General features: G+C 71.9%; 42 protein-coding genes and 1 riboswitch (1 of these 43 running past the window's edge). Of the genes, 22 read left to right on the forward strand and 20 right to left on the reverse strand.

Translation table 11 applies throughout. From position 1 onward, the window contains the following. On the reverse strand, positions 1 to 1,142 hold a 1,142-nt coding region (locus tag GAS53_RS09895; protein ID WP_151477148.1), incomplete at its 3' end, for a C40 family peptidase. A gap of 7 nt (positions 1,143 to 1,149) precedes the next feature. Further along, positions 1,150 to 1,320, reverse strand: a riboswitch (cyclic di-AMP (ydaO/yuaA leader). A 251-nt stretch (positions 1,321 to 1,571) separates the two neighbouring features. Between GAS53_RS09895 and GAS53_RS55060 the strand changes: the two genes are divergently transcribed. After that, complete coding sequence (locus tag GAS53_RS55060; protein WP_192583047.1) at positions 1,572 to 1,712, forward strand: hypothetical protein; 141 nt, start codon at positions 1,572 to 1,574, stop codon at positions 1,710 to 1,712. Between the two features lie 222 nt (positions 1,713 to 1,934). Further along, positions 1,935 to 4,421 (forward strand): DNA helicase PcrA, encoded by a 2,487-nt coding sequence (gene pcrA, locus GAS53_RS09900; protein WP_151477093.1) that lies wholly within the window; start codon positions 1,935 to 1,937, stop codon positions 4,419 to 4,421. 83 nt (positions 4,422 to 4,504) lie between these two features. On the opposite strand, the gene GAS53_RS09905 is transcribed toward pcrA, so the two are convergent. Both GAS53_RS09905 and GAS53_RS09910 read right to left on the reverse strand, forming a co-directional pair. Further along, positions 4,505 to 6,232, reverse strand: coding sequence for a M23 family metallopeptidase (locus GAS53_RS09905; RefSeq protein WP_151477094.1), 1,728 nt, complete (start codon positions 6,230 to 6,232; stop codon positions 4,505 to 4,507). 327 nt (positions 6,233 to 6,559) lie between these two features. After that, positions 6,560 to 7,486 (reverse strand): esterase/lipase family protein, encoded by a 927-nt coding sequence (locus GAS53_RS09910; RefSeq protein WP_151477095.1) that lies wholly within the window; start codon positions 7,484 to 7,486, stop codon positions 6,560 to 6,562. Positions 7,487 to 8,090: 604 nt separating this feature from the next. Between GAS53_RS09910 and GAS53_RS09915 the strand changes: the two genes are divergently transcribed. Further along, a complete protein-coding gene (locus GAS53_RS09915; protein WP_151477149.1) occupies positions 8,091 to 8,507 on the forward strand; it encodes a cobalamin B12-binding domain-containing protein in 417 nt (138 codons plus the stop codon). Between the two features lie 260 nt (positions 8,508 to 8,767). Here GAS53_RS09915 and GAS53_RS09920 read toward each other — a convergent pair whose 3' ends face one another. Next, positions 8,768 to 10,447 (reverse strand): DUF5691 domain-containing protein, encoded by a 1,680-nt coding sequence (locus GAS53_RS09920; RefSeq protein ID WP_225858839.1) that lies wholly within the window; start codon positions 10,445 to 10,447, stop codon positions 8,768 to 8,770. Between the two features lie 52 nt (positions 10,448 to 10,499). After that, the gene (locus GAS53_RS09925) at positions 10,500 to 11,852 is read right to left on the reverse strand and encodes an SWIM zinc finger family protein (protein WP_151477096.1); all 1,353 of its coding nucleotides are present in this window, start codon (positions 11,850 to 11,852) and stop codon (positions 10,500 to 10,502) included. Positions 11,853 to 11,986: 134 nt separating this feature from the next. On the opposite strand from GAS53_RS09925, the gene GAS53_RS09930 reads away from it, so the two are divergent. From GAS53_RS09930 to sucD, 7 genes are all read left to right on the forward strand, one after another. Beyond that, complete coding sequence (locus GAS53_RS09930) at positions 11,987 to 13,183, forward strand: ATP-binding protein (protein ID WP_151477097.1); 1,197 nt, start codon at positions 11,987 to 11,989, stop codon at positions 13,181 to 13,183. Beyond that, positions 13,180 to 15,843, forward strand: coding sequence for a DUF5682 family protein (locus GAS53_RS09935; protein ID WP_225858840.1), 2,664 nt, complete (start codon positions 13,180 to 13,182; stop codon positions 15,841 to 15,843). The genes GAS53_RS09930 and GAS53_RS09935 overlap by 4 nt, the downstream gene beginning before the upstream one ends. Further along, positions 15,840 to 17,069: a VWA domain-containing protein gene (locus tag GAS53_RS09940; protein ID WP_225858841.1), complete on the forward strand. Its 1,230-nt coding sequence runs from the start codon at positions 15,840 to 15,842 to the stop codon at positions 17,067 to 17,069. Before GAS53_RS09935 ends, GAS53_RS09940 begins: the two co-directional genes overlap by 4 nt. A gap of 244 nt (positions 17,070 to 17,313) precedes the next feature. Then, positions 17,314 to 18,423, forward strand: coding sequence for a hypothetical protein (locus tag GAS53_RS09945; protein WP_151477098.1), 1,110 nt, complete (start codon positions 17,314 to 17,316; stop codon positions 18,421 to 18,423). A 273-nt stretch (positions 18,424 to 18,696) separates the two neighbouring features. Then, positions 18,697 to 20,721 (forward strand): hypothetical protein, encoded by a 2,025-nt coding sequence (locus GAS53_RS56170; protein WP_225858842.1) that lies wholly within the window; start codon positions 18,697 to 18,699, stop codon positions 20,719 to 20,721. A gap of 448 nt (positions 20,722 to 21,169) precedes the next feature. After that, complete coding sequence (gene sucC / locus GAS53_RS09960) at positions 21,170 to 22,348, forward strand: ADP-forming succinate--CoA ligase subunit beta (protein WP_151477099.1); 1,179 nt, start codon at positions 21,170 to 21,172, stop codon at positions 22,346 to 22,348. A gap of 22 nt (positions 22,349 to 22,370) precedes the next feature. Then, positions 22,371 to 23,255 (forward strand): succinate--CoA ligase subunit alpha, encoded by an 885-nt coding sequence (gene sucD / locus GAS53_RS09965; RefSeq protein WP_151477100.1) that lies wholly within the window; start codon positions 22,371 to 22,373, stop codon positions 23,253 to 23,255. 117 nt (positions 23,256 to 23,372) lie between these two features. Here sucD and GAS53_RS09970 read toward each other — a convergent pair whose 3' ends face one another. Then, positions 23,373 to 24,236, reverse strand: a complete 864-nt coding sequence (locus GAS53_RS09970; protein WP_225858843.1) for a SigE family RNA polymerase sigma factor — start codon at positions 24,234 to 24,236, stop codon at positions 23,373 to 23,375. A gap of 100 nt (positions 24,237 to 24,336) precedes the next feature. Between GAS53_RS09970 and GAS53_RS09975 the strand changes: the two genes are divergently transcribed. Further along, complete coding sequence (locus tag GAS53_RS09975) at positions 24,337 to 26,256, forward strand: cell division protein PerM (RefSeq protein ID WP_192583048.1); 1,920 nt, start codon at positions 24,337 to 24,339, stop codon at positions 26,254 to 26,256. A gap of 115 nt (positions 26,257 to 26,371) precedes the next feature. Further along, positions 26,372 to 28,405, forward strand: a complete 2,034-nt coding sequence (locus tag GAS53_RS09980; RefSeq protein ID WP_151477102.1) for an NACHT domain-containing protein — start codon at positions 26,372 to 26,374, stop codon at positions 28,403 to 28,405. On the opposite strand, the gene GAS53_RS09985 is transcribed toward GAS53_RS09980, so the two are convergent. Next, entirely contained in the window at positions 28,402 to 30,660 is a 2,259-nt protein-coding gene (locus GAS53_RS09985) for a tetratricopeptide repeat protein (RefSeq protein ID WP_151477103.1), read from the reverse strand. The two genes, GAS53_RS09980 and GAS53_RS09985, sit on opposite strands and share 4 nt — an antisense overlap. Then, positions 30,647 to 31,162 (reverse strand): hypothetical protein, encoded by a 516-nt coding sequence (locus tag GAS53_RS09990; protein WP_151477104.1) that lies wholly within the window; start codon positions 31,160 to 31,162, stop codon positions 30,647 to 30,649. The genes GAS53_RS09985 and GAS53_RS09990 overlap by 14 nt, the downstream gene beginning before the upstream one ends. A 187-nt stretch (positions 31,163 to 31,349) precedes the next feature. On the opposite strand from GAS53_RS09990, the gene GAS53_RS55065 reads away from it, so the two are divergent. After that, on the forward strand, positions 31,350 to 31,511 hold the full coding sequence (locus GAS53_RS55065; RefSeq protein WP_192583049.1) for a hypothetical protein: 162 nt from the start codon (positions 31,350 to 31,352) through the stop codon (positions 31,509 to 31,511). Positions 31,512 to 31,530: 19 nt separating this feature from the next. On the opposite strand, the gene GAS53_RS09995 is transcribed toward GAS53_RS55065, so the two are convergent. Together GAS53_RS09995 and GAS53_RS10000 are read right to left on the reverse strand one after the other, a co-directional pair. Then, on the reverse strand, positions 31,531 to 32,517 hold the full coding sequence (locus GAS53_RS09995) for an aldo/keto reductase (protein WP_151477105.1): 987 nt from the start codon (positions 32,515 to 32,517) through the stop codon (positions 31,531 to 31,533). A gap of 424 nt (positions 32,518 to 32,941) precedes the next feature. Continuing rightward, entirely contained in the window at positions 32,942 to 33,844 is a 903-nt protein-coding gene (locus GAS53_RS10000) for a hypothetical protein (protein ID WP_151477106.1), read from the reverse strand. A gap of 322 nt (positions 33,845 to 34,166) precedes the next feature. On the opposite strand from GAS53_RS10000, the gene purN reads away from it, so the two are divergent. Together purN and purH are read left to right on the forward strand one after the other, a co-directional pair. Beyond that, positions 34,167 to 34,787 carry a phosphoribosylglycinamide formyltransferase gene (purN, locus tag GAS53_RS10005; RefSeq protein WP_151477107.1) on the forward strand — a complete coding sequence of 207 codons (621 nt, stop codon included), beginning with the start codon at positions 34,167 to 34,169 and terminating at the stop codon, positions 34,785 to 34,787. Further along, positions 34,784 to 36,364: a bifunctional phosphoribosylaminoimidazolecarboxamide formyltransferase/IMP cyclohydrolase gene (purH, locus tag GAS53_RS10010; RefSeq protein ID WP_151477108.1), complete on the forward strand. Its 1,581-nt coding sequence runs from the start codon at positions 34,784 to 34,786 to the stop codon at positions 36,362 to 36,364. The genes purN and purH overlap by 4 nt, the downstream gene beginning before the upstream one ends. A gap of 100 nt (positions 36,365 to 36,464) precedes the next feature. On the opposite strand, the gene GAS53_RS10015 is transcribed toward purH, so the two are convergent. The 5 genes from GAS53_RS10015 to GAS53_RS10035 all read right to left on the reverse strand — a co-directional run bounded on the left by GAS53_RS10015 (position 36,465) and on the right by GAS53_RS10035 (position 42,346). After that, positions 36,465 to 38,387, reverse strand: a complete 1,923-nt coding sequence (locus tag GAS53_RS10015; protein ID WP_151477109.1) for a serine/threonine-protein kinase — start codon at positions 38,385 to 38,387, stop codon at positions 36,465 to 36,467. A gap of 350 nt (positions 38,388 to 38,737) precedes the next feature. Continuing rightward, complete coding sequence (locus tag GAS53_RS10020) at positions 38,738 to 39,151, reverse strand: hypothetical protein (protein WP_151477110.1); 414 nt, start codon at positions 39,149 to 39,151, stop codon at positions 38,738 to 38,740. A 93-nt stretch (positions 39,152 to 39,244) separates the two neighbouring features. Beyond that, positions 39,245 to 40,810, reverse strand: coding sequence for a protein kinase domain-containing protein (locus tag GAS53_RS10025; protein ID WP_151477111.1), 1,566 nt, complete (start codon positions 40,808 to 40,810; stop codon positions 39,245 to 39,247). Continuing rightward, the gene (locus GAS53_RS10030; RefSeq protein WP_192583050.1) at positions 40,807 to 41,562 is read right to left on the reverse strand and encodes an FHA domain-containing protein; all 756 of its coding nucleotides are present in this window, start codon (positions 41,560 to 41,562) and stop codon (positions 40,807 to 40,809) included. The genes GAS53_RS10025 and GAS53_RS10030 overlap by 4 nt, the downstream gene beginning before the upstream one ends. Before the next feature lie 169 nt (positions 41,563 to 41,731). Beyond that, complete coding sequence (locus GAS53_RS10035) at positions 41,732 to 42,346, reverse strand: hypothetical protein (protein WP_151477112.1); 615 nt, start codon at positions 42,344 to 42,346, stop codon at positions 41,732 to 41,734. 327 nt (positions 42,347 to 42,673) lie between these two features. Here GAS53_RS10035 and GAS53_RS10040 point away from each other — a divergent pair, with 327 nt between their 5' ends. Further along, complete coding sequence (locus tag GAS53_RS10040; protein WP_151477113.1) at positions 42,674 to 43,528, forward strand: bifunctional methylenetetrahydrofolate dehydrogenase/methenyltetrahydrofolate cyclohydrolase; 855 nt, start codon at positions 42,674 to 42,676, stop codon at positions 43,526 to 43,528. 268 nt (positions 43,529 to 43,796) lie between these two features. Beyond that, complete coding sequence (locus GAS53_RS10045; RefSeq protein WP_151477155.1) at positions 43,797 to 44,348, forward strand: DUF3017 domain-containing protein; 552 nt, start codon at positions 43,797 to 43,799, stop codon at positions 44,346 to 44,348. Between the two features lie 99 nt (positions 44,349 to 44,447). On the opposite strand, the gene GAS53_RS10050 is transcribed toward GAS53_RS10045, so the two are convergent. Continuing rightward, positions 44,448 to 44,843: a peptidoglycan-binding domain-containing protein gene (locus tag GAS53_RS10050; RefSeq protein WP_151477114.1), complete on the reverse strand. Its 396-nt coding sequence runs from the start codon at positions 44,841 to 44,843 to the stop codon at positions 44,448 to 44,450. A gap of 319 nt (positions 44,844 to 45,162) precedes the next feature. Here GAS53_RS10050 and GAS53_RS10055 point away from each other — a divergent pair, with 319 nt between their 5' ends. The 5 genes from GAS53_RS10055 to GAS53_RS10075 all read left to right on the forward strand — a co-directional run bounded on the left by GAS53_RS10055 (position 45,163) and on the right by GAS53_RS10075 (position 51,021). Beyond that, on the forward strand, positions 45,163 to 45,921 hold the full coding sequence (locus tag GAS53_RS10055) for a peptidoglycan-binding protein (protein ID WP_151477115.1): 759 nt from the start codon (positions 45,163 to 45,165) through the stop codon (positions 45,919 to 45,921). Continuing rightward, positions 45,918 to 46,769, forward strand: coding sequence for a helix-turn-helix domain-containing protein (locus GAS53_RS56175; RefSeq protein WP_225858844.1), 852 nt, complete (start codon positions 45,918 to 45,920; stop codon positions 46,767 to 46,769). The genes GAS53_RS10055 and GAS53_RS56175 overlap by 4 nt, the downstream gene beginning before the upstream one ends. A 249-nt stretch (positions 46,770 to 47,018) precedes the next feature. Then, entirely contained in the window at positions 47,019 to 47,552 is a 534-nt protein-coding gene (locus tag GAS53_RS10065; protein WP_151477117.1) for a helix-turn-helix domain-containing protein, read from the forward strand. 569 nt (positions 47,553 to 48,121) lie between these two features. Beyond that, positions 48,122 to 49,384, forward strand: coding sequence for a helix-turn-helix domain-containing protein (locus GAS53_RS10070; RefSeq protein WP_151477118.1), 1,263 nt, complete (start codon positions 48,122 to 48,124; stop codon positions 49,382 to 49,384). Positions 49,385 to 50,031: 647 nt separating this feature from the next. Next, positions 50,032 to 51,021, forward strand: coding sequence for a malate dehydrogenase (locus GAS53_RS10075; protein ID WP_151477119.1), 990 nt, complete (start codon positions 50,032 to 50,034; stop codon positions 51,019 to 51,021). Between the two features lie 68 nt (positions 51,022 to 51,089). On the opposite strand, the gene GAS53_RS10080 is transcribed toward GAS53_RS10075, so the two are convergent. The 4 genes in view from GAS53_RS10080 to GAS53_RS10095 are tightly spaced (at most 3 nt apart) and all read right to left on the reverse strand, a layout consistent with a single transcriptional unit that may run on beyond the window. Then, the gene (locus GAS53_RS10080; RefSeq protein ID WP_151477120.1) at positions 51,090 to 54,434 is read right to left on the reverse strand and encodes an SAV_2336 N-terminal domain-related protein; all 3,345 of its coding nucleotides are present in this window, start codon (positions 54,432 to 54,434) and stop codon (positions 51,090 to 51,092) included. 2 nt (positions 54,435 to 54,436) lie between these two features. Further along, on the reverse strand, positions 54,437 to 55,387 hold the full coding sequence (locus GAS53_RS10085; protein WP_151477121.1) for an AAA family ATPase: 951 nt from the start codon (positions 55,385 to 55,387) through the stop codon (positions 54,437 to 54,439). Then, complete coding sequence (locus tag GAS53_RS10090; protein ID WP_151477122.1) at positions 55,384 to 57,540, reverse strand: VMAP-C domain-containing protein; 2,157 nt, start codon at positions 57,538 to 57,540, stop codon at positions 55,384 to 55,386. The genes GAS53_RS10085 and GAS53_RS10090 overlap by 4 nt, the downstream gene beginning before the upstream one ends. A gap of 3 nt (positions 57,541 to 57,543) precedes the next feature. Then, a protein-coding gene (locus GAS53_RS10095; protein WP_151477123.1) for a CU044_2847 family protein crosses the window boundary here: on the reverse strand, positions 57,544 to 57,671 show its 3' portion. 292 nt of this gene lie beyond the right edge of the window; the window shows 128 of its 420 coding nt (coding positions 293-420); the start codon falls outside the window, past its right edge; the stop codon is at positions 57,544 to 57,546.

The following is a 57,671-nucleotide window of genomic DNA, read 5'->3' on the forward strand; positions in this document are numbered from 1 at the left end:
ACCACACTGTGGATCGGCATGTAGTAGATCGACTCCTCGCGGACGTACGCCCCCGGCTTGGGCGCGTGGATCATCATGCCGTCGCCGATGTAGACGCCGACGTGGCTGATGTCGTCGTAGAAGAAGACGAGGTCACCGGGCTGGGCGCTGTTCACGGAGACCGTCGTGCCGGCATTGACCTGGTCCCAGGTGGTGCGCGGGAGTGTGACGCCGGCCGCCTTCCAGGCGGCCTGGGTGAGGCCGGAGCAGTCGTACGAGCCGGGGCCGCTCGCGCCCCAGACGTACGGCTTGCCGATCTGGTCGCGGGCGAACGCGATCGCCTTGTCGGCCTTGGCCGTGTAGGAGGTGTCACCCGTCCCCGAGGTGCTCCCCGTACCCGTGGAGGTGCCGGTGTCCTGGTGGGCCTGCGCCGCCGCCTCCTGGCGCCGCCGCTCCTCCTCGGCCGCCTGCTGCCGCGCCAGCTCCTCGGCCTTGCGCCGGGCCTCCTCCTGCCTCTCCCGCTCGATCGCCGCGAGCCGCGCCTTCTCCTCGGCGGTCAGCTTCGAGAGGAGTTCGCGCGCCTCGGCGAGCTTCCGCTGGACGTCCGCCTTCGACGTTTTCAGCGTGCTCTGCGTCGTGGTGAGCGCCTCCAGGCTCTCGGACGCCTCCTGCCGCTTCTCCGTCGTGGCGGCCTGCTGCGTCGCGTAGTCGTCGACGGCCTGCTTCTGGCGGCTGGTCAGCCGGTCCATCAGCTGGGTCTGGTCGAAATAGTCCTGCGGGTTGTCCGCGAGGAGGAGGGAAGCCGTGTCGGGGGCCGAGGCCCCCGTGCGGTACTGCGCGGCGGCGAACGTACCGAGCTCCTCGCGCGCGGTGTTGAGCTTCTCCGTGCGCTTCGCGACATCGTCGAGCAGGGTGTCGACGTGCTTGCGCTGCTTGGTGGTCTTCTCCTTGGCCGCGTTGTACTTCCCGGTGGCCGTCTCCGCCTGACGGTAGAGGTCGTCGACCTTCTTCTCGACTTCCTCCAGGCTCGGCTTGGGCTCCGCGGAGGGCGAGGCGTTGGCCGTCTGTGACAGCAGGGCCACCGAGGTCAGGGCCGCGGTGGCGAGAGCCGGCGTCCGTATGCCCATGGGACTGGGGGGCCGCGACTTGCGGTGTGGCGCCACGAGGGCGTCTCCTTCCGTCATCCGCCTACCGAGTTAGCTGTCGGGTTCGGGCGGGTGCTCCGGAAGGTTTGCCCTACGGTCCTTCTCCCAGAAGGGAGTTGGACCGATTCACCCCAAGGTCGGTGGGTCCCCGGCTCCGTCGGCCACAAGGGCGTACCGGACTCGGCGGAGGCCGCTCGGCCCGGCGATGTTCGCCGGTGCGGGTCGGACGGCCCACCTGAGAAGTTAGCCAATTCGTGTGGCCCCTGTGAAGTTTGATGTGCGATATGCCCGATACATTTTCGTGACCTTAGCCTTGAGCTTCGCTCTCCGGGGTCAATCCGGAGGGATCTGTGGTGAGTTGTCCGGGCCCGCGCCTGCACGGTCTTCCCGACCACGACAAGAACGAGTCCGTGCCCACCTCCCTCGCCCTCGGCCCCGACGGCCCGCGTGCCCAAGGTCCCGCACGACGGGAAGGTGTACGTGTCGGCCTGGTCGATCGCGGACCGTAATGGGGCGGCGCTCGAGGGTAAGAAGACGCCGAGTGGTCAGGTCTGGAAGATCCTCGGCTTCTCAGCACCCGGCTTCTGAGCACCTGGTTTCTGAGCACTCGGCTTCCAGAGGCCGGCCGCCATGGTCCCGGCCTCGAGCCGGGCCCGGCCTCTGCAGGGCGGGCCCGTGGGATGCGAGCCGGTTCCGGAGGCTCCGGGGCGTCGGCCTCGGGTGCCCGGCCTTTGGCGGTCGGGTTCGAATTCCGTCGAGTTTCCAGGGTGGCGGCGGGGTGTCAGTGGGGGCGCCTAGACTCGGAGAGCGATGAGCAGCCTCTTTGATGACAGCTTCCTGGCGGACCTCAAGCCCTCACAGGCCCACGAGGAAGAGCCCCCGCCGCCGTCCGAGGACGAGACGCCGGAGCAGGTTCCGGACGACTTGTTCGGCGGCCGCTTCGACGTGCCGCCGAGCAGGGACGGGTACTACCGCGACGGCGCGCCCCGGCCGCACGTGGACCCGGCCGCACTCCTGGACGGGCTGAACGAGAACCAGCGCGCGGCGGTGGTCCACCACGGCTCCCCGCTGCTCATCGTGGCCGGCGCGGGCTCCGGCAAGACCCGGGTGCTCACGCACCGGATCGCCTATCTGCTGGGCGAGCGCAGGGTGCACCCGGGCCAGATCCTCGCGATCACCTTCACGAACAAGGCCGCGGGCGAGATGAAGGAGCGCGTCGAGCAGCTCGTCGGCCCGCGGGCGAACGCGATGTGGGTGATGACCTTCCACAGCGCGTGCGTGCGCATCCTGCGGCGTGAGTCGAAGAAGCTCGGCTTCACGTCGTCCTTCTCGATCTACGACGCCGCCGACTCCAAGCGCCTCATGGCCCTGGTCTGCCGTGACCTGGACCTCGACCCCAAGCGCTTCCCGCCCAAGTCGTTCAGCGCCAAGATCTCGAACCTGAAGAACGAGCTGATCGACGAGGAGGACTTCGCCGCCCAGGCCGCCGACGGCTTCGAGAAGACCCTCGCCCAGGCCTACGCGATGTACCAGTCACGGCTGCGCGAGGCGAACGCGCTGGACTTCGACGACCTGATCATGACGACGGTCAACCTGCTGCGCGCCTTCCCGGACGTCGCCGAGCACTACCGCCGCCGCTTCCGCCACGTACTGGTCGACGAGTACCAGGACACCAACCACGCGCAGTACGCGCTCGTGCGGGAACTCGTCGGCACCTCCGAGCACCCCGTGGACGTACCGCCCAGCGAGCACGACCTCCAGCCCGCCGAGCTGTGCGTCGTCGGTGACGCCGACCAGTCGATCTACGCCTTCCGCGGCGCCACCATCCGCAACATCCTCCAGTTCGAGGAGGACTACCCGGACGCGACGACGATCCTCCTGGAGCAGAACTACCGCTCCACGCAGACGATCCTGAGCGCCGCCAACGCGGTCATCGAGCGCAACGAATCGCGCCGCCCCAAGAACCTGTGGACCAACGCGGGCGCGGGCGCCCGGATCACCGGCTACGTGGCGGACACGGAGCACGACGAGGCCCAGTTCGTCGCCGACGAGATCGACCGCCTCACCGACTCCGGCGACGCGAAAGCGGGCGACGTCGCCGTCTTCTACCGTACGAACGCGCAGTCCCGTGTCTTCGAAGAGGTCTTCATCCGCGTCGGCCTGCCCTACAAGGTCGTCGGCGGCGTCCGCTTCTACGAGCGCAAGGAGGTCCGGGACGTCCTCGCGTACCTGCGTGTGCTCGCGAACCCCGAGGACTCCGTGCCGCTGCGCCGCATCCTCAATGTCCCCAAGCGAGGCATCGGCGACCGTGCCGAGGCGATGATCGACGCGCTCTCCCAGCGCGAGAAGATCAGCTTCCCGCAGGCGCTGCGCCGCGTCGACGAGGCGTACGGCATGGCGGCCCGTTCGACCAACGCCGTCAAGCGGTTCAACACGCTGATGGAGGACCTCCGGACGATCGTCGAGTCGGGCGCCGGCCCGGCCACCGTCGTGCAGGCGGTGTTCGAACGCACTGGTTACCTCGCCGAGTTGCAGGAGTCCACCGACCCGCAGGACGAGACCCGCATCGAGAACCTCCAGGAACTGGCCGCCGTGGCCCTGGAGTTCGAGCAGGAGGCCGGTGAGGGCGAGGCCGCGGGCAGTCTCTCCGACTTCCTGGAGCGGGTCGCGCTCGTCGCCGACTCCGACCAGATCCCGGACGAGGAAGAGGACGGGTCCGGCGTGATAACGCTCATGACCCTGCACACCGCCAAGGGCCTCGAGTTCCCGGTGGTGTTCCTGACCGGCATGGAGGACGGCGTCTTCCCGCACATGCGGGCGCTCGGCCAGACCAAGGAGCTGGAGGAGGAGCGGCGGCTCGCCTACGTCGGCATCACGCGCGCGCGGGAGCGGCTGTATCTGACCCGTTCGTCGATGCGCAGCGCCTGGGGGCAGCCCTCGTACAACCCGCCGTCCCGCTTCCTTGAGGAGATCCCGGACGCGCATCTGGAGTGGAAGCGCACGGGGTCCATGGGCGCGGTGCCCTCCGGCCCGGCCGCGGGTGTGGCGGCCTCGCTGTCGTCCTCCCACTCCCGCTCGGCGGCCTCGGGCGCGTCAGGCTTCGCCACGCGCCGCGGCGCCGCGGAGAAGCCGGTGGTGTCGCTGGCGGTCGGAGACCGGGTCACACACGACCAGTTCGGCCTCGGCACGGTCGTCGGCGTGAAGGGCACGGGGTCGAACGCGGAGGCGACGGTCGACTTCGGCGAGGACAAGCCGAAGCGGCTGCTGCTGCGATACGCGCCGGTGGAGAAGCTGTAAGCCCCTGAGGGGTCACGTCCCGAGGGGGCACGTGGGGCGGCTTCGCCTCCGACCCCAAGGGGTCACGTGGGGTCGAGGAGGAGTCACGTGGGGTCGAGGCCGTGGCTCCTGAGCCACGGCAGCGGGTCGATCGCCGAGCCGCCGCCCGGGCGTACCTCGAAGTGGAGGTGCGGGCCGGTCGAGTTGCCGGAGTTGCCGGAGTACGCGATCGGGTCGCCGGCCTTCACCACGGTGCCCGAAGCGACCTTGTACGTGGAGAGGTGGCAGTACCAGGTCTCCGTACCGTCCTTGGCCGTCACGATGATCATGTTCCCGTACGCGCTGTTCCACTGCGTACGGACGGTTCCGTCGGTCGCGGCCAGCACCGTCGTGCCGTACGAGACGGGGAAGTCGACGCCGGTGTGCACGGACATCCAGTTGATGCCGGCCTGGCCGTAGTAGGCGCTGAGCCCCTTCTGTTCGACCGGTAGCGCGAACTTCGGCCGCAGCCGCTCCTTGCGCGCCGCCTCCGCTGCCGCCTTTTGCTTCTCGGCGGCCTGCTGGGCCTTCAGGTCGATGCGTTCCTGCGTACGGCTCGCACGGTCGGCGAAGTCGTCCGCGTCCGCCGAGAGGTTTTCGAGCTGGGTGTCCAGCTTGTTGTTCGCGGCCGACGGCTGCACGGCGCTCGCGTCGGGCGCGGCGGCCGTCGTCTGGACGTCGTTGTCGCTGCCGCCGGTCACGGACGCCGCGGCGATCCCGGCCACGCCCATCACGCACGCCGAGGGCACGGCGATCGTCAGCAGAGCGGAACGCTTCGGCGGGGTCCGGCGGCGGGACCGGGACGCGGAACGGCCGGCCGCGCGTGACGCGGAGCGGCCGGCCGGCGCGGCGGTGGCGACGGGAGAGACCCCCTCGACGCCATCGAGGAGCGGGGGTTCATCGGGGGAGTAGCTGTGGTCACCGGTACCGGAGTCCGCGTCGGCGTCGTCGGAGGGGTTGAACTCGCCTTCCGCGGTGGCCTGTTCCTCGTACGGGACCTGCTCGAAAGTAGTGGTGGCCTGCTGGTGGTCGTACGACCCGTGCCGATCGTAGGACTCGTGCTGGTCGTACGAGCTTTGCTGGTCATAGGACTCGTGCTGGTCGTACGAGCCTTGCTGGTCGTAGGACTCGTGAGCGGCCTGATGCTCGACGTGGTTCTGATCCTGGCCCTGGCTCTGGTGGGCCTGGGGGTGGGGCTGGTCGCCGCCGTCCGAGTTCCACGCCGTCGCGTCGTACGTGCCTGTCTCGAAGGTCGGCGCGGTCCACTGCTGGGCGTGGTCGACCGGGTCGGCCTGGTGCCAGGCGTTCGCGTCCCACTGGCCGGTGCCCTCGGGGCTCGTGGCCTGCGCCGGGATCTGGCCGAGCTGCTGGTAACCGACGTCCGGCCAGACGCCGCTCGTGTCATAGCTGCCGGTCTCGTAGGCGGCGTGGTGCTGGGCCGCGTACGGATCGTAGTTCAGCGTCTGATGGCTGCCGGTGCCCCACTGCGCGGCGTCGTACGAACCCGTGCCGCCCCCGCTGCCGTCGGTTCCGCCGCCGTTGCCGGGGAGGTCGCCGAACAGGGGGTCGGTGTCGAAGTGCGTCGTCGCGTAGGCGCCGGTCGTGTCGTAGCTGCCCGTCGTGCCGTACGTGCCGGAGGCGGTCGCGTCAAAACCAGTGGCGGCGTATGCGCCGTGCGTGGTGAAGTCGCCGTACTGGACTCCCTGCTGGCCATAGGACGCGTGATGCGCCGAGGCGGCCTCGGGAGCCGGAGCCGGGGGAGTTACGGTCCCCGACGGGTGACGGTCGTTCACCAACTTCTCTTTCGCCTCGACGACAGGGGCTGGCAGAGCAGTGCGGCGACTGTACCCGGCGGTATGAGGGCGCGACAATCTTCGGCAGGTTTCCCCCTCTCAGGAAACGGGCATTCGGCCGCCTTTCGGCGGACGGCGGGCACAGCTTTGGCCTTGCGTTCGATGAATGTTCGAAGAAATGCGGGTCCCCGGAGTCGGCTGCGGAGCTTCCGGCGACGATTTCCGGTTACGCCACCAGCTGTTGTGTCACCAACGCTTCGCCGCGTCGGTTGACGTCATGTCCCTTTGCGTCGCTACCCGTTACGGCACTGTTTGCGTCGCTACCCGTCACGCCACTGTGAGGCCGCCGGTCCGGGCGGCGGCGCGGGCGCCTGTCTCCTCGGCGTCCAGGGCCTGCCGTATACCGGCCGCGACGGCGGGGTGCACGGGCAGGGCGAGGTGCCCGATTCCGCTCACCCGGACGTTCTGCGCGAGCAGGTCGGGGTGCTCGATGCACGCGGTCTCCAGCGGGTCCATCAACTGGTCGAGGTCGCTCCAGAAACTCACGAACCGCGTCCGGCAGTGCGGGGCCGGCCGGCACAGCTCCTCGAGCACGTCGGAACCGGGACGCATCTGGCGGACGATCGGGTGCGCGTTCATCAGCGGCGCGACTCGTGTGCCCGAGTGCGGCGTGCCGAGCGTGACGAGGGTCCGGACGCGGACGTCACCGCCCAGACGCTGCGCGTAGTAGCGCGCGATCAGTCCGCCGAGGCTGTGCCCGACGATGTCCACCTCGTGGTGACCGGTGCGCTCGCAGATCTCCTCTATGTGCCGGCCGAGCAGCTCGGCTGCGGTCCGTATGTCGCAGGTCAGCGGAGAGTAGTTGAGCGACTCGACCTGCTGCCTGCCGTGCTGGGCCAGGGAGCGGCGCAGGAGCACGAAGACCGAGCGGTTGTCTATGAAGCCGTGCAGGAGGACGACCGGGGGCTTGGCCGGGGTGAGGAGCCGGGGGGTGTCGGGCGTGTCGTCGGTGCCGACGTCGGCGCCTGTGCCGGTGGTGCTTGTGCCGGTCGGATCGGCCGGGATGCGGGGTGGGATCGGGGTCGGGCGGCGCTCCGGAGTGATGCCGGAGGGGTACAGGAGGAGGTGGCCCGCGAGGATCGCGATCTCCAGGGCGGTCGCCTTCAGGAGGGTGAGTGAGAGTCCGGCCAGTCTGCTGGGCAGCAGGCGCTGGCAGAGCGGAATGAGGGGCGACACTGCCCAGGTGACCTTCATGGCCGACCTCCCGTCGGCGCACGGGAGGACGACTCCGTCCCCCGTGTGCCCTCGTGAGAAGCCGGCGACAAGGAAGGCGACGGTGCACGTGCGGCGTGTGTGACGCCGGTGGGGCGACGGGGCTGCCCGTCGTCGTGCGATCGCCGATGCGCCGCACCACCGTGCCGCGCGGCTGACGGCGCGGCGGTGCGGCGACCTCGTAGCGGCTCCCCTTGCGCCCGGTCCCAATGCGGTTCATCGACCGCAGGGTGCGGCCCATGTGCCGCATGGTGCGGGATCGGTGCGCGGCGAACTTGTCCCATCGTGTGATTTCCCCCTCGGTCCGCACCGCGAAACTGCCGGTTGCGGGATGCTGGCGATAACGTTCGTTCACTTCCCCCGGCCGTGCGGTGCGGGGTGGGTGTGCCACTGGGGCATATCTGACGTGGGCGCGGTGGCGGCGAGTCGCCGTCGCGGTCAGCGGGTGCTATCAGTCGGTAGTCGGGTGCTGGCACTCGGTACAGGTCAAAATGTCGGTACAGATCGAACAACGGCGGTCGACGGATGACGGTCGATGTCGAAGCAGATCTCTGCAGATCGGTGTAGTCGGTTCATGGAGGCAGTGATGGGTGTGGCAGCCGGTCCGATCCGCGTGGTGGTGGCCAAGCCGGGCCTCGACGGTCACGATCGCGGGGCGAAGGTGATCGCGCGGGCGCTGCGCGATGCGGGCATGGAGGTCATCTACACCGGTCTCCATCAGACGCCCGAGCAGATCGTGGACACGGCGATCCAGGAGGATGCCGACGCGATCGGTCTCTCCATCCTTTCCGGTGCCCACAACACGCTTTTCGCCGCGGTCATCGAGCTCCTGAAGGAGCGCGATGCGGCGGACATCAAGGTGTTCGGCGGCGGGATCATTCCTGAGGCGGACATTCCGCCGCTGAAGGAGAAGGGCGTCGCGGAGATCTTCACGCCCGGGGCCACGACGGCGTCGATCGTGGACTGGGTGCGCGCGAACGTCCGGCAGCCTGCCGGGGCGTAGGGCTCCACCGGGTGGATGGGCGCGGGTTGAGTTGGGCTGGTCGCGCCCACCCGGCGGAGCCGCACATGTCACAGCCCCGCGCCCCTGAAGAAGTGGTGCTCGCGGCTGAATGCCATCTGCGGGTTGTCCTGGGCTGAGCGCGCAGTTCCCCGCGCCCCTTACGGGGCACGTCCGCGCTGCTGTCCTGCGTAGCCGTGGGCAATCGTGCCGCTGGGGCGGCACCCGTCCCAAAGAGAGCGGCACATGACAGGGACCCGTACTCACATCTCCGTGAGCTCCCTCTGCATCGCCGCGCGCAGGCGCAGGGTGGTGACCAGGCGTTGGAAGGACTCCGCCCAGTAACCACCGGCGCCCGGGGCCGCGTTCTCCGGTTCGTCGGGGATGGCTGTGAGGGATTCGAGGTGGGCGGCCTCGGAAGGGTCGAGGCAGCGCTCGGCCAGGCCCATGACTCCGCTGAAACTCCATGGATAACTCCCCGCGTCGCGCGCGATGTTGAGGGCGTCGACCACGGCCCGCCCCAGAGGTCCCGCCCAGGGCACCGCGCACACCCCGAGCAGCTGAAACGCCTCGGACAGACCGTGCACGGCTATGAATCCCGCCACCCAGTCGGCCCGTTCCGCAGCCCTCAGCGTGCCGAGCAGCTTCGCCCGCTCGGCGAGCGACACCGCCCCAGGCCCGCCGGCCTCCGGTGCCGCGGGAGACCCGAGCAGTGCCCGGGACCAGGAAGGGTCACGCTGCCGCACCGCCGCCCTGCACCACGCAGCGTGCAGCTCGCCCTGCCAGTCGTCGGCCACGGGCAGCGCCACGATCTCCTGCGGCGTACGTCCCCCGAGCCGCCGCGACCAGGTGCCGAGCGGTGCCGCCTCCACCAACTGGCCCAGCCACCACGATCGTTGGCCCCGTCCGGCCGGAGGCTGGGGAACCACTCCGTCCCGCTCCATGCCGGGATCGCACTCGTGCGGCGCCTCGACCACGATCGTCGGCGTGCCGTGCGTATGGTCGACGGCCACGCAGGACCCGGCGCGCTCCGCCATCCGCCCGGCGAGCGCGGAGCCGGGCAGGGCGGACAGCAACTCCGCCGCCGTGGCCCGCACATTGCGGCTCCGGTCGGCCAACGCCTGCTCCAGGAAGGGCTCGTCCGCCGCGCACAGTCCCGTCCGCAACGAGTCGAGGAACATCAGCCGGTCCTCCGCCCGCTCGGTCGCCCATGTCGTGGCGAGCAGGTCCCGTGCCGCCCCCGCGTCCCGTGCCCGTATCGCGGAGAGGAGCGCGACCCGCTCGGCGAACAGGCCCTCCTCCCACAACGTCCGCACCTTCCCCCACTCGCGGCTTTGCTCGAGCGGGGGCCCTCCCATGGGCTCTTCGAGGCCCGGCAGGGCCGCACCGCCGCCCGGCGTCGACCGCAGCGCGAAGCGCCAGTCCGGGTTCAGCCGGGCCAGCCACAGCGCCCGCGGTCCCGCGAACGCCAGCACCGCCGGCCGTAGGTCCGTACGCCCCCGGGCCGCGTCCAACAGCGCCGGCAGCGCCTCCGGGGGTGCCGCGCACCCGCGGCGGTTTGCCGTGGCGAGCCATTGCGGCAGCAGCTCCATGAGATCGGGAGCCGCCCCTCTGCGGCCGCCGCCCGCCGCCCCGGAGCGGTCGGCGAGCAGCATCGCCAGCCGGCGCGCGGCCGCCGACGGCAACGCCGGTCGCGGATCCTCCGCCGCGGGTTCCAACCGGGCCGCCGCCCGCCCGGGCCGCATCCCGGCCCGCCGCCGCACGGTCTCCACGGCCGCCGCGTCCAGCAACGCCGCCGGGGCCTCCCGCCCGGCCGCCACTCCTGACGGCGTACGCCGCGCGGTCCCCAGCAGCGCCGAGGTCACGAGCTCCTCCCAGCGGCTCCCGCCAGACGTGTCCGTGACAGCCGCCGCCGTGCCCGTGGGGGCGGGGGTCCTGTTCATGAGAGTCCCTTCCATAGATCCATCGGCGGTGAGGAGGCTGGAGGCGGTGGCATCAGCACAGGGTCACCGCCTCTCCAGGGCCCTCCGGCCAGGCCGTGAGCGGGGTGAAGCCGCGGTGGCCGCACTCTCCGAAGACCGTGACCGGTGTGCCGCCGGAGAGGGCGACCAGGCGCCACAGACCGGATCGGGACTGGGCGGCGGGGGTGAGCGGGAGGGCCAACTCGCCGTCGGCATCCGCCAGTTGCCAGCTGTCGCCGTCCGGGGTCGGTATGACGCGGCCGAGCGTCACCGGGTGGGAGTCCAGCCACGGGTCGTCCCGGAGAGCCTCGCCGTACTGAGCCGCCGCCCGTGCCACGCTCACCCCGGGCGGCCGGAGCGGCACGGGCGCAGGAGGCGTGAACTGCTCGCCCAGCGCGACCCGCAGCTGTCCCGCACCCGGATACGCGGACACCTCCGCGTCGAGCGCCAGCCCGACAGGCAGCGCCAGTTCGGGTGCGCGGCCGGCCGCCCCGTACGACAGGAGCAGGGCCGTGCGCCCCGACTCCGCCCCGTGCAACCAGATGCGGCGCGTCGTGAGGCGGCTGTCCGCCGTGTCGTACTGGGCCAGGACCAGCCAGTGGTCGCGCACCGGAGGGCCGTCCGCCGAACCGGACAGCCCGATCCGCGAACGGACCGTCGCCGCCAGGCCGTCCGGCAGCCGCTCACGGCGCAGCCAGCCCTGGTCGAGGAGATGGAGCAGCGCGCACTCCTCCAGCAGCCGCACCGGCCAGCCGGGTCCCGACGACGGGATCGCCCCCAACTCCCGCACACGCCCTGCCAGTCCCGGTGCCTGCGCGTCGACCATCCGGGCCGCGGTCTCCTCCCACAGCCCGTACCCCGCCTGCTCCGCCGCGGCCAGGCCGCCCCGCAGCAGGTCGGCCAGCCGCTGCTCCAGCTCCGCCGCCCCCGCGGTGATCTTCTCGGCCCGCCGCTCCGCCCTGCGCCGCGCCGCCTCCGGGTCACCCGAGGACGGGGAACCCGCCGCGCTCGCCGCTCGCTTGTCGTCCGCGCACTTCCTCCTCCCCTCTATCCACTCTCCCGCCCAGTCCGGCGCCTGCCCCCGCGGCACCGTGCCGTCCTCGCCCGCCCAGAGCAGCAGCAGTCCCAGCGCGTGCTTGCACGGGAACTTGCGGCTCGGGCAACTGCACTTGTACGCGGGCCCGGTGGAGTCCGCGATGTCGATCACCGTCCGGTACGGCTTGCTGCCACTTCCCCTGCACAGTCCCCACACCGTCCCCTCGTCAGAACTGCCCGCCTCCGACCACGGCCCGGCCGCGCCGAGCTTGCTGCCCGCCTTGCGTGACGCGGCGTCAGGCGCCAGTGCCAGCACCTGATCCGCAGTCCAGCGCACCCCCTGCTGAGTCATGTCATCGAAGGTAGATCCCACCACTGACAATCGATCGAGCCGAGTGCCTTTGCGCAGGTCAGGGCCGATTGTCAGTGGCGTGGTGCACGGTGGAACCAGATCCGAACCGGCCGAGCCGCAAGGGGGACCGCTCCATGTCCGTGTCCGTCGACCCGACGTCCGTCGACCCGAGCCAGCACCACTCCACGCCCGTGGGCGGGGACGGGAGCGAGGGCGCGCCCACGTCGCCGTCCGCGCCCGCGCGAGAAACGGGCGAGGAGCTGCGGCCGCACGCCGAGGACGCGTTCGCCGCCGAGCTCGCGGCGCTGGCCGCGCAGGACGACCGCCCACGCCCGGCCCGCTGGCGGATGTCACCGTGGGCCGTCGCGACCTACCTGCTCGGCGGCACGCTCCCGGACGGCACGGTGATCACACCGAAGTACGTGGGGCCGCGCCGCATCGTCGAGGTCGCCGTGACCACGCTCGCCACCGACCGGGCGCTGCTCCTGCTCGGCGTGCCCGGCACGGCGAAGACGTGGGTGTCCGAGCACCTCGCCGCGGCGGTCAGCGGCGACTCCACCCTGCTCGTGCAGGGCACGGCCGGCACGCCGGAGGAGGCGATCCGCTACGGCTGGAACTACGCGCAGCTGCTCGCGCACGGCCCGAGCCGCGACGCACTCGTCCCGAGCCCGGTCATGCGCGCGATGGCGGAAGGGATGACGGCCCGCGTCGAGGAACTGACCCGCATCCCCGCCGACGTACAGGACAGCCTCATCACGATCCTGTCGGAAAAGACCCTGCCGATACCGGAGTTGGGGTCTGAGGTGCAGGCCGTAAGGGGCTTCAACCTCATCGCGACCGCCAACGACCGCGACCGCGGGGTGAACGACCTGTCGAGCGCCCTGCGCCGCCGTTTCAACACGGTGGTCCTGCCGCTGCCGGAGAGCGCCGACGCCGAGGTCGAGATCGTCTCGCGCCGGGTCGACCAGATCGGCCGCTCTCTCGACCTGCCCACAGCGCCCGACGGCATCGACGAGATCCGCCGCGTCGTCACCGTCTTCCGTGAGCTGCGCGACGGGCTCACCGCCGACGGCCGTACGAAGCTGAAGTCGCCCAGCGGCACGCTGTCCACCGCGGAGGCCATCTCCGTCGTCACCAACGGGCTCGCCCTGGCCGCCCACTTCGGGGACGGCGTCCTGCGCGCGAGCGACGTCGCCGCGGGCATCCAGGGCGCCGTAATCCGCGACCCCGCCGCCGACCGCGTCATCTGGCAGGAGTACCTGGAGGCGGTCGTCCGCGAGCGCGACGGCTGGAAGGACTTCTACCGGGCCTGCCGGGAGGTGGGCGCGTGAGCGGAATCCTGCCGGAGGCTGAGCGGGCCGAAGGTGTCGGGCGGGGGCCGGGGCCGTTGCTGCTCGGGGTGCGGCACCACGGACCCGGTTCGGCACGGGCCGTACGGGCTGCCCTTGAGGCGTCGAGCCCGCGCACCGTACTCATCGAAGGGCCGCCGGAGGCCGACGCGCTGATCGCGCTCGCCGCCGACGAGGGTATGCAGCCGCCTGTCGCACTCCTCGCGCATGTCGTGGATGAGCCGGGGCGGTCGGCGTTCTGGCCACTGGCCGAGTTCTCCCCGGAGTGGGTGGCCATCCGCTGGGCCCTGGAACACGATGTTCCGGCCCGCTTCATCGACCTCCCGGCCACGCACACGCTGGCGTGGGGGCGCGAGGAGGCGCCGGATGGGTCCGCGACACCGGACGGGCCGGATGCGGACGGAGAGCCGGGTACCTCCGGCACAGGTCCGTCGGCTGATCCGGGAACGGGCGAGCCCGAGACGCCGGAGACGGCGGGCAGCGGTGCGGCCGAGGAGGCCATCCGGATCGACCCGCTCGCCGTGCTCGCAGAGACCGCCGGGTACGACGACCCCGAGCGGTGGTGGGAGGACGTGATCGAGCACCGGGGGCTGCGGGACGGGGACGCCTTCGCGCCGTTCGAGGTGCTCGGCGAGGCGATGGGGGCGCTGCGGGAGGCGTACGGGACCGGGGGGCACGAGCGGGATCTCGTGCGGGAGGCGTATATGCGGCTCCAAGTGCGGGCGGCGCAGCGTGAGTTCGGGGACGACGTGGCCGTGGTGTGCGGGGCCTGGCACGTGCCCGCGCTGCGGCAGAGGACGACCGTCGCCGCCGACCGGGCGCTGCTCAAGGGGCTGCCCAAGGCGAAGGCCGACATGACGTGGGTGCCCTGGACGCACCGGCGGCTGTCGCGGGTGAGTGGTTACGGCGCGGGGATCGACTCGCCGGGCTGGTACGGGCACTTGTTCAGCACGGCCGACCGCCCGATCGAGCGCTGGATGACGAAGGTGGCCGGGCTGCTGCGGGACGAGGACCGGCTCGTCTCGTCCGCGCACGTCATCGAGGCCGTGCGGCTCGCCGACACGCTCGCCGCGATGCGGGGCCGGCCGCTGCCGGGCCTCACCGAGACCACCGATGCCGTACGGGCCGTGATGTGCGAGGGCTCGGACGTACCGCTCGCGCTCGTACACGACAAGCTCGTCGTCGGTGACGTGCTGGGCGAGGTGCCCGCGTCGGCGCCCGCGGTCCCGTTGCAGCGCGACCTCGCGCGGATCCAGCGGCGGTTGCGGCTCAAGCCGGAGGCGCAGGAGCGGGAGCTGGAGCTCGACCTGCGCAAGGAGAACGACGCCGAGCGCAGCAGGCTGCTGCACCGGCTGCGGCTCCTGGGCGTCGAGTGGGGCGAGCCGGTCGCGTCGCGCGGCAGTACCGGTACGTTCCGGGAGACCTGGCGGCTGCGCTGGGAGCCGGAGCTGGCGGTGCGGGTCGCCGAGGCCGGGGTGTGGGGCACGACCGTGGTCGCCGCCGCGACCGCGAAGGCCGAGACGGACGCCGTCGGCGCGGGTTCGCTGGCCGACGTCACGGCTCTCGCCGAGCGCTGCCTCCTCGCCGAACTCCCGGACGCGCTGCCCGTGGTGATGCGGATTCTCGCCGACCGTGCCGCCCTGGACGCCGACGTCGGCCACCTCGCCCAGGCCCTGCCCGCCCTGGTCCGCTCCCTCCGCTACGGCGACGTACGCGGCACGGGCACACAGGCCCTGGCCGAGGTCGCCGCGGGTCTCGCGGAGCGCGTCTTCGTGGGCCTGCCCCCGGCCTGCGCCGCGCTGGACGCGGACGCCGCCGAGGAGATGCGGGGGCATGTGGACGCGGTGCATGGGGCGGTGGGGTTGCTGGGGGAGGGAGAAGACGAGGACGACGAGGACGAGGACTCCGCGGCGAGTGAGTCAGGGGGCAAGGGCGAGCCCAAGTCCGAGCCCGACATCGGGGCCGAGTCCGAGCCCGACGTCGGAGCCGGGTCTGGGGCCGAGGCTGGGTCTGGGTCTGGGTCTGGGTCTGGTGCGAGCTTCGGCTCCCCCGGCTCCCCGGCCGGCTCCGGGCCCCGTGCCGGCATACGTGGCCGTTGGCACGCCGTGCTGGGCACGCTCTCCGGGCGGGACACGGTCCCCGGGGTCATTCGGGGGCGGGCCGTCCGACTGCTGCTGGACGACGGGGAGTTGGCGCAGGACGAGGCCGCGCGGCTCATGGGGCTCGTGCTGTCGCCGGGGACGGCGCCGGGGGACGCGGCCGCGTGGATCGAGGGGTTCGTCGGTGGGGGTTCCGGGGGCGGGATGCTGCTCGTGCACGACGAGCGGCTGCTCGGGCTGGTCGACGCCTGGCTGACCGGGGTGCCGGGGGACGCGTTCACCGATGTGCTGCCCTTGCTGCGGCGCACGTTCTCGGCGTACGAGCCCGGGGTGCGCCGCACTCTCGGCGAACTGGTCCGGCGCGGCCCGGGAACGCGCGGGAGTGCCATGGCCGCCTCCTCCGGCATACCCGGCTTCGCCCCCGACCTCGACGCCGAACGTGCGGACGCCGTACTGCCGGTGCTGCGCCTGCTGCTGGGGCTGGACGAAACCGAGGGCGCCGATGACGCCGATGACAACGACCTTGTGGGGGTGGCCCGATGAGCACGGGAGTGACTGACCAGGCCGATCACCTCGCCGAGAACGAGACCGAGAACGAGGTCGGCCCGGCCGATGCCTCTGCTGAACGGCTGCGGCGCTGGCGGCTCGTGCTCGGCGGGGAGGAGGCGGACGGCACCGGGTGTGCGCTCGGCGGGCGGGACGCCGCGATGGACGGGGCGCTGAGCGCGTTGTACGGGAAGGACGGCAAGGCACGGGCGGGGCGGGAGCGGTCGGCCGGGCTGGGAGCGTCGGCGCCGTCCGTCGCGCGCTGGCTCGGGGACATACGGACGTACTTCCCGTCCTCCGTCGTCCAGGTCATGCAGCGGGACGCCATCGACCGGCTCGGCCTGTCCACCCTGCTGCTCGAACCGGAGATGCTCGAGGCGGTGGAGGCCGACGTCCACCTGGTCGGCACCCTGCTGTCGCTCAACAAGGCCATGCCCGAGACGACCAAGGAGACGGCACGGGCGGTCGTACGCAAGGTGGTCGAGGACCTGGAGAAGCGGCTCGCGACCCGGACCCGGGCGACCCTCACCGGAGCCCTGGACCGCAGTGCCCGTATCAACCGGCCCCGCCACCATGACATCGACTGGAACCGCACGATTTCGGCCAACCTCAAGCACTACCTGCCCGAGTACCGCACGATCGTGCCCGAGCGGCTCATCGGGTACGGGCGCGCGTCACAGTCCGTGAAGAAGGAGGTCATCCTCTGCATCGACCAGTCGGGGTCGATGGCGGCGTCGGTCGTGTACGCGTCGGTGTTCGGCGCGGTGCTCGCCTCCATGCGGTCCATCAACACCCGGCTCGTCGTCTTCGACACGGCCGTGGTCGACCTCACCGACCAGCTCGACGACCCGGTCGACGTGCTCTTCGGCACGCAGCTCGGCGGCGGGACGGACATCAACAGGGCGCTCGCGTACTGCCAGTCGCAGATCACGCGCCCCGCCGACACCGTGGTCGTGCTCATCAGCGACCTCTACGAAGGGGGCATACGGAACGAGATGCTGAAGCGGGTCGCGGCGATGAAGGCGTCGGGGGTGCAGTTCGTGACGTTGCTCGCGCTGTCCGACGAGGGGGCTCCCGCGTACGACCGTGAGCACGCGGCGGCGCTCGCGGCGCTGGACGCACCGGCGTTCGCCTGCACGCCCGACCTCTTCCCGGAGGTGATGGCGGCGGCGATCGAGAAGCGCCCACTGCCGATACCGGACACCGGGAGCCCGGGGCGGTAGGGGCAGTAGCGGCACAGGCAGGAGTGGCGCAGGAGGTCGCGGCAAAGGCGGTTAACGGCGCATGTGGTGCTGGGACATGGAAAACCGGACATGAGTGTCCATCGGTAACAGGGGACTTGCGCAACCTCCGGAGTCCCGTGCGAGGATCGGCAGGTCTTCAGGGGGCGCGCAGCGTTAGGCCGCGCCCCTCGTTCTGCCCCACCTCGACACGCCTCGTCCCTCCGCACGGGAGACTCGCCCCGTCTTGACCCTGTCAGCCGCACTGCCCGGTGTCGCTCTGCGCGTGACGCGTACGGCGGCGGGGAGGCGTGCGCTGCAAGTGGTGCTGCTGGTGGGCGGGTTGTTCGTGCTGGGGCTCCTCTTCGGTGAGCAGGCCGGAGCGGCGGACGGTGCCGCGTCGACCTCGACCTCGGCCTCGGCCTTGCCTTCGGCCCCGACTCCGACTCCGACGCCGTCGCTGTCGCCGTCGGAGGTTGTCCGTTCGGTGGAAGGTTCGGCCGAGCGGCTGCTGGCGAGCTCGGTCGGGCAGTCGGCGAAGGGTTCGCAGCAGTGGGCCGAAGAGCGGCCGACGGGCTCGAACTCGCCGTCGTCGGCCACCTCGCCATCCTCGGCCACCTCGCCATCCTCGGCCACCTCGCCGTCGTCGGCCACCACCTCCGAACTCGCCGGGCTCCCCAAGGCGATCACGCCGATCACACCGATCACGCCCGTGACCGACGGAGTCCAGCGCGTCGTACGCCCGGTCACCGCGACCGTTGAGCCTGTCGTGCGCCCGGTCACAGGCCGCGTCGTACCGTCGGCCGTCGATGGTGTCGTACGGCCCATCGGGGGTCTGGTGGATCAGATCACCGGTGGGATCGCCGAGCCGACGGCCCCGCCGCAGTGGTGGCCGTCGATGCCTGAACTCCCCACGCTGCCGGGCCTTCCCGGGCTTCCGGGGCTGCCCGGCATCCCGGGCCAGACGTTGCCGGTCGGTACGGCACCGCAGCAGCCGGGCGGAGTGACGGAGAGGCACCAGGCGGCCGAGGAGAAGGCGCACGACAAGAGCGTGGCGGCGTACGGGCCGCAGCTCGCCGGCGGCCCGGTGGCCGTCGGCGCCGAGGTGGGCCAGGACGCCCACGCCAATGACACGCGAGCCGAACACGCGCCCGCGCACGACGCTCCCGACGGCGACCCCACGGGTGCGTTGGGACGTCATTCCGCGGTCGACAACGGGTCGTCGCGGCACGGCGACGCACAGGCCGTCGCATTGAACGAACGGGCCCGGCCGACGCTGGTGCCCGGCGCCGCCGCGGACGTCACCGCGGCCGGGACCCGGGACAGGCACCGGGACATTCCGGCGTTCCCCGGCTAGGACGGACCTTCCCCCGCTGAGACCTGCCGCGCGGGGGCGGAACAGGTCCGCCCGTTCGTCCGGACATCCCTCCGATCTCCGGACGCGACCAGCCGGACGCAACCCCGGGCTCAGCCACCGGATGCGCACCGCTGCCGCAGTCGTCGGTCCTCAACTCCCCTGACCGGCACCGCGCATCGGCCATCGCGCCACGGAGGCCCGGTCTCCGGCACCCGGAATGCCCCCACACCACACGTCCCGAACTCTCGGTATCCCGAAGGATCTGACGCACGCATGCACAAGAACATTCGCCGTTCCATCGTCATAGCCGCCGGCGTCACCGGCGCCTGGGCGCTCGGCTCCGCCGTCGCCAGCGCGGACGAACTGTCCGCGACGTCCGCCTCCGTACCCGACGCGTCCCTGTCCGTGGACGACACGGACGGCACGCTCGGCACGATCACGAACACCGTCACCGACACCGTGACCGACACGGTCTCCGGTGTCACCGGCGGCACGGTCGCCGACACGGCGCAGACCGCCCAGGCGACCGTCAGCGACACGACCGCCGACGCGAAGGCGACCGCCGACGCGAAGGCGACCGTCGACGCGAAGACGAAGGCGGCCGATCAGGCCCGCCAGTACGTCGAGGGCGAGCTGCCCGCGCACCAGGTCGCCCACCGGGCCGTGCAGGCGAAGGCCACCGCCCACACCGCGGGCTCCACGGTCGCATCGGCCGCCCAGGAGACCAAGGCCGCGGCCGGCACGAAGGTCAAGGCCACGGCCGAGGCGGCGGACGCGATGTCCGACACGGCGTCCGACGCCACCGCGCCCCAGGACGAGGTCGACTACCTCTTCGGCCCGCTGTCGGCGTTCGCGCCGAAGCTGGAGCAGGCTCTCGCCGCCGCGCAGACGCAGCTCGGGGCCGCCCAGCGCACCGCCACCGGGGCCACAGGCGTTCCCTCCGGCGCCCGTGCCAAGGTCCAGCAGACCGTCGCCACCGCCGGCCGCACGGCCACCGAAGCCCGTCGCACCGCGAACACCGCGCCCAACCAGGTCCAGGGCACTCTCGACGCCGTCCCCGCCCAGGTCCAGGGCACGGTCACCGGCGCCAGGGGCCAGGTCCACGGCACCGCCACCGAAGTCCACGGCACCGTGGCCACCGCCGGCGGCCGGGCCCAGGCCACCGTCACCTCAGTGAAGGCCGAGGCGGCCGGCACCGTCACCGGGCTCCCCTCCACCGTTCACGGCGTCCAGGGGACCGTCACCCCGGTCGTCGACGAGACGGCCGCCTCCGTGCTGCCGCCCGTCGCCGCCACCGCCGTCCACGGCGTCACGCCGATCGCCGGGCAGGCCGTCACCGGCGTCACCCCCGTCGCCGGCCAGACCGTGACCGGTGCCACCCCCTACGCCACCGGCGCCGTGGCCGGCGTGGCCCCGGTCGCCGACCAGGCCGTCGGCGACGCCACCTCCCTGGCCTACGGCGTGGTGGCCGACGTGCGCTCGTACACCGACGGAGTCACCGGCGACGTGGCCCCGTACGCGACGGGCGTGGTCGGGGGAGCGGCCCCGTACGCGACCGGCGTCGTCGGCGATGTCACGCCCTACGCCACCGGCGTGGTCGCCGACGTCCAGCCGTACGCCACCGGTCTGGGCGGCCAGGTCACCGACGAGACGGCCGCCTCCGTGCTGCCGCCCGTCGCCGCCACCGCAGTGGACGGAGCGGTCCCGGTCTCCGGACAGGCGGTCGGGGACGCGAGCACGCTGACGGGTGGCGTCGTCGGCGACGTCCAGCCGTTCGCGGGCGGCGTGGTCGGCGAGGTCCCGCCGCTCGCGTACGGAGTGGCCGGCCAGGTCGACCCGTTCGTGTACGGAGTGGCCGGCCAGGCCGACCCGTTCGCGCAGGGTGTGGTCGGCCAGGTGTCCCCGTTCGCCGAGGGCGTCGTCGGCGCGGTGCAGCCGATCGTGGACACCGTCGTCCAGTACGTCCAGCCCGCCGTGGACGGCGTCGGCGGCAGCGCCACGACGCTGGCGTACGGCGTCACGGGCGACGTACGGCCCTTCGCGGACGGTGTGGCCGGCGAGGTCGCCCCGTTCGCGGGCGGCGTGGTCGGTGAGGTCGCCCCGTTCGCGACCGGGGCGGTCGGCCAGGTCGACCCCTTCGCGCAGGAGCTGACCGGAACGGTCGAGTCGGCCGCCGGCCCGCTGGCCGGAAATGCCGCCATCGGCGTCCAGGGCGTGGCGGAGTCCGTGACTCCGAGCTACCTGACGACGGCCCAGCACGGCCAGTACGGCCAGTACGGCTCCCCCTACGGCGTCTGACCGACGCTCCCGCCGTACGGCCGCGCCCGGCGGCCGGCTGTACGGCACCCCATCCGACTCCGCAGGGCCCCGGCCCCGTACGGCCGAAAGCCATCGGTCCGTCCGACCGAAACCCTGCGGCTGGGGCGGGTGGTCCCCATTGGGGTGGGGACCGGCCGCTCCGCGCCCCTTAGGTCACCCTTCGGGGCTGTTCGAGGGGCCTCACCAGGCAAACCCCAGCCTGGTGAGGCCCTTTAGACTGGCAATCTGTGACCGTAATCACCGCCCAGGTGTGATCTGCGATTTAGGGACCCGCCGTCGGCGGCGATAACCTGCGAGACGGACATGCCGCGTGCCGGCCCCGTGCCCACGCCCTCCTTGTGACCGCGCAGTCACGTTGCCCTTCGCGGCACGCCCACGCAGACAGCTAACCGCAGAGCGGCGAGATCACTGATAGGGACGGACGCGCGTGGACCTGTTCGAGTACCAGGCGAGGGACCTCTTCGCCAAGCACGGTGTACCGGTGCTGGCCGGTGAAGTCATCGACACGCCTGAGGGGGCGCGCGCGGCGACCGAGCGTCTTGGCGGCAAGTCCGTCGTCAAGGCCCAGGTCAAGGTCGGTGGCCGCGGCAAGGCCGGCGGCGTGAAGCTGGCCGCCACCCCGGACGAGGCCGTCGCCCGCGCGACGGACATCCTCGGCATGGACATCAAGGGCCACACGGTCCACAAGGTGATGATCGCCGAGACGGCTCCGGAGATCCTCGAGGAGTACTACGTCTCGTACCTCCTCGACCGTACGAACCGCACCTTCCTCGCCATGGCCTCCGTACAGGGCGGCATGGACATCGAGGAGGTCGCCGAGAAGACCCCCGAGGCCCTCGCCAAGGTCCCGGTCGACGCCGTCGAGGGCGTCTCGATCGAGAAGGCCCGCGAGATCGTCGCCCAGGCGAAGTTCCCGGCCGAGGTCGCCGAGAAGGTCGCCGAGGTCATGGTGACCCTGTGGGACACCTTCATCGCCGAGGACGCGCTGCTCGTCGAGGTCAACCCGCTCGCCAAGGTCGCCTCCGGCGACATCCTGGCGCTGGACGGCAAGGTCTCCCTGGACGAGAACGCCGACTTCCGCCAGCCGGAGCACGCGGCCCTCGAGGACAAGGACGCGGCCGACCCGCTCGAGGCCGCGGCCAAGGCCAAGAACCTCAACTACGTCAAGCTCGAGGGCGAGGTCGGCATCATCGGCAACGGCGCGGGTCTCGTCATGAGCACCCTCGACGTCGTCGCGTACGCCGGTGAGGCCCACGGCGGCGTGAAGCCCGCCAACTTCCTCGACATCGGCGGCGGCGCCTCGGCGCAGGTCATGGCCAACGGTCTCGAGATCATCCTCGGCGACCCGGACGTCAAGTCCGTCTTCGTCAACGTCTTCGGTGGCATCACCGCCTGTGACGAGGTCGCCAACGGCATCGTCCAGGCACTGCAGCTGCTCGCCGACAAGGGCGAGGAAGTCACCAAGCCGCTCGTTGTCCGTCTCGACGGCAACAACGCGGAGCTGGGTCGCAAGATCCTGTCGGACGCCAACCACCCGCTGGTGCAGCGCGTGGACACCATGGACGGCGCGGCCGACAAGGCCGCCGAGCTGGCCGCGGCCAAGTAAGGGACGAGGGAAAACCACAGCCATGGCTATCTTCCTCAACAAGGACAGCAAGGTCATCGTCCAGGGCATGACCGGTGCCACGGGCATGAAGCACACCAAGCTCATGCTCGCCGACGGCACCAACATCGTCGGCGGTGTCAACCCGCGCAAGGCCGGTACGACGGTCGACGTCGACGGCACCGAGATCCCGGTCTTCGGCACGGTCGCCGAGGCGATCGAGAAGACGGGCGCCAACGTCTCCGTCCTCTTCGTGCCGCCGGCCTTCTCCAAGGCCGCCGTCGTCGAGGCCATCGACGCCGAGATCCCCCTCGCGGTCGTCATCACCGAGGGCATCGCCGTCCACGACTCCGCCGCCTTCTGGGCGTACGCGAAGTCGAAGGGCAACAAGACCCGCATCATCGGCCCGAACTGCCCCGGTCTCATCACCCCGGGCCAGTCCAACGCCGGCATCATCCCGGGCGACATCACGAAGCCGGGCCGCATCGGCCTGGTCTCGAAGTCCGGCACGCTGACGTACCAGATGATGTACGAGCTCCGTGACATCGGCTTCTCGTCGGCCGTCGGCATCGGTGGCGACCCGATCATCGGTACGACGCACATCGACGCGCTCGCCGCGTTCGAGGCCGACCCCGACACCGACCTGATCGTGATGATCGGCGAGATCGGCGGCGACGCCGAGGAGCGCGCGGCCGACTTCATCAAGGCCAACGTGACGAAGCCGGTCGTCGGCTACGTCGCCGGCTTCACCGCGCCCGAGGGCAAGACCATGGGCCACGCCGGCGCCATCGTCTCCGGCTCCTCCGGCACGGCCGCCGCGAAGAAGGAGGCCCTCGAGGCCGCCGGCGTCAAGGTCGGCAAGACGCCGACGGAGACCGCCAAGCTGGCCCGCGAGATCCTCGCCGGCTGAAACGGCTGAAACGGCTGAAACGGCTGAAACGCCTGATCGCTGGTACGTGGCCGGGCCCGCACTCCTTCTCCAGGGGTGCGGGCCCGTCCGCGTTTCCCGGTGTTGTCCCGGCGTTCCTCAGCGGGTCTCGGGAATCACCCTCTCCGGGCCTTTCCCGAACGTCGAGCGGAGCTTGGTACGGAGCTCCACGTCCTTCTCGGACAGAGATCCGGGACCCGAGCGCGGCGGTACACCGTGGACCGAAGCCCCCGGGGCCTGCGGGGCTTCATAGTGATCGGGAGCCGTGCGCACCGTGAGTGCGGTGGAGCCGATGAGCAGGATCGTGAAGGCGATGGCCGCGCGGGTCCAGCGGCGGGCGCGGCGCTCGCTGCCCGAGCGCACCACGACGGGCTTCGCGGTGGCCCGTAGCCCCTCCGTGCTCCCGAGCTCCGTCAGCCGGCACCGCAGCTCCTCCGGGTCCGCCAGGTCCGGGAGGCGCGCGGCGACGGCCTCGCGCGCGTGCAGCAGCCGGTTCGCCGCCGCGGGGGTGCTCGCCTCCGACTCGGCCGCGGTCTCCGGCAGACCGAGCCCGAGACCGTCGTACAGGAGCAGCGTGCGGCGGTACACCGGCGGCAGGTTCAACAGGGCGGAGAGCAGCCGGCGGTCGTCCAGGGCGGCGGGCGGCGGCTCGGGGACGCGGTGGCGAAGGCGCAGCCGGTGCCAAGGGGACATCGCGCACTCGTACGCCGCCGCGCGCACCCAGCCCGCCGGATCCCGGTCGACGGCCACCTCCGGCCAGCGCTGCCACGCCAGTTGGAAGGCCCGCTCCACGGACTCGCGTGCCAGCTCACGCCGCCCGGTGAGCAGATAGGTCTGCCGTACGAGGGCGGGGGCGGCGAACGCGTACAGGGCGTCGAAGGCCTGAGCGGGAGTCAGGGCGGCAGTGGGGGTGGAGGTGGCCGCCGAGTCGGGGACAGGGGAAGGGGCAGCGGTTTGCGTCACCTGGCGGCGCCCCTTCGTACGTAAAAGCACATAAACCGTATATTGAGCGACACATCCATGGTTCGCCTGTTACGACGGGAAAGCGCGTGTCGTTGGGAGCATGGCGAGCGTGACTCGGATGACAGACCGCAGCCCGTCATTGCCGCCCCAGCTCACCCGCTCGCGCGAGAGGCCGCCAGGACTGGCCGCGGGGCTGGTGGGCGGCGCGCTCGCGGCGGGTCTCGGGCTCGGCGCGTTCGCCGTACTCGTCATGGTCCTGTGGATCAGTTCGCCCTACCCGGACAGCGGTCCTGACGGGGCGCTGCACATCGCGGCCGCGATGTGGCTGCTCGCGCACGGCGCCGAACTCGTCCGTACGGACACGCTGTCCGGCGTACCCGCGCCCGTCGGCGTCACCCCGCTGCTCCTGGTCGCACTGCCCGCGTGGCTGCTGCACCGCGCGGCACGCGACGCGGCGTACGGCGACGCGGAGTCGGTACCGCCCGCCGTCCGCGCGGCATGGGGTGGTGTCGTCGCCGGTTATCTGACGGTCGGCGCGGCCGCCGCGGTGTACGCCTCGAGCGGTGCGCTGCGGCCGTCATGGGTGTCGGTCGCGGTGTGGCCGCCGCTGCTCGCGGTGATCGCGGCGGGGGCGGGCGTGTGGACGGCGTACGGGCGCCCGCGGGGGCCCCTGCCGCAGTCCGTGCGCCGGGCTCTCGACGCCCTCCCCTTCTCTGCCGGCGCCCGGCTTCCGACCGCCGTGCGCGCCGCGAGTGCGGGGGTGGCGGTGCTCGTGGGAGGCGGGGTCGTGCTCGTCGGCGCCTCGCTGGTGTGGCACGGAGGCCTGGCCCGCGAGTCGTTCTTGCAGCTCACGGAGAGCTGGTCGGGCCGCTTCGCGGTGCTGCTGCTGGCACTGGCCCTCGTCCCGAACGCGGCGGTGTGGGGGGCGGCCTACGCCCTCGGACCGGGTTTCGTGCTCGGGGACGGGCACGCGGCGGCCTCCTTGTTGTCGTCGCCCGGTTCGCTGCTTCCGCCAGGTTCGCTGGTGCCGCCGTTTCCCCTGCTGGCGGCGGTTCCGGAGGCGGGACCGGGGACTCCCGTGAACTGGGCCGCGGGAGCTGTGCCGTTGGTGGCGGGGGTGGTGGTGGCCTGGTTCGCGGTGGGGGCGGGGGTTCCGCGGAGGCACGATGCGGGGGAGGTGGGCGCGGTTTCGGCGACGGCCGGACGGGCGGGGACGACTTCGCCGACGACCCGGCCCGACGCGGCCTGGTCGTGCGGGCGGACCGCCGGGAACGTGGCGCTCGCGGCACTTCTCTGCGGGCTGGCCCTCGCTGCACTCGCCGCCCTGGCGGGCGGACCCCTCGGGGTGGCCACGCTCGCCGACTTCGGCCCCGTCTGGTGGCAGACGGGGCCCGCGGCGGCGGGGTGGATCGCGGCGGTGGGCGTGCCGGTGGGGCTGGCGCTGCGGGCCTGGCGGCTGCGGGAACCTCGGGTGCGGCTGTGGGTGCTTCGGGCACGGGGGCCTCGGGCCCGGAGTCGGCGGGTCGAGGAGCTTCCGGTCCAGGGCCAGGTCCAGGGGCGTGCGGCCCAGGAGCCGTCGGCCCGCGAGCTTCCGGTCCGCGGGCTTCCAGTCCAGGAGCCTCCGGTCCAAGAGTCCTCGGTCCAGGAGCCCTCGGTCCAGGAGCCTCCGGCTCGGGATCGGCAGGCTCACGTTCCGGGTTACGAGCAGTCGAGAGCCCTGTTCAAGTCCCCCGAGCACCCAGGGCCCTCTGAGCAGGCCCCTCGGCCCGGACCCCACGTTCAGAAGCCGCGGCCGCGGACCACCTGGCTCTCACGCGTACGACTTCGGCGGCGCCCGGAGGCGCGGCACGCCACCTCCGCCGACAGCCGCCCCACCCCGGACCCCGACTTCGAGCCGTACGACTTCCTGCCTCCCACCGACTCCTTCGGCTCCCTCTGGCACGACGACGCCTCACGAGAGACCCGCTGGGCCGCTCTCAAGGAGGCATCGACCCCTACGGATCCCCCGAACCCCGCCTGAACCGGATGGAGATCGCCGAGCGGGTGGGCGGCGGAGCATCCGTGTGCCAGGCTTGCCGAAGTCCTTGAGTGGCAGGGTCCGGGAGTCGCACGTCGGGGAGGGTTCGCCGGGAGCCATGGAGATCGGGGGACGCCGTCAACGGCGCATCTGGCAGGTCGTGCTGACCGTCGGCGGGCTCGCCGTCTTCGCCGTGATCCTGTGGGCCGCGGGCGCGCTCGCCAGGGGCGGACTGGAACGGCAGGACATAGCCGGAGTCGTCGGTCTCGTGCTCGCCACGATGAGTTTGGTGGTGGCCGTAGCCGCACTGCGTCGCAGGGCGGGCCAGGAGGCGGACACCGCGGCGGCCGCCGACCGGCTTACTCACAAGATCCGGGCCGCGGAGGGGCAGCAGTGGCGCCAACTCCTCGGCGGCGACCGGGTTCCCATCGACCTGGCGTACGACGTCGTGCCGTCCGGCCCGCGGTGTGCCGAACCGCCCGCGTCGCTCGCCGGTCGTCTGACGAAGATCGCCGACGACTTCCTGGGCATCGGCACGCGCCGTCTGGTGGTCACTGGAGGGCCGGGAGCCGGCAAGACCGTACTTGCCCTGCGCCTGCTGCTGGACCTCACCGGATCGGCCGACGACACGGTCCCGGTGAGACTGTCACTGGCAGGCTGGAACCCCCGAGTCCCGTTCGCGGACTGGCTCGTCGAGCGGCTGGTACATGACTACGACCGAGAACCCTCGGTCGCCCGTGACCTGGTGGAACACCGGTGCATCCTGCCCGTGCTCGACGGCCTGGACGAGATGGACGCCCCGGGTACCGACCCGGACTCCTCGCGCGCCAAGGAGGCGGTCAAGACCCTCGACGCCTACCAGGACGGGCACGCCGGAGCACACGTCGTGGTCACCTGCCGCACCGATTGGTACGAGCGGCTGGAGCGCAGCGGCAGCGCGGTGCCGGACGCGGTGCGGGTGGAGATCCGTCCGGTCGCCGCGGAACAGGCACATGCCTACCTGGTCAACCGGGTATCACGGGCGCAGGACGGCTGGACACGCGTCCTGTGTGGCCTCACCGAAAGCGCACCCGGCCGACCGTCGTTCCTCGCGCACGCGATGTCCACGCCCTGGCGGCTCACCCTCGCCGCGACGGCGTACGCGGACCGCGGCGACCCCGGCGAACTGCTGCGCCACAGCGACTCGGACGCCCTCGACGAGGACCTGCTCAGCCGCTACGTCCCGGCCGTCACCCGACTGCACTCGGGCGGTTCATACTGCTACCGGTCCGACCAGGTGCACCGCTGGCTGGGCGTACTGGCACGGCACGCGCACAGCGCGGAACCTGCCGGTGCGTCTACCGAACTCGTCCCGCACCAGTTGTGGCCCCTAGCCGGCGCCCGGCGGGTCCGTACGGTCGACGCGGTACTCACCTCCTCCGTTGTCCTCGCGGCGACGGCCGCACTGCTGCTGCGAACGGACTTCAGCCTGTCGCTCACGCATCTGCCGGCCGCCTTCGGCATCGCGGCGCTGGTCCTCGCCGTGCTGCTGCGCGCAGGCAGCGGCAAGGTGCCCTCGCCGCAGGGCGGCAAGCTGCGGCGGCTCGACACTCCCGACGGCCGTCGGCTCCTGGTCCATCGGCTGCGCGGCGCGGGGGTGCTGGTGCTGGCCATCGCCATGGTGCAGTGGGTGGCCTCGGGCCTGATGGCTGTGGTGATCGCGGTTCTGGCGGCCGGGCTGGTGCTCAGCGCGGCTTCCGCGATCACCTCCCGGCGCGCGCAGCGGCAGGTGCGTATCGAGTCCCACCCGCGGGACCTGCTGCGTGACGACATCAACTCGGGGCTGAGCTTCTCTGCCCTCTTCGGCTCGGTGTTCGGCGCGTTCGTGGGCTACGGCAGCGACTACGTCCTCGGCATCGGCGCCGGAGCTGTCGGCGGCCTCGTCTGCGGGATGGTGTGGTGGAGCGGTGCGGGCCGGCGCTACTTCGTCTTCCTCCTCTGCACCCGCGGCCTCCTGCCCTGGCGTCTGGCCCGCTTCCTGGACTGGGCCTACGGGGCGGGCCTGCTGCGCATCTCGGGCAGCGCGTATCAGTTCCGCCACCAAAAGCTCCAGGCATGGCTGCTGCGGCATCCGGAACCGGTGCCGACGGATTCCTATCCGGGCGGCTCCTAACCGGGCCGGCCGTGGCGGGCATCCTCCGGCCGGTTCTCGGTCCGCTCGGCCCGGTTCTCGGCGGCCGCACGGTTCTGCCAGCGGTCGACAGCCTCGCTGCGGGTGGGGACGTTCAGTTTCGCGAAGATCCGGTTGAGATGGTTCTCGACCGTTCTATGGCTGATGAAGCAGCTAGCCGCGATCTGCTGGGTGGTCATGCCGGATGCCAGCAGGTTCATCACCTCGACCTCCCGCGTGGAGAGTCCGAGACTCTCGGCGGGAGGAGTGAAGCCAGGCGTCGTCGCGTCCAGGTTCAGGTCGGGCACCTCCGGGGGCCGGCTGAAGTCCGATGACGTCGCGGCTGGGCCGAAGTCAGGCTGCCTCGACTGTTCCTGACCACTCGTCGTATCCCTTATGGCGCTCACCAGTTGAGCGGAGTTGAATGTTCCGTGTACCAGGTAGCCACGTGCGCCCAGTCTCAGCGCGTCATGCACGAGCCAAAGCTCTCGGGCGTACGTCAGCATCAGCACCGGCGCCACGCGCGCCAGCTCCGCGACGTCGGTGGCGGGCATATGGGCGTCCAGCAGTACTACGTCCGGGCGGTGTCGCAGGGCTTCCGCCATCGCTTGGTGGCCGTCGGCGGCCTCAGCGACGACCTGGATGTCGTCGCCGTCCAGCAGAACGGTGAGTCCTGTGCGTACGACCGGATTGTGGTCCGCGATGATCACGCGCAGTGGCTCGAAGGCCGGGGGCTGTGGTGCGGGTGACCGATCCGCCCCTTCCAGCGACTCCAGTGCGGAGACGCGTGTCAGGTTCGCGCGCGCGGACCGGGAGTGGGGGTGGTCCGGGCCCAGCACGCGTTCGCTGTGGGCGACGACATCTTCGTACAGCCGGATCGCCCGCCGGCGATCGCCCGAGACCTGGTAGGCGAACGCGAGGTTGGCGCGTGCGCCGAGGGTGGCGGGGTGGTCGTCCCCCAGCACCTGCCCGTAGTCGGTGATGACGCGCTCGTACAACGTGATGGCCCGCTGCGGATTCCGTGTCCGCAGGTAGGCGCCGGCGAGGTTGTTGCGGACACCGAGGGTGCGGGGGTGGTGGGGACCGAGGACCCGGGCGCAGTCGGCGGCGAGGGCCTCGTACTCCTGGACGGCGGGGCCCAGTTCGTCGGCCGAGTCGTGGGCGTAGGCGAGCAGGCTGCGCACGGCCAGGGTCTCGGGGTGGTCGGCTCCGAGGGCTCGAGAAGCGTGGGCGATCGCCGACCGGTAGTGGGGAAGCGCCCTGCGAGGCAGATCCGCGGACTCGTAGACGGAGGCGAGTGCGGAGAGGGCCGCGGCGAAGTCGGCTTCGTGGGCGGTCGGGTCGGCCGCGACCAGCCGCTCGTAGATCTCCTTGCTCCTCTCGGCGACGCGGACGGCCTCTTCCTTGCGGCCGGCCTGTGCGAGCCGACTGCCGAGATTGCTCAGGGCGGCAGCATGACCCGGCTCGTACGCGGCCGGATTGTCGGCGGCCAGCGACCGGTAGATGTCGCGTGCCTCCTCGGCGGCCTCCAGGGCCCTGTCGTTCTGGTCGGTCTGCGCCAGACGGTTGCCGAGGTTGTTGAGGGCCGCAGCCAGGCTGGGGCTGTGGCGGGAGGGGTTCGCCTCGGCGAGTCGGCGGCGGATGGTGGTTGCTTCTTCGATGGCTGTCAGGGCTTCTTGGTGGCGGCCGGTTTCCGCGAGTGCGGTGCTGAGGTTGTTGAGGGTGGTGGCGAGGTCGGCTTCGTAGGTGGTGGGTTGGGTGGTGGCGAGTCGGCGGCGGATGGTGGTTGCTTCTTCGATGGCTGTCAGGGCTTCTTGGTGGCGGCCGGTTTCCGCGAGTGCGGTGCTGAGGTTGTTGAGGGTGGTGGCGAGGTCGGCTTCGTAGGTGGTGGGTTGGGTGGTGGCGAGTCGGCGGCGGATGATGGTTGCTTCTTCGATGGCTGTCAGGGCTTCTTGGTGGCGGCCGGTTTCCGCGAGTGCGGTGCTGAGGTTGTTGAGGGTGGTGGCGAGGTCGGCTTCGTAGGTGGTGGGTTGGGTGGTGGCGAGTCGGCGGCGGATGATGACCGCTTCCTCGATGGCCGCCATGGCCTCCTGATGACGGCCGGCCCTCGAAAGCGCCACGCCCAGGTTGTTCAGTGCCGCGGGATCGCCCGCGGCGCCGGCCTGACGAAAGTGGTCGATCACCGCTTCCAGATCGGTACGGTCGCCCGTCTCCTCATACCGGACCCACACCGAGGGACCCTGATCACGACTGCTCATCGATGCCCCCAACCTTCCTGAACACCTCTACCGCCATCTGCCGGTCGAAGACATCCAGCGTTCCCTGCTGGGGTGCCCATCGGATGAGTACGCCCGGCGGGAGGGCGGGCGGTTCCGGGTGATCCTCGGCGACGGCGGTCGGCACGGAGGGGGCAGGCGGATCCGCCGACGGCCAGGGTGCGCCGCCGTCGGCAACGCACCACAGCGCCCACACCCGCTCGATGGCAGCCCTGACGTCCGGTTCACCGATCTGTTGCTGTTCCGCCAGGACATGCACCAGCGACTTGAGGTTCGGCCAGCGGGGCATGTTTCTGCCCTTGAGGACACTGCTCACCCCGTCGTGGCTCAGCGTTCCGGGCAGGTCGTTCCGCGCCCGGATCTGCTCGCTGAGGTCGCGCAGCGAAGGCTTGCCCGCCCGCTGGTAGAGCTCGTGGACGAAGACGACCATGTCCCGCCGCGGCCCCGGCGGCAACCCGGTCTCGTCCGGCAGCTGAACGCCCACGAAGCTCCGTCAGTCTTTGTCAGGTCTCGTCAACTCCACAGTGTGCCAGCCCTGTCCTCAACCGTGCTGGTATCAGGCCGAGTTGGGCCACGCTCGGCTGGCGGCAGGGATCGCTCGAGTGCTTCTCCGGCGGCCGCATCGTGGACGTATGAGCACGTCAGACGGCTGTCCGGAGAGGACCACGACCATGACCACCAAGGAAACCCCGATCGAGAACACCCCGACCGAGAGCCGCCCGACGCGGGCCGAGCGCCTCGTACTGGTCGCCGCGGCGGTGCGCGGCGTGCTGGGTGGAGCGAGTCATGCCTTCGCCGCCTGGCTCCTCGGCTTCCTCAACGGCCATGGCTGAGCGGGCGGTCGGACCGCGGTCAGTGGGCCGCGTCGAGCCGGGATCGCTGTTCCGGAGTCAGTTCCAGGTCCACCGCTGCCAGGTTCTCGTTCAGCTGGGCCACCGAGGAGCAGCCGACGAGGGGGATCACCGGGATCTCGCCGTCGATCAGCCACGACAGGACCACTTGGTTGACGGTCGCGCCGGTCTCCTCGGCGACCGAGCGGAGCGCGGCCAGGCGGGGCGGGGTGCCCGCGTGGTCGAAATCGGGTCCGAGCGGTTTGTCCTCGCGGACGTAACCGCCGGACAGGAGCGGGGTGTAGGCGACGAGCGTGAGAGACGGTTCGGCGCGGAGATAGCTGAGCAGGTCGCCGCCGGCCACGCCCTGGTTGCCGTCCGGCGAGAGCTGGCCGGGCAGGTCGGCGCGCCTACGGAGGTAGCTGTGCTGGTACTGGAGGACCTCGTAGCCCGGCAGACCGGCCGCCGCGGCGAGGTTGCGGGCGCGTTCCAGGCGCCAGGTCCAGTGGTTGCTCGCGCCGAGCAGTCCGACCGTGCCCTCGGCGACGAGCTCGGCGAAGCCCTCGACCGTCTCCCGCAGGGGCACGGTCGTGTCCTCGATGTGGGCGTACAGCAGGTCCAGTTTCGGGACGCCGAGCCGCTCGCGGCTGCCCTCCGCCGCCTCGCGGATGGCCTTGGCGGACAGCCCCTCGGGGTTGTCGATGTAGCCCGTAGCCGGGGCGAGCGGCCGCGCGCCCAGCTTCGTCGCGATGACGATCTCGTCGCCGATGCCGCGGCTGCGCCGCCAGCGGCCGAGCAGGGCCTCGCTCTCGCCGCCCTGGGTGCCGTTTTCCCAGAACGCGTAGTTGTCGGACGTGTCGATGAAGGTGCCGCCGGCCTCGACGAAACGGTCGAGGATCGCGAACGAGGTCGCCTCGTCGGTCCTCGTGCCGAACAGCATCGCGCCGAGGCTGAGGACGCTCACCTCACGGCGGGTCCCCGGGGCCGTGCCGATGGTGCGGTAGCGCATGCGGGTGTCCTCCCCTTACGGCCCGCCGAGCGGCGGGCGTTGAGGCGGAGTATTGAATTTGAAGCGCACTCGAAGTCAACAGGCAAAAACCGGAACGGCGAGAGACCGGAACGGCGACAAGCGCGAACCGCGACAAGCCAGAACCGCGAGAAGCGCGACAAGCCAGAACCGCGAAGAACTCGAACCGATGGGAACGCGGACCGATGGGAACGCGAACCCCCGCGCCCGTACCGGCGGAACTCGCGCCGCCGCGCCCGGCCGACGGGGCGAGCCGTCGCACCCGCACCAGCGAAACCCGTGCCGACGAGGCCCGCGCCAGCGAGGCCCGTGCCGACGAGGCCCGCGCCAGCGAGGCCCGTGCCGACGAGGCCCGCGCCAGCGAAACCCGCACCAGCGCGAAACCCGCTCCGACCGACCCCGCTTCTCAGCGCGTCCCCAGCAACCCCCGCAGCTCCTCCGGCAGCAGCCGGTCGCAGGACTTCTTTGCTGTGTTCGTGAGTGAGTCGTTCACGCACGTGTAGTAGTCGCGGTACACGAGCTGAGCCGTGAAGGTGGCCGCGACCAGGGCGAGGGCGAGGGACGCCGTGACCAGGCCGCTGATCGCCGCCGTGGTCTGGGGCTTGGCGCCGGAGGACGGCGGCGCCGGGGTGTCCGGATCCGGCGTACGCGGCTTGGTGCGCAGGGCGCTGATCGCCCAGTACATGGCCAGCGCGCCGAGCAGCAGTGCCACGTACGGCCAGCTGAAGAGGGCGAAGAAGAACGCCCACATGCCGGACAGCAGCGCGTACCGAGCGCGGCGCTGGGCCGGGTCCTTCGGGTCCCAGCGCATTCCGGTGCCGGGGCCGCCGGGCCCTTCCGGACCGCCCTGGCCGCCGCCGGGTCCGCCCGGGGAACCGGGGCGGTCACCGAAACGGCCTTCCTGCGCGGGTCCGGGCTGCCGGTCGCTCCACTGGCTGCCCCAGGGGGAGCCGTCCTCGCGCCGGCCGTCCTGCCCCTGTCCCTGGTCCTGTCCTTGCCCGCCCGCGGGCCGTCGCGGCTGCCACGGCCGGTCGGGCGTGCCCTCCGGCGGCGGGGCGAAGGGGTTGTCGTCGGCGGGAGGCTGCGGCGGCTCGGGTCGCTGCCCGGGATCCGGCGCACCGGAGCCGGCCGGCGTACCGGTGCCGCCCTGGCCACCGGCGGAACCCTGGCCACTTCCACCCGTGGAGCCCTGTCCGCCCGCGGAGCCCTGCCCGCCCTCGGGCACGTCGTCGCTCTCCCGCGGTGGCGTGGGAGAAGGGCGCCGCTCGCGCAGCAGGAGCGGAGGGAGTCGGAGACTGCGGTCCGGCATCAGGTGTGCGTCTTCCCCTTGGTGGTCTCTGGCGGGCAACGTGTCCACAGAGCTGGTTACGTGTCCGGGGCTCGTGCCCCAAGCATTCGTACCCGTCCCTGGTCAACGTCCCGTACGCAAAAGGCGTTCCCCTGCGCGGACCGTGTTCCCCGGGCGGATCCTCCCCAGACGCTACCTTCCGGCCACGCCCCCGTCCCGTGGGGGCCGCTCGGTGTGCCGGTATCGTTGCTGACGGTTGGCCGCTTCGTAGACTTCCCCGTATCCGGGGGCGCGAAGCATTCGTACGACCATACAAAGGCACTCCCCGAGAAAGGGCCCCGCCGTGGCCAAGGCCAAGCGCCTCGTCGTGCTGGTCTCCGGATCAGGTACGAATCTGCAGGCACTCCTCGACGCGATCGCGACGCGGGGGACGGCCGTCTACGGAGCCGAGATCGTCGCCGTCGGCGCTGACCGCGACAACATCGAGGGCCTGGAGCGGGCCGAGCGCGCCGGACTGCCGACCTTCGTCCGGCGGGTGAAGGACTACGGCACCCGTGACGAGTGGGACGCGGCGCTGGCCGAGGCGACCGCCGCGTACGAGCCGGATCTCGTCGTGTCCGCCGGGTTCATGAAGATCGTGGGCAAGGAGTTCCTGGCCCGCTTCGGCGGCCGGTTCGTGAACACCCACCCCGCGCTGCTGCCCAGTTTCCCGGGGGCGCACGGCGTCCGCGACGCCCTCGCGTACGGCGCGAAGGTCACCGGGTGCACCGTCCACTTCGTCGACGACGGCGTCGACACCGGCCCGATCATCGCTCAGGGCGTGGTCGAGGTCCGGGACGAGGACGACGAGAGCGCTCTGCACGAGCGCATCAAGGAAGTCGAGCGAAGACTGCTCGTCGATGTCGTGGGGCGGCTCGCCCGCCACGGCTATCGCATTGAGGGACGAAAGGTAGTTATCCCGTGACCGCCGAAGGTACGCAGGGTACGCAGGACACCAAGCGGGTCATCCGCCGCGCGCTGATCAGCGTCTACGACAAGACCGGGCTCGAGGAGCTCGCCCGCGGTCTGCACGCGTCGGGTGTCGAGCTGGTCTCCACCGGCTCCACCGCCGCGAGGATCGCCGCCGCCGGGGTTCCGGTCACCAAGGTCGAGGAGCTCACCGGCTTCCCCGAGTGCCTGGACGGCCGGGTCAAGACGCTGCACCCGCGCGTGCACGCGGGCATCCTCGCCGATCTGCGCCTGGAGTCCCACCAGCGGCAGCTCGTCGAGCTGGGCGTGGAGCCGTTCCAGCTGGTCGTCGTGAACCTCTACCCGTTCCGCGAGACCGTCGAATCGGGCGCCACCCCCGACGAGTGCGTCGAGCAGATCGACATCGGCGGCCCCTCGATGGTCCGCGCCGCCGCCAAGAACCACCCGTCCGTGGCGGTCGTCACCAGCCCCGAGCGGTACGCCGATGTGCTGGCCGCCGCCCGCGACGGCGGCTTCGACCTGCGCGCCCGCAAGCGGCTCGCCGCTGAGGCCTTCCAGCACACGGCCGCGTACGACGTCGCCGTCGCCTCCTGGTTCGCGAGCTCGTACGCACCCGTCGACGACTCGGACTTCCCGGACTTCATCGGCGCGACCTTCGAGAAGCGCAGCACCCTGCGCTACGGCGAGAACCCGCACCAGGGCGCCGCGCTGTACGTCGACGGCAGCGGCGGCCTGGCCGACGCCGAGCAGCTGCACGGCAAGGAGATGTCGTACAACAACTACACGGACACGGACGCCGCCCGCCGTGCCGCGTACGACCACGACGAGCCCTGCGTCGCGATCATCAAGCACGCCAACCCCTGCGGCATCGCGATCGGCGCGAACGTCGCCGAGGCGCACCGCAAGGCGCACGCCTGCGACCCGCTGTCGGCGTTCGGCGGCGTGATCGCCGTCAACCGCCCCGTCTCCAAGGAGATGGCCGAGCAGGTCGCCGAGATCTTCACCGAGGTCATCGTGGCGCCCGAGTACGAGGACGGCGCGCTCGAGGCCCTCACCAAGAAGAAGAACATCCGCGTCCTGCGCGCCCACCAGGCCCCCTCGGCCCCGGTCGAAATCAGGCAGATCGACGGCGGCCGCCTCCTCCAGGCCGCCGACCGCCTCCAGGCCGACGGCGACAACCCGACCTCCTGGACCCTGGCCACCGGCGAGCCCCTGTCGCCCGGCGAGCTCGACGAACTCGCCTTCGCCTGGCGCGCCTGCCGCGCGGTCAAGTCCAACGCGATCCTCCTCGCCAAGGACGGCGCTTCGGTCGGCGTCGGCATGGGCCAGGTCAACCGGGTGGACTCCTGCAAGCTGGCCGTCGAACGAGCGGGCGCGGACCGCGCGCGGGGCTCCTTCGTCGCGTCGGACGCGTTCTTCCCCTTCCCGGACAACATCGACGTCCTGAGCGCTGCCGGCGTCAAGGCGATCGTCCAGCCGGGCGGTTCGGTCCGCGACGAGCTGGTGGTCGAGGCGGCGAAGAAGGCGGGCATCACGATGTACTTCACGGGGACGCGGCACTTCTTCCACTGAGTGGTTTCCCCTGCGAGATTCCCTCGCCGTCCTCGGGGAGACGGCTCATCCGCCCGTACGTGGTGCAGTCCGCCGCGTACGGGCGGTCCTCATTCCCGCCTCACGTCGAACTGCGCAGCGCGGCCCAGGTGTTGGGGCCCACCTGGCCGTCGACGTCCAGTCCCTTGTCGCTCTGGAAGAGCCTGACCGCCGCCTGGGTGTCCTCGCCGAACTGGCCGTCCACGCCCGCGCCGCCGATGCTGTACCCGCGCTTGGCCAGCATGCACTGCACCTGTACGACGCGCTGGCCCTTGTCACCGCGCTGCGTGAGCTGGGTGCCGGAGTAGTACGTGCACTGGGAGATCCACGGGGGAGTGGCAGGCTTGGCGGTGGTCTTGGTCGGGGCGGGGGTGCTCCCGCCATTCTCGCCAGCCCCTCCATCGCCACCGCTGCCGCCCGCCGCGGTGGTCTCCGCTCGGGTGGGCGAGGCCTGCGCACCGCCCTGGCCACCGCCGGCTCCGGCTCCAGCTCCGCCGGAGTCGTCCTCGCTTCCCTCGCCCTTGTCCTCCTTCTCGCGGGAAGGGGAGGGAGAGGCCGAGCGGGAGGAGTCGGGGGACGGCGAGTTCTTCTTCTCTCCCTCCTCGCCCTCCGAGGCGGTGGTTGCGGCGGTCGGCGTGGAGGACGCGGTGTCGGCGGAGTCCGGGCGGGTGAGCAGAAACGCGCTCACGGCCACAGCGCACACGGCGAGCACCGCGGCCACGACGAAGTACGGCTTCCGACCGCTGCGCCTGGTCGCGGCCGAAGTGGGGTCGGGCGGCGCGATGCTGCTCGGCACGACGTGTGCGGGCGGACCGTACTGGCCGTACTGGCCGCCGGGCGGTGTCGGCGGACCATAGGCGCTCGGCGGTGTCGGCGGACCGTACGCGCTCGGCGGTGTCGGCGGACCGAAGGCGGGGCCCGGAGCGGGTGACGCCACGCGTTCCGTGGGCGTACGGAAGTGGCCCGTCTGCTGGGCGGAGGCATGGCCCAGCATTTCGTGGGCCTGGTGCCGGGCGAGCAGCCGGGAGTTGAGCGGTTCCTGCCACGACGGCGCACTCGGCGTACCCGGTGTGCTCGGTGTGCTCGGGGCACTCGGTGTGCTCGGCGTGCTGGTTTGCGTCGCGGCCGCGTCGATCAGCTGCCGCGGCGTGGGCCGCCCGGCCGGGTCCTTGGACAGGCAGGCGAGGAGCAGCGCGGCCAGCGGGGGATCCGCCTCCGACAGCTCGTCCATGATCTCGGACTTGGGTTCCTCGAAGGCGACGCGGTGCATGACGTCCACACCGGTGCCGTCGCCGAACGGGGCGCGTGCGGTGGCCGCGTAGACGAGTGTGCCCGCGAGTGAGAACACGTCGGAGGCGGTGTCGCAGCGGCCTTCCCGGAGGTACTCGGGGGACATGAAGGCGGGGGTTCCGACCCGGTTCCCCGTGGTGGTGATCGCGCTGCTGTCGGCGGCCTGCGAGATGCCGAAGTCGATCACGTGCGCACCCTGCAAGGACAGGATCACGTTGGACGGCTTGAGGTCGCGGTGCACGATTCCGGCGGCGGCCAGCGCCGACAGGGCCTGTCCGAGTTCGCCCACCAGCCGCCACACGCCCGCCGGTTCGAGCCCGCCGCACTCGCGGGTGGCCTCCGCCAGGTTGAGGCCGGGCACGTACTGCGTGGCCATCCACAGCAGCTCGTCCTGGAACCCGGTGCCCAGGAGCTGCGGCGCGTGCGGTGTACGAACCCGGTCGTGCACGGCGGCTTCCCGCTCGAACCGCCGCCGGAACTCGGCGTCCTCGGCGTACTCGGGCCGGATCACCTTCACCGCGGCGAGCCCCGGGTTGTCGTCGACGGGACGCGCGAGATAGACCCGGCCCATTCCGCCACTGCCGAGCAGCCCGAGCGGCACGTACGGTCCGACGCGCGCCGGGTCCACGGGCCGTAACGGGCTCGCCCCCGCCTGCTCCAGCGCGGCGTCGCCGGACGCCGGAGAGTACGGCGGCGTGGGCCGCTGGTCCGACATGGGTCCCCCGATGCGCTGTTCTTCGGCAGCCGTTCTTCCGTAAAGGTCCGTTCTGCCACCCCAGTTGACACGAGGCTATCGCGGTGTCCTGTGTCCCGCCGCACTCTCGGGCTGACCGGGGTCCGTGCCAAGCCGGAATCAGCAGCAGCGCGGGGCACGGCCTGAGGGGGCGTCAGGCACTACGAGCGACACCAGCGACTCCTTCTTGCCGTAGAGGCGCGGGCCGGAGCCCGCCGTGGGTCATTCACATTTCATCTGCCCGGAGTTCATCCAAGAGCTCGGGGCACGGACATGACGGCGGTCTCCGGCCCTCCCCCGAAGGAGCCGGAGACCGCCGCCGGTGAAGGGCGTCAGCAGGTGCGCAGGCCCGGGATCGGCTCCCAGTTGTTGCCGCCCGAGACCTTGGTCGCCGGGAACCAGCCCCAGGCCTTGTGGACGCTGCCGGTGTCACCCTGGGTGTAGAGCCACCAGTCGTTACGGGCGTCGCCGACGGGCGGGTTGGGGAAGCCCGGGTCCTTCGACTGGCAGACGAACCAGTTGTCGCCCGCGTACAGGTCGCCGATCTTGTTGCGGTGCCAGATGATGTCGCCGCTCTGGTAGTTGTGGCAGTAGCGGGCGGTGTAGGTGCGGCCGTCGGGGTCCGTCTTCGTGCCGGCGTTGCCCCAGCAGCCGTTCGGTGCCGCCGACGCGCTCGCCGGGGTCAGCACGATCGCCCCGGACGCCAGTACCGCCGCTGCGCCGAGTGAGGCCAGAGTGCGCTTCATGATGGGTGTCCCTCCTGATGACGCCACCCCCGTAGGTGGACGTCTCCACCCTTGTGCGGGAGGGAAGGGAGGGGTACCTCGGAACTCTCAGGGTCACTTCTTCCGCGGCGGCGTGTACTCCTTGAGGTAGTGGGCGACGCGGTCGGCGTAGTCGCGGTACTTCGGGGGAACACCGGCCGCGTCGTTCACGGACTTGTACGAGGTCCGGTAGGCGGCCGCCAGCAGCACCCGGCGGTCGCCGGACAACCCGGTCGGGTTGAGGCGCGGTTCCATGAAGCAGAGGTAGCGGCCCACGGCCGGGATGGACTCGGCGGGGGTGAGAGGAGGCTTGGGGGTCTCCTTCGCGGGGACGCCGTCCGCGCGGATGTACCAGCGCAGGATGCTGGGGGTCCAGCGGGCGATGCCGTACTCGCCCTCGCCCACGGTGGGGTCGGAGAGGTCGGGGTCGAAGTTGCTCTCCGCCTTCAGGAGCGCGGCGATCAGCGCGGGGGTGACCTCCGGATGGACACAGTCGTGGGCGGAGTCGACGATCAGGCGGCGGTAGGCCACCGGGACACCCTTGTCCGTACGGAGTTCGGAGGCGCCGTACGACGCGGGCGCGACCTTCGTGGGCCCCGAGCCCTTCCCGTCGTCGGAGCCGCCGTCCGCCAGCACGCTGACGCCGTAGCCGAGGGCGGCGACCGCGGCGGTGGCGGCCGCGGCGCCCAGCATCACACTGGACCGGCGTCTGCGCCCGAACCCGAGCAGGCGCGGCAGTCGTGGCGAGCGGGTCGCCCCGGCAGCCGTCTCGACCCGCCGCAGCAGGGTCTCCCCGGTGATGCGCTCCTGGTGCGTACGGGCCAGACAGGCCCGCACGATCTCCCGCCAGTCGTCCGGGAGTCCGGGGGACAGGCGCAGCTCGTCGGTGCCGCGCGCGTACCGCACCGCCGCGTCCCGGCGGGCCGAGGGCGTGCCGCCCGGCAGCGGGAAGGTGTCCGTGAGGACGAGGTGGGCGAGCACGCCGAAGGCCCAGATGTCGGCGGAGGGTCTGATCTGGCGGCCGCGTTCGCCGATCTCGGACCAGAGGAGCTCGGGCGGGGTGTAGTCGGGGGTGGAGAAGGCGGGGGTGTAGGCGTGGGTGCCCTCCAGTTCGGCGGCCATGTTGAAGTCGGCGAGGCGGGCCGAACCGTCCTTCATCAGCAGGACGTTGGCGGGCTTGAGGTCGCCGTGGACCCAGCCGGCACGGTGCAGCTGGGCGAGGCCCTCGCAGGTCTGCGCGAGCAGCGCGGGACCCTGCGGCGGCCGCGGGGAACGGGCCAGGAGCGCGGCCAGCGAGCCCTCGGCCCGTTCCAGTACGAGGACGGTGGCGCCGTCGAGGTCGGGGTGGTCCGGGTCGTCGACCGTCAGGGTCTCGTACATGCGGATGAGCCGCGGGCGGGTGAGCCTTCGATGCAACTCCACTTCCCGCTCGGCGAGTTCACGCAGATGCGTCAGTTGGCGGGGCGTACCCGTGCCGGTGGGCAGGAACTTCAGCGCGGCCGATTTCGGCAGGCCCTCCCGCGCATGGGTGCACCGGGCCTCGTACACGCTCCCGAACGCGCCCGTGGCGATCGGGTCCCGTACCTCCCAGGACCCCACCCGGTAGCCCTTGGGCACCGATACCGCGTAGCCCTCCGTCACCGGGCCGCCCGGCTCGGCTCCGTCAGGACGAGCAGGTCGTCCTCCCGTACGAGGTCGAAGCGGAGCGCCAGGGAGACCAGGGACTCCTTCTTGCCGTTGAGGCGCGGGCCCGTGTCCGCCGTGTCGGGGCCCGGCTTGAGGCGCAGCTTCACGGCGAGGTAGTCGATGTTCCACTGGACCGAAGTGCGGGACGCGGCGGGCCAGTTGGGGCGCAGCCGTTCGACGACCTGGTCGACGGTGGGCAGCGGGGCGTGCGGTTCGCCGCGCAGCCGGGGTTCGCAGAGGGCGGCGAGGACCGCGAAGTACCGCTTCGTGCGGTCGACGGAGAACGCGGGCGCGGTCGTCGCCCCGTCCAGGCCCTCCGGGGAGCGCAGATAGTCGTGGCGGGGCGCCCACACCTCGATGGGCAGCAGGTCGCCCGCCGCCGGGAGGACGATCCGGGAGAACTCGAAGGGGACCGGCGCGTCCAGACGGCCCGGGCCGACCTTGATGTGCTCGCCCGCACCCTCAGGGTTCTCCACGACGTACGTCTGGTGGGCCGAGAAGTTGCTCAGTATCCAGAAGGCGCCCTGCGCGGTGATCGCCCCGGCCTTCCGGGACACGCCCTCGTGTGCGATCGCAAGCCCGTTCCCGGTCTCCGAGCGGCCGAAGGTGAGCCGCTCTCCGGGTGCCAGCCGGATCTGGGGGTCGGTGTGCCTGCCGTTGTGCCCGTCCTCCGTGGTCGGCGGAGGTACCACGATGATGCTGTACAAGGCCGTTCTCCCCGTCCCGCTCCCGTCCCGTACGCAGCTATGGGATCAGGGTAGGGGGACGCGCGAGGGCCGTGTCCCCCCTCGCAGGGTGAAACACGGCCCTTGGCGTGAATGGCGCGAACGTGCCGTTCCGGAACCGGTGCCCGGACTGCGGCTCCGTGCTCCGGGGTCAGTACCTCGGGCGGTTGAACCACGCGGAGGCGGCGCTGTTCACCATCGAGGCCAGGATGATGCCGGCGATGGCGAGCGAGATGAGACCGCCGAAGGTGGCGGAACCGCCGCCGCCCTGCACGGTGTTGACGAGGCCGCCGAGGATCATCAGCGACGCGTACACGATCGTCGTGATGCGGATGGCGCTGCCGCCGGTCTTGAACTTGACGCCCAGGAAGATGGACAGGGCGCCCATGCCCACCAGGAGCGCCGCGAACAGGAAGCCCAGGCCGGCGAGGGTGTCGGTGTCGTCACCGCTGCCGACGCCGTTCGACACGTCCTGGGCGGCGCCGACGGCGATGCCCGCGATGATGCCGAACAGGAGCTGGAAGCCGGACAGGATGAACAGCAGGACACGCGCGGTCTTCATCAGACCGGGCATCTCGATGGCCATCTGGTTGCCGCCCGGATAACCGGGATACGCGGGCTGCTGCGGGTAGCCGTAGCCGGGCTGCTGCGGGGGAACGCCCTGCGGGTAGCCGTAGCCGGGCTGGCCCTGGGGAGGCGGGGGCGGGTACCCGGGCTGCTGGCCCTGCGGCGGACCGTACGGGTTGTTCGGGTCGCCAAAGCTCATGGCGTCTTTCCTCCGTCGTTGCGGTAAGTGCGGGGACGACGCGGCACATTTCGGAGGAAAGTTCTACAGATGCGGTTCGTCCCCCCGGTACTGTCCGCGGCACTGTGCCGCTCATCGTCCTTAACACGCCACTTATTTGTCCAGCCGGATACCGCGTGTGTTGTGCAAGTGCAACATCGCCGATCATGGTCGAACACGGAGCGGGGGAGCAGGGGAGGGCGCTGAAGAGGCCGGAAGAGGCCTTGAGGGAGGTAGAAGCCTTCAGGGAGCTGGAGGTATGGGGGGCCGGATTGGAACCAGGACCCGGTCATCCGCGAGGATGGGCACATGACCGCCCAGATTCTCGATGGCAAGGCCACCGCAGCCGCGATCAAATCCGATCTGACCGTCCGCGTGGCGGCCCTGAAGGAGAAGGGCATCACGCCCGGCCTCGGAACCGTCCTGGTCGGCGACGACCCCGGGAGCCAGAAGTACGTCGCGGGCAAGCACCGCGACTGCGCGCAGGTCGGCATCGCCTCCATCCAGCGCGAGCTGCCCGCCACCGCCACGCAGGAGGAGATCGAGGCGGTCGTCCGTGAGCTCAACGAGGACCCGGCCTGCACGGGTTACATCGTCCAGCTGCCGCTCCCCAAGGGCATCGACGAGAACCGCATCCTCGAACTGATGGACCCGGACAAGGACGCGGACGGGCTGCACCCGATGAACCTCGGGCGCCTCGTGCTGAACGAGCCGGCCCCGCTGCCCTGCACCCCGAACGGTGTGCTGACCCTGCTCCGGGAGCACGGCGTGGAGATCAAGGGCGCCGAGGTCGTCGTCGTCGGCCGCGGTGTCACCATCGGCCGCCCCATGCCGCTGCTGCTGACCCGGCGCAGCGAGAACGCCACCGTGACCCAGTGCCACACCGGCACGCGTGACCTGGCCTCCCACCTGCGCCGCGCCGACATCATCGTGGCCGCCGCCGGCTCCGCCCACCTGGTCCGCCCCGAGGACGTGAAGCCGGGAGCCGCCGTCCTCGACGTCGGCGTCTCCCGCAGCGCCGAGGGCAAGATCGTGGGCGATGTCCACCCCGGCGTCGCCGAGGTCGCCGCGTGGATCTCCCCGAACCCCGGCGGAGTGGGCCCGATGACCCGCGCCCAGCTCCTGGTCAACGTGGTCGAGGCGGCGGAACGCAGTGCCGGCTGACCGGGACGCCCCGGGGCGTGACACCGCGCCCGAGCGAGACGAGGCCTCGGCCCAGGGCGGCGTCTCGGAGCAGGGCGTGGTGCCTGAGCAGGGCGTGGTGCCCGAGGAGGCGCCGCGGGCGCGGGGCGGCGCCGCGCGGCGCGGTACGCGGCCGCAGGGCGCCGAGTCGAACGGGACACCCGTACAGGAGCGGGAGCCGCAGGCCACCGAGCCGCGAGCCGCGGTCCCGCGCGGCACGACCGCGCGAGCCGCTGAACCCGGCACCCCCGTGTCGGCGGCAGGCGATGAGCCCGGTACCGCCGCGTCCGACGGTGCAGAGGCCGAGGTCGCCCCGCCACAGGACGGCGAGCTCGCCGCCACCCCCGCGCAGGACGGTGAGCCCACGGCCGAGGACGCGGTCAGCGCTCCCGGGCTCGACGGACAGCCCCGGAAGGTCACGCGGCGGTTTCCGCTGTTCACGCGGGACACCGCGCGGCCCGAGGGCGGCGGCCGGGCGGCACCCAAGGACGCGCCCGCGCCGGCCCGGCAGTGGCCGGTCCTCGCGGTCATCGGCACCGTCGGACTCGGTCTGCTGCTGACCGCGCTCGACGTCTTCCGGGTCGGCACCCTGCTGATCGGCGTCGCGCTGCTCGCGGGCGCCGCCATGCGCTGGATGCTGCCCGACGTGGGCATGCTCGCCGTCCGCTCCCGCTTCACGGACCTCGTCACGTACGGCGTCCTGGGCGTGACCATCGTCCTGCTCGCGATGATGGCGCAGCCCAAGCCGTGGCTGGAGATCCCGTTCCTGGACGACACGCTTCATTTCACGATCAGGACATAGCGGGACATGACCCGTGCCTGACGGCGGCCCGCCCCCTCCCCCGAGGAGGGCGGGCCCTTCCGGTCGGCCAGGCCGGCCAGGTCTGCCGGGTCTGCCGGGTCAGTACGTCGTCGGCAGGTGCTTGTAGCAGTACTTGTCGCCGCCGACCGACTTCAGCAGGGCGTTGCCGGTCTTCTTGCCGACGATCCCGTCGTACGGCTTGACCTTCTTCTTCTCCTGGAAGTACTTCACCCAGGCCTTGGTGTAGCTGCTGTACTTGGAGTCCTCCTTCAGCACGTTGCCGTAGTTGCGGTTGATGATGCGCTGCACGCACCACACCCCGCTCCCGGACGAACCGTGGTTGAGCGTCGGTGCGCCCGGCCGCGCCTCGGCGGTACCGGCCGTGATCCCGGCGACGCCCATCGTGGCGGCGGCGACGGCCCCGGCGGACAGTGCGGCCCGGACGCGGAGGCCGCGAGGACGGGTACGGGTACGGGTGGCGGTGGTACGGGTCATGGGGTCCTCCCCTTGGTGTGTGTCGCGGTACGCCACCGACCGTGCGGGACGGGCCATGACAACGGCCAGAGAAGCCGGGGGAGTTGGGCACGTGTGACACGCCCCGCCCCCTGACCTGCGGGGATGCCTCGTCCCATGACAACGGCGTGGGACGGGCGTCACAGACCGGAACCGCACCACCCCACTCCGGTCGTCCTCCCCAACGACGGCACCGACGGCACCGACCGCGCCGATCGTGCCGACCGCAGCAACGACGGCACTCGAAGCACCGACGGCACTTCATCGACGTACGCGCCAAGGGATCACGGGGGGTGGCGACATGGCGCGCTGGAAAGAACTGCCCGACACACTCGACCAACGGGAACGACAACTCGTCGTCCAGTTACGGCGGTTGAAGGACCGCAGCGGACTCACGCTGGCGGCCCTCGCCGCGAAGACCACCTACAGCTCCTCGTCCTGGGAACGCTGGCTCAACGGCAAGAAGCCCGTCCCCCGCGGAGCCGTGGAAGAACTCGTCCGGGTCTGCGGTGGCACGGACCCGACACGGCTGCTCGTCCTGCACGAGGTCGCGGACGGCGCGACGCGCGAGGCGGCCGGGGCACCGAAGGAGCCCGAAGAGCCGCCCGGCATGCCAGAGCCGCCGGGACCGCTTCCCGCGCACCGCCCGCGCCATCGCCTCGTCGTCGGCGCGGTCGCCGCACTGCTCGTCGCCTTCGCGGCCGGGCTGCTCACCGGGCTGTCCTGGCACCGCGGCGACGACTCCGGCCGGGAACGGACCGTGCTCACCGGCGGCGACTACCGGCGCGGCCAGACGTACGAGTGCCACGACGGCCGCAAGGACGGCGGACTGTACGCCGGGTACAGCCTCTCCAATGAGGTGTTGCTCGACCTCAACAGCACCGGCTGGGACGTCGTCGAGGCGCAGTGTCTGCTGCGGCGGCACGGCTTCGAGCCCGGCAGCACCGACGGCCTCTACGGCGAGCGCACCAAGGACGCGGCCCGGGCGTTCCAGCGGGCCCGCGGTCTCGCCCTGGACGGCATCGTCGGGCCCGACACCTGGCGGGAGCTGCGCAAGTGACTCCCGAAGCACGGCAACTGAGGGCGGGACTGCGGGAGTTACGGGACTCGGCGGGGCTCAGCCTCGCCCGGCTCGCCGACCGCACGGGCTACAGCAAGTCCTCCTGGGCCCGCTATCTCAAGGGCGGGCAGCCGGTCCCGTACGACGCCGTCGTGGCGCTGTGCCGGGTCGCGGGGGAGCGGCCCGAACGGCTGCTCGCGCTGTGGGAGCTGGCGGACGCGGAGTGGAGCGGGCGAGGGAAGGGGAGAGACGAGGGGGCGCGAACGGCCGAGGAGCGGGAGCGTACGGCCGAGGAGCGGGAGCGTACGGCCGAGGAGCGGGAGCGTACGGCCGAGGAGCGGGAGCGTACGGCCCCGGGACACGGCCGTGTGCTCCTGGTCGCCGCCGGTGGCTGTCTCGTCGCCGCTCTGTGCGTCGCCGTCCTCCTCGTGCCGGGCGAGCGGGCGGAACAGGCGGCGATGCCCCCTGCGACGTACGCTCCCCCGGCGACGTACTCGCCCGGCTGCACCGGAGCGACCTGCGACGGACGCGATCCCGCGGACATGGGCTGCGGCGGGCAGTCCATGGTGACCTCGGCCGCCGAGCGGACGCTCGCGGGCGGGCAGCGCGTGGAGCTGCGGTACGGCGAGGTGTGTCGCGCGGTGTGGGCGCGGGCGTCGCGGCTGCGGGTCGGGGACCGGGTCGAGGTGAGCCGGCCCGGGGCGCCGCCCAGGAACGTACGGGCGGCCGACAAGGACGACACGGAGGGGTACCTCGCGACGCCGATGACCGCGGCGGACGACGGGCCGAGCGGAGCGCGTGTCTGTCTGGTCCCCGCCGACGGCGAGCGGGTCTGTTTCGGGGCCTGACCGGCCTCATCCATGAGAGCGGCGCCCGTCCACTCCCCCGAGCGAGGACGGGCGCCGCCTGGGATCAAGAGTCATGGACGTGCCAACGGAGCTTCAATACCTGTCAGTTCCCTGTGGCACGGAGGTGACGGTTCCGGTACCCCGGTGGGAACCAATCCGCCGTGGGCGCCGTCACCCGCTCATAGCGGGGGAACGCGACGACGAGGGCGACGAGTACGCCGAGAACGAGGGAGAGGGCGAGGAGTAGCGATGGGCGCCTGGCAGCCGCTGCCTGCGGATCTTCCGCCGGAGGTACGGCATTTCGTGGAGCAGCTGCGGCTGCTCAAGGACCGTACGGGGCTCAGCCTGGTCGCCCTGGGCGAGCGCACCGCGTACAGCAAGTCCTCCTGGCACCGCTATCTGAACGCGACCCAGCCCCCGCCCCGGCAGGCGGTCGTCGCCCTGTGCCGGGTCGCGGGCGCGGGCGCGGAGGCGGAGCGTTTCGGTGTGCGCTGGGAGCTGGCGGTGCGGGTGTGGCCGCGTACGCCTGCTCCGGCTCCGGCGGGCGCGCCCGCCGTCGGGGGTGCGGGCGCGGGTGTGAGCGGGGCGGAGGGTGAGTACGACGGCGAGTACGAGGACGACCCGACGGTGCCCTGGTGGGACCTGCTCGCCGAGACACCGGAACCGGAGCCCGACCCGGCCGGGACCTCCTGGGCTTCCTCGCACCGCCTGCTGCTCTACGCGCTGCTGCTCGTTCTCGGCCTGCTGCTGACCGCGGTGATCGGGGCTGTCACGCTGACGTGATCACGCATCTGCCTACCGATCTTGGCGTAGAACTTTCAGCCCAGCGGCCTGAAAGTGACGTCGTGCCGTTAGTCGCTGTACGTAACCTTGTCGCTTTCCGGGCGAAGGATTCGGCGATGTCGTGCTTCGTGAAGGTTGTCGCACGCCGTCGTCGTCCCGTTACTCGGCGCCGTCCAGCCTCCCCTGGTGTGCCTGTGATCCCCCTGAAGGCGAGTGGCGCACGGGGTCGCGCATGTGTTCTTCGCGTGTCGATGTGTTGACAAGTTCGAGGATTTACGCTGATCACCTACAACACCAGGGATAACGTGGGCAATCGGGACGGTCCGGGACGTCCCACGCGTGACCAGGAGATCCTGTCGGCCGAGGAGCAAGTCGGTGGGACACTGGACCGCCGACCAGCGGGCATGCAACGGTGCATGCCCACAGGTGCGAATGCTCCCGTGCGCCCCCATCCCGGGAACTGAGATCCTGATTGGGCGCATCCCTGTGGGTAGCGAGAACGGGGACTCGGCAGAGGGCTTCACGCGCGGGAAAAGCCAGCACGTACGGGGGGAAAGAGGGGGGTAGCAATGCCTCGTTGGAGGGACTTGCCGGATGAACTCGATCCGCAGGTCAGGGAGTTCGCCAGCCAGCTGCGTCGGCTGGTCGACCGCAGCGGCTTGAGTGTCGCCGCCGTGGCCGACCGCACCGGGTACAGCAAGACGTCCTGGGAGCGGTATCTCAACGGCCGGCTGCTCGCGCCCAAGGGCGCGATCGTGGCGTTGGCCGAGGTGACCGGGACCAATCCCGTCCATCTGACGACGATGTGGGAGCTGGCCGAGCGAGCCTGGAGCCGCTCGGAGATGCGCCACGACATGACCATGGAGGCGATACGGATCTCCCAGGCGCGCGCCGCGCTCGGGGAGTTCGGGCAGGCTCCGGCCAAGGGGGGACGGAACGGGAGGCAGGCGCGCGCCGGGGGGAGCGCGACGGCGGCGCCCAAGCCGGGCATCGCGGGTCCTGCAGGCGTGGCACCCACGGTGCCGCCGCGGACTCCCGCGCCGGGGGAGGAGCGCAGGCCGCCGCACGGGGCCGGTAACGGCAGCAGCAGCGGTGGTGCGGGTTCGCGTGGCGGCGGGTGGGGAGTCGTTGCCACGCCTTCAGGGCCGTCCGGGGCATCCGGGTACGCCGGATCCTCCGGGGCTTCGGGGCCGGCGGGTGTCGGCGTGTCCGGTGCCGGGGGCCCCGGCCCGTCGGGTTCCTACGGACCGCCCAGCCTTTCCGGTCCTGCCGCTCCGGGCGGGTCTGCCGGGGGGCCGCCTCAGGACGCGCGGCCGCGTTCCGGGGGTTCGTCCGGCGCACAGCGGGGGAAGCGGCGGCTCACGATGTTCCTCGCGGGGGTCGTGGGCGCGCTCGTGGTGATAGCCGCGGCCGTGTTCCTCACGGACTCCGGCGGTGACGACAAGGGCAACGCCGGGAGCAAGCCGACTCCGACCCCGACCGTCAGCAAAGAGCTGCCGGCCGGTGTCGACTGCGTCGGCTCGGACTGCGCGGGCAAGGACCCGGAGAACATGGGCTGCGGCGGCACGCTGGCGCAGACCGTGGAAAAGGCCGCCGTCGGCACCGCCCAGGTCGAGGTCCGCTACAGCGAGACGTGCGGGGCCGCCTGGGCCCGCATCACGGCGGCCGGGCCCGGCGACGAGGTCCGGATAACGTCGGGCACGGCGGCCGCCCAGACCGCCGAGGTCGACACGGACACCGACGCCTACACCCCGATGGTCGCCGTGAAGAACGCCACCGCGGCAAAGGCCTGCGCGACGCTGCAGTCGGGCGAGGAGGGCTGCACGAAGTAGTGACGGCGGAGGCTCAGCGATGAACTGGGCGACCGCGATCGGGCGCCCGGCTCTTCGGAGCCGGGCGCCCCGGTTTTTGGTCGCGGGGCTGTGACATCGTGCGGTTCCGCCGCGATGAGGGTCCCCCCGCTCGAGCGAAGCCGAGAGTAGGGGAGCGACCAGCCTCGTACGACCCGCAGTTGTTCACCGGCACAAGCGCCCCCGCCCCGTGCGAACCGGGCGCCGCAACTATTCGCCGCATGAGAGGAATGCTCGCCCTCAGCCGGGGCAGGCGAACGTTACCCCCACGGGAGTCCGGCGCTGTCCGGGAGGAGTCACACCCCCTTCCGGTCGACCGGCACCCCCACCCGGCGGCCGTCGTTCTTCTCTCCCGGACCGACGGCCGCCTCTCCGTGGCCCGGTGGGGCGGGTTCGTGGTCCCGGGCCGGCTCCGCAAGGCGCATGCGTGGCGCCGGAACGACCCTGTGGGGTGGGCCACATCGGACCCGGCCGTGCGAGATCCCGGATGCGCGATAGCCTGACCGCTGGATCTCTCTTGACGCCGAGAGATCGATCATCCGTACCGGTGATCGATCATCGTCGCGGCAACGGAAATCCCGCACCCGGGGCAGGGACGCCCCACCGTCAGCTGTCATACGGAGAACGCCATGACCCGCACTCCCGTGAACGTCACCGTCACCGGCGCGGCCGGCCAGATCGGTTACGCCCTGCTCTTCCGCATCGCCTCCGGCCAGCTGCTCGGCGCGGACGTGCCGGTCAAGCTGCGCCTCCTGGAGATCACGCCGGCGCTGAAGGCCGCCGAGGGCACCGCCATGGAGCTCGACGACTGCGCCTTCCCGCTCCTTCAGGGCATCGACATCACCGACGACCCGAACGTCGCCTTCGACGGCACGAACGTCGGCCTGCTCGTCGGCGCCCGCCCCCGCACCAAGGGCATGGAGCGCGGCGACCTCCTGGAGGCCAACGGCGGCATCTTCAAGCCGCAGGGCAAGGCCATCAACGACAACGCCGCGGACGACGTCAAGATTCTTGTCGTCGGCAACCCGGCCAACACCAACGCCCTCATCGCCCAGGCCGCCGCCCCGGACGTACCGGCCGAGCGCTTCACCGCGATGACCCGCCTGGACCACAACCGCGCGCTCACGCAGCTCGCGAAGAAGACGGGTTCGACGGTCGCGGACATCAAGCGCCTCACCATCTGGGGCAACCACTCCGCCACCCAGTACCCCGACATCTTCCACGCCACGGTCGCCGGCAAGAACGCCGCCGAGACCGTGAACGACGAGAAGTGGCTCGCCGAGGACTTCATCCCGACCGTCGCCAAGCGCGGCGCCGCCATCATCGAGGCCCGCGGCGCCTCCTCGGCCGCCTCGGCCGCGAACGCCGCCATCGACCACGTGTACACCTGGGTCAACGGCACGGCGGACGGCAACTGGACGTCGATGGGCATCCCGTCGGATGGCTCGTACGGCGTCCCGGAGGGTCTCATCTCCTCCTTCCCCGTCACCACGAAGGACGGCTCGTACGAGATCGTCCAGGGCCTCGACATCAACGAGTTCTCGCGCGCCCGCATCGACGCGTCCGTGAAGGAGCTGGAGGAGGAGCGCGAGGCGGTCCGCGGGCTCGGCCTCATCTGAGCAGTGCGCTGAGCGTTGTTCTCCCACTGAGTTCTCCCACTGATCCCCGGGCGGCAGCCGCCTGGGGATCAGTGCGTTCCGTCCCCGACGACGAGTCCCGCCAGGTCCAGGAACGCCCGCGTGGTCGCCGCCCGCAGCCGGCCGAGCTCCCGGAACCCCGGGCTGCGCAGCGACAGATCGAAGGGCACGCGGACCAGCCGGGCGGCGTCGATGCCGAGGCGCCGTGCGAAGTCCGGGGGCAGGGGCCGGCTCACGGACCCCTCGATCTCGCCGACCACCACGATCGCGTCGTCGGCGAGTTGCCGGTGCCCCGCGTCGCGTACGCCGTCGAGCGTGTGCACCGCGGCGTCGAGGAACCACTCGGCGGAGCCGCAGCACAGGACCAGCCGGTCCGTGAGGTTCAGGACGACCTCGGCCGCACTGCCGAGACCCAGCGGCGACCAGTCGGTGAGTACGACGGAGTAGTGCGGCGCGGTCTGGGTCAGCACCCGCGCGTACTCCTGGCCGTGGGCGGGGTTGGGGCTGCGGTGGCCCCGGCGGTGCGCGGCCACTTCCAGGCCCGACGGGAGGCGGGTCGTGCGGGCGCGGATGTCGCCGTACGGGAGGCCGAGGGCTAGGGCCGCGAGGTCGCGCACGGTGGCCGGGTTGCGGTCCGTCAGGAAGGCGTCCAGCGCACCGTCGGCGGCCGCCCCGTCGAGGGCGAGGACGGGTTCCCCGCGGACGGTGGCGAGCAGCGAGCCGAGGACCATCGTCGTCGTGGCGCGTCCGCTGTAGTGATAGGCGCCGATGAGGGTCACGCGCCGGCTCTGGCGCAGCGGTACGCGCAGTCGTGCCAGGCGGGCCTCGTCCTCCCGGCGGGCGGGGCCGAACCGGGACAGCCGCAGCGCGCGGTCACCCGGGCGGGGTCGTTCCGAGGCCGGCGGCAGGGCGAGCGGCGCCCGAGTGGCGGAGACCGCGCTCTCGGCCGGGGCCAAGGGCTCGGTGCCGTCCCGCGAGGCGCGGGCCAGGGCGATGTACCGGGCGAGGATCTCCGCGACCTCGCCCGCCGACGGGCGCCGAGCCGGATCCGGGTCGAGGCAGCGCAGGACGAGCTGCCGCAGCTGCTCCCAGGTGTCGCCCTGCCACTGGTGCATGCCCTCCGGCAGCCCCGGCATCACCGAACCGGGCTTGGTACTGATGAGCTGGAGGAGCTCGCCCAGGGAGCGCACGTTGTCCTCGACCGTCGGGACGGGCCCCGTGCCGAGGTAGCGGCCGTCGATCACGGAGTCCGACAGATCGGCCAGGACCACCGTGCGCCGCAGCACGAACACGCTGTCAGCCGTGAAGTCCGCGAGCACGAGACCCGTGAGGTGACAGAGGTTGAGCGCGCTCGCCAGATGCCAGGCGACGAGGAGGCCGGCCAGCTTGTCGAAGGGCGCGACGCCTTCCTGATAGGCCCTGCCGATGATGTCCGCGAGGCGTGGCGGCTGGGCGTCGGGTGCGTCGTCGTCGGCCACCGGAGCCATCGCGAGCCAGGGCGGGTCGTCGTTGAGCCGGGAACGGAGCAGAGCGGGCGCGTACCGCCCGCTCAGCCGGGTGAGCGCCTCGGCCTCCGCGGTGATCAACCGGGCGTTGACGACGGGGAGATCGGGGCGCGGCACTCGCAGCACCGCCTCCACACCTCGCCGGTTGACGCCCCGGTACACCACCGTCCGCCGTCCTCGCCGCCGGCCGCGCAGGTCGTACGGGCCCAGGCGTCTGGGGTCGTCGTCGGTGAGCGGTGCCCAGTCGTCCGCCTCGACCGCTGTCCGGGCCCGCTCGAACGGCTGCTGGCCGCGCGTCCCTTCGACGGAGACCCCGAAACGCGTGAGCAGCCGCCGTTCGACGTTGGTGAACGGGCGGTGTGAGCCCAGCAGTTGGGCGGAGCCGTCCGGGTGGGCGAGCCAGGCGGGGAAGTCGGGTGAGTTGCCCGCGAGTTGTTCCAGGCGGCGCCCGATACTGCGGCCCGTCCTGAGGAGTTCGGACTGCGGGACCGCGTCGAGGAGCACCGACTTGGTCTCGTCGGGGAAGTCGAAGACCAGGTGCTTGGCGGGCAGCGGCCCCGGCACGGGCGCCGGGTACGGCCTGATGAGGCCGCCGAGGAACACCTCCGCGAGATGCGAGGTGCGCGCCGGCCACGGCACCGCGGACTGCACGAGACGCATCACCGGCACGGACAGCGGCGACACGGCCGCCAGATGCGCCGCGAGCCGGTACGCCTCCGGGGTGGCCGCGTCCCGGAAGTGCTGGGCGCTGTACAGGTCGCGCGAGGAGGCGACGGCCGCGTGCTGACTGGGCAGGGCGAGCAGCGGCAGCTCCACGGTGGTGCCCGGGGAGGCCAGCAGGTGGGACCAGTCCCGCAGCGCGGCGGCGGTGGGTTCCAGGACCGGTACCGGGATGCCGTCGAACTCGGCGAGGTCCGGCGGCAGCACCCGGTCGGTGATCTCCCAGGAGGTGTTGGCGCCGCCGATGCGCCGCGTCGTGGCCTGCCAGCGCTCGGCGTGGATACCGGACGCTTCCCACATCTGCGGCGGCAGGGTGTGCAGCAGCGCCACGGGACCACGGGCGGCCCACGCGGACAGCAGGCCGTGCATCGTGCCGTGCCGCCAGGCGGCGCCCATGCCGTCGCTGACGACCAGGACGAGGGTGCGGCCCGAGGGGTCGTTGACCGTGCTGGTCGGCACGGGTGTGCTGCCCTGCTGGAACGGGCGGGCGTGCAGCCGCGGTTCGTGCGCGGTGCGGGTGTCGAGGCCGAGGACCCGAGTGGTCGCGAAGGCGCCCAGGCGCTCGAGGAGCGTGCGCAGTTCGGCGCCCAGCCGGTGCCACAGCAGCATCGACAGGCCGTCGTCGACGAGCAGCACCAGATTCAGCCAGCGTTCCTGGACGGGGCGCTGCACCACGTCCGGCAGCCTGCTCTCGGCGAGCTGCGCGGCCGTGCGCTCCTCGTCGATCTCCAGGTGGTGACGGCTGGCCCGGCGGCGGCGCAACGGCCGTAGCGCCCGGCCGAGTTCGAGTTCGTCGCCGAGCGCCTTGCCCTCGGGGACACGGACGGGCAGCGCGGGGCGGGGCTCCTGGGCGGGCGGCCGCAGCCGTACCTCGGGGGCGGGTGCCTGGCGGGCTGCCGCGTAGAGGGACGGAGCGGTGAGGTCGGGCAGGTCCTGGTCGTCCGGTTCCGGTGCGGGCGGCTGCCGGGACTGCTCGTCCGGTTCGGGCTCGGGCGGCCGGGCCGCCGGCGGCGGGGCGGTGCGCAGGCCCCGGTGCAGCGGTGCGGCCGCCGAGGCGGGCAGCCTGCGGGCGAGCCAGAGCACGTCGAGCACCTGGTCGGCGTCCAGGTCCTGGCCGCACGCCCCCAGGACCCGTAACGCCTCGGCGAGCCGTTCACCGCCGCGCGCCATGCTCACATCGCACCGGTGAGCTGGTGCAGCACGGCGTCGAGGAGTCCTTCCGCGTCGAGGTCGACCCCGCCGGTGCGCAGAAAGACCGCGTTGAGCAGCTGGTCGGTGGCGAGTTCGCCCGGGGCACGGCGGCGCAGGAACGCTTCGAGCAGGTCGTCCGCCTCGCGCAGCGCTTCCTCGCCGAGGTGGGCGGCGACGATGGCGCGCAGCCGCGCCTCGTCGGGGATGGGCAGGTCGAGGCGGACGCAGCGGCGCAGAAAGGCGGGCGGGAAGTCGCGTTCGCCGTTGCTGGTGATGACGACGACCGGGAACTCCGCGCACTGGATCCGCCCGTGGTGCACCCGGACGGTGCCGCGGTGGTCGGCGGTCTGGACCTCGACGTCGGCGAACTCCTCGGGCAGCCGGCTGAGTTCGGGGATCTCGAAGACGCCTTCCTCGAAGACGGTGAGCAGGTCGTTGGGCAGGTCGACGTCGCCCTTGTCCATCTCGTCGATGAGCAGGGCGCGCGGCACGGCGGACGGCACCAGGGCCGTGCCGAGCGGGCCGAGCCGGATGAACGTGCCGATGGACGGTTCGCGTTCGCCGCGGTCCCGGCTGAGGGTTGTCTCGCGCAGCCAGCCGATCGCGTCGTACTGGTAGAGGGCCTCGCGCACGGCGGAGCGGCTGTTGACGGGCCAGCGCAGCAGCTCGCCCAGGTTCAGCTCGTGCGCGACGGCCTTGGCGAGCGAGGACTTGCCGGTGCCGGCCGGTCCGGTGACGAGCAGCGGGCGGCGCAGATGCAGCGCGGCGTTGACGACGTCGGCGTGCTGCGGCTCGATCAGGTACGGGAGTTCGGGGCGCATGGCCTGCGCGGGCGTGAAGCGGCGCCACGGCGGAGCCGACGGGAGGGTGACGGCCCGTGGTGTGCCGTCACCGCGGAAGAGGCGCCAGTCGGCCTCGGGAGCGGGGGTCATGCGCTCTCCTGTGGTTCGGTCAGGTGCAGTCGGGGCACGGTACGGTCGGCGTCGGCCCAGGCCAGGACGGGGCGGCCGGGGTACTCCAGCGGGTGCAGCATGGTGTTGGCCCGGTAGGAGCGCACCCCGTCGGGCAGTTCACGGGTGGCGACCTCGGCCATCTGCTTCACGACGTGCGAGTCCGTGTCCCGTCCGCGGTCCCACACCACCACCGGCACACCCACCGCCAGACACACCTGCACGACGGCGTCCCGGAGGCCCGCGGGCACGTCGACGGAGACGCGCACCGCGTCGAGCTTCCTCATGAGTTCGGCATAGATCTCGTTCGTGCTCAAAGACGCGTCGGAGAAGACCAGCGTTGCCCCGGAGTCGAGGCGGCTCCACCGGCGGCGCCAGTCGGGCAGGAAGCGCTCGTGCCTGCGCAGGAGTTCCGGGCAGTGCATGACGAGCGGGAACTCCACCCCGAGCACGCCGGGGACGATCTCGTCCGGGGCGCTGCCCTCCCACTCGTCGATGGGCAGGTTCAGACTGGTGCGGTCCACGAGGACCTCCACGAGCGGCCGTTGCTCGTTCAGCGCGGCCGGGTCGAGGGTCTCCAGGACGCGCAGGAGCTCGCGCGCAGCCTCGGACGCCGCGTACGAGGCCGAGGTGTCCGTCGACACCTGCCGTGGCCCGGCGCCCTCGTCGCACCAGATCCGCAGCCGGTGGCGGCCCGGCTCGGCCCGGGTGACCTGCACGAGGACCCGCACGCGCGCGGAGCGCGTACGCATCACACGCGCCCACTCCTGGGCGTCCGAGCGCCGCTCGGCGAGCGCCGAGCGGGGAATGCCGAGCCGTACGGCCACGCTGTCGGACCACAGCTTCACGCCTGCGCTCTGCGGTGGCGGGCACAGCACGGCCACGTACTCCATGACACGCAGGAGCGCCGGGACCCTGGGTTCGCCGTCGTCCGAGCGGCCGTCCCCGGGGAGCGTCTCCAGGTGGTCGATCAGCGCGTCGATCGTCTCGCCCCCGGGGAAGGCCGCGGCCAGCGGGAGGGCGGCGCGCACCGCCTCGGCGAACCGTCCGAGTACGGACCGGTCGATGTCGCGCAGCTGCTGGTGAAGCCGTGTGTACTCCCGAGGGGAGAGCAGCCGGGGCGCGCGGGAGAGGCGGCCCGCGGCCAGCATGCGGTCGGCCTCGTCCGGGTTGCCGCGGCGCAGCATCTCGACGAGGGCGGCCAGGGCGCGCGGATGGGTGAGGAGGAAGGCCGCGAACTCCTCGACCGTGGGCGGCAGTACCTCGCCGCCGTGTCCGACGCCGCAGGCGCGGGCGAGTTTGCGGGCGCAGTCGCCGCGTCCGACCGCTGAGGGCAGCGCGTCCTCGATCGCCTCCGTGAGCAGCACGAAGGCCGGATCGTCGGGGTCGACGGTCGCGTGCTCCTCGGCGTCGAGGACGCCAAGGGGCCGCAACTCGGCCTCGACGCGCTGCCAGGGGATGCCCCAGCTGCGGCGGACCAGGTGCTGGGGACTGTAGGGGAGGGGTTTTCCGGTGTCGGGGTCGCGGGGCGGCATGAAGTGCGCGGTCATCAGCCCGACGACGGCCTTGTGCTGCCGGGACCACAGCGGTCCGCCGCTGTACCCGCGGCCGACGGCCATTCCGGTGGCCGCGCCGTCGAGGTAACCGACCGGTCCCTCAAGGGATTTGACCGTCAGGTCGGCGAAGGTGGCGCCCTGACCGCTGCCGTGCCAGACGGTCACCCGCTGCTCGGCCGCCATCGCGATCCGGCGCGGCGGCGGGAACGTACTGCCGGGCGGCGCGTCGATCCGCAGCACGGCGAGATCGCCGTGCCACTCGCCCTCGCCGTCGCCCACCGGGCCGCCGGTCTTGGCACGCGGCGCGATCCAGTGCGCCACACGCGCGGGGAAGCGTTCGGTTCCCCGCGGGCCTCTGAGTGCGACGAGGATCTCGTCGGGCCCGGGCGTCCGGGTCTCGAACATGGCCCTGCCCAGGGCGTCGTTGACGACATGAGCGCAGGTCAGAATGGCGTCGGCGGCCAGTACGAGCCCTCCACCCGCCGTCTTGCCGTCCCGCGTGCGGCGGATGGACACGACGAACGGGCCCGCGTCTTCTTGCCCACCGGGCTCCGGCCCCAGGGCTCTGAACCAGCCCACGCGTCACTCCGTGCCCGGTGTCGCACCACTACCACTGCCCGTGCCCGGACCGGCGTCCGTGGGCGTCCAGCTGGCGGTCACGGTGAGGTGGGCCTGCCCATTGCCGCCGACGATGCCGAACTTGAGGTCCT

Origin of the sequence: Streptomyces albicerus (genome assembly GCF_008905045.1) — a bacterium.
Lineage (GTDB): Bacteria > Actinomycetota > Actinomycetes > Streptomycetales > Streptomycetaceae > Streptomyces > Streptomyces albicerus.

Bases quoted from the DNA above. Each gene is read 5' to 3' on its own strand.
- GAS53_RS10000 (WP_151477106.1), bottom strand. From the start codon at position 33,844: ATGCCGGACCGCAGTCTCCGACTCCCTCCGCTCCTGCTGCGCGAGCGG.
- GAS53_RS10015 (WP_151477109.1), bottom strand. From the start codon at position 38,387: ATGTCGGACCAGCGGCCCACGCCGCCGTACTCTCCGGCGTCCGGCGAC.
- GAS53_RS09995 (WP_151477105.1), bottom strand. From the start codon at position 32,517: ATGCGCTACCGCACCATCGGCACGGCCCCGGGGACCCGCCGTGAGGTG.
- GAS53_RS10035 (WP_151477112.1), bottom strand. From the start codon at position 42,346: ATGAGCTTTGGCGACCCGAACAACCCGTACGGTCCGCCGCAGGGCCAG.
- GAS53_RS09930 (WP_151477097.1), top strand. From the start codon at position 11,987: ATGTCCGTGTCCGTCGACCCGACGTCCGTCGACCCGAGCCAGCACCAC.
- GAS53_RS10080 (WP_151477120.1), bottom strand. From the start codon at position 54,434: ATGGCGCGCGGCGGTGAACGGCTCGCCGAGGCGTTACGGGTCCTGGGG.
- GAS53_RS09985 (WP_151477103.1), bottom strand. From the start codon at position 30,660: ATGAGCAGTCGTGATCAGGGTCCCTCGGTGTGGGTCCGGTATGAGGAG.
- GAS53_RS55065 (WP_192583049.1), top strand. From the start codon at position 31,350: ATGACCACCAAGGAAACCCCGATCGAGAACACCCCGACCGAGAGCCGC.
- GAS53_RS09975 (WP_192583048.1), top strand. From the start codon at position 24,337: ATGGCGAGCGTGACTCGGATGACAGACCGCAGCCCGTCATTGCCGCCC.
- GAS53_RS10055 (WP_151477115.1), top strand. From the start codon at position 45,163: ATGGCGCGCTGGAAAGAACTGCCCGACACACTCGACCAACGGGAACGA.
- GAS53_RS56170 (WP_225858842.1), top strand. From the start codon at position 18,697: ATGCACAAGAACATTCGCCGTTCCATCGTCATAGCCGCCGGCGTCACC.
- GAS53_RS10085 (WP_151477121.1), bottom strand. From the start codon at position 55,387: ATGACCCCCGCTCCCGAGGCCGACTGGCGCCTCTTCCGCGGTGACGGC.
- GAS53_RS09915 (WP_151477149.1), top strand. From the start codon at position 8,091: ATGGGTGTGGCAGCCGGTCCGATCCGCGTGGTGGTGGCCAAGCCGGGC.
- GAS53_RS09910 (WP_151477095.1), bottom strand. From the start codon at position 7,486: ATGAAGGTCACCTGGGCAGTGTCGCCCCTCATTCCGCTCTGCCAGCGC.
- GAS53_RS10040 (WP_151477113.1), top strand. From the start codon at position 42,674: ATGACCGCCCAGATTCTCGATGGCAAGGCCACCGCAGCCGCGATCAAA.
- sucD (WP_151477100.1), top strand. From the start codon at position 22,371: ATGGCTATCTTCCTCAACAAGGACAGCAAGGTCATCGTCCAGGGCATG.
- GAS53_RS09925 (WP_151477096.1), bottom strand. From the start codon at position 11,852: ATGACTCAGCAGGGGGTGCGCTGGACTGCGGATCAGGTGCTGGCACTG.
- GAS53_RS10075 (WP_151477119.1), top strand. From the start codon at position 50,032: ATGACCCGCACTCCCGTGAACGTCACCGTCACCGGCGCGGCCGGCCAG.
- GAS53_RS10070 (WP_151477118.1), top strand. From the start codon at position 48,122: ATGCCTCGTTGGAGGGACTTGCCGGATGAACTCGATCCGCAGGTCAGG.
- pcrA (WP_151477093.1), top strand. From the start codon at position 1,935: ATGAGCAGCCTCTTTGATGACAGCTTCCTGGCGGACCTCAAGCCCTCA.
- GAS53_RS10050 (WP_151477114.1), bottom strand. From the start codon at position 44,843: ATGACCCGTACCACCGCCACCCGTACCCGTACCCGTCCTCGCGGCCTC.
- GAS53_RS10020 (WP_151477110.1), bottom strand. From the start codon at position 39,151: ATGAAGCGCACTCTGGCCTCACTCGGCGCAGCGGCGGTACTGGCGTCC.
- GAS53_RS09980 (WP_151477102.1), top strand. From the start codon at position 26,372: ATGGAGATCGGGGGACGCCGTCAACGGCGCATCTGGCAGGTCGTGCTG.
- GAS53_RS09920 (WP_225858839.1), bottom strand. From the start codon at position 10,447: ATGAACAGGACCCCCGCCCCCACGGGCACGGCGGCGGCTGTCACGGAC.
- GAS53_RS10065 (WP_151477117.1), top strand. From the start codon at position 47,019: ATGGGCGCCTGGCAGCCGCTGCCTGCGGATCTTCCGCCGGAGGTACGG.
- GAS53_RS09940 (WP_225858841.1), top strand. From the start codon at position 15,840: ATGAGCACGGGAGTGACTGACCAGGCCGATCACCTCGCCGAGAACGAG.